This is a genomic window from Bauldia sp. (assembly GCF_020442045.1).
Taxonomy (GTDB): Bacteria; Pseudomonadota; Alphaproteobacteria; order Rhizobiales; family Kaistiaceae; genus Bauldia.
The window spans coordinates 1-41,577 of record NZ_JAGRLA010000035.1 but is presented as its reverse complement, the minus strand read 5'-3'; the positions used below and the strand labels follow the sequence as shown (position 1 = coordinate 41,577).

35 protein-coding genes and 1 pseudogene are annotated in these 41,577 nt (G+C 67.8%); 15 read left to right on the top strand and 21 right to left on the bottom strand.

What is annotated here, in order from left to right; genetic code table 11:
- The coding region (locus KDJ86_RS04385) for a hypothetical protein (RefSeq protein ID WP_291743417.1) at positions 1–190 on the top strand (190 nt) is incomplete at its 5' end.
- Positions 191–211: 21 nt separating this feature from the next.
- Here the strand turns inward: KDJ86_RS04385 and KDJ86_RS04380 are convergent.
- From KDJ86_RS04380 to dhaL, 14 genes are all read right to left on the bottom strand, one after another.
- Positions 212–1,675, bottom strand: coding sequence for a Mur ligase family protein (locus KDJ86_RS04380; RefSeq protein ID WP_291743415.1), 1,464 nt, complete (start codon positions 1,673–1,675; stop codon positions 212–214).
- A gap of 63 nt (positions 1,676–1,738) precedes the next feature.
- Complete coding sequence (locus KDJ86_RS04375) at positions 1,739–2,905, bottom strand: DegT/DnrJ/EryC1/StrS family aminotransferase (RefSeq protein ID WP_291743412.1); 1,167 nt, start codon at positions 2,903–2,905, stop codon at positions 1,739–1,741.
- Positions 2,902–3,999 (bottom strand): glycosyltransferase family protein, encoded by a 1,098-nt coding sequence (locus KDJ86_RS04370; RefSeq protein WP_291743410.1) that lies wholly within the window; start codon positions 3,997–3,999, stop codon positions 2,902–2,904. The genes KDJ86_RS04375 and KDJ86_RS04370 overlap by 4 nt, the downstream gene beginning before the upstream one ends.
- Before the next feature lie 25 nt (positions 4,000–4,024).
- Complete coding sequence (locus tag KDJ86_RS04365; protein ID WP_291743409.1) at positions 4,025–5,683, bottom strand: asparagine synthetase B family protein; 1,659 nt, start codon at positions 5,681–5,683, stop codon at positions 4,025–4,027.
- A gap of 101 nt (positions 5,684–5,784) precedes the next feature.
- On the bottom strand, positions 5,785–6,654 hold the full coding sequence (rfbA, locus tag KDJ86_RS04360) for a glucose-1-phosphate thymidylyltransferase RfbA (RefSeq protein ID WP_291743406.1): 870 nt from the start codon (positions 6,652–6,654) through the stop codon (positions 5,785–5,787).
- Positions 6,651–7,535, bottom strand: a complete 885-nt coding sequence (gene rfbD, locus KDJ86_RS04355) for a dTDP-4-dehydrorhamnose reductase (protein WP_291743404.1) — start codon at positions 7,533–7,535, stop codon at positions 6,651–6,653. Before rfbD ends, rfbA begins: the two co-directional genes overlap by 4 nt.
- Positions 7,532–8,602, bottom strand: a complete 1,071-nt coding sequence (gene rfbB / locus KDJ86_RS04350; protein ID WP_291743400.1) for a dTDP-glucose 4,6-dehydratase — start codon at positions 8,600–8,602, stop codon at positions 7,532–7,534. Before rfbB ends, rfbD begins: the two co-directional genes overlap by 4 nt.
- 7 nt (positions 8,603–8,609) lie before the next feature.
- Positions 8,610–9,173 carry a dTDP-4-dehydrorhamnose 3,5-epimerase gene (rfbC, locus tag KDJ86_RS04345; protein WP_291743398.1) on the bottom strand — a complete coding sequence of 188 codons (564 nt, stop codon included), beginning with the start codon at positions 9,171–9,173 and terminating at the stop codon, positions 8,610–8,612.
- Between the two features lie 167 nt (positions 9,174–9,340).
- Positions 9,341–10,324 (bottom strand): dihydroxyacetone kinase subunit DhaK, encoded by a 984-nt coding sequence (gene dhaK / locus KDJ86_RS04340; RefSeq protein ID WP_291743395.1) that lies wholly within the window; start codon positions 10,322–10,324, stop codon positions 9,341–9,343.
- Between the two features lie 28 nt (positions 10,325–10,352).
- Entirely contained in the window at positions 10,353–10,781 is a 429-nt protein-coding gene (locus KDJ86_RS04335) for a hypothetical protein (protein WP_291743394.1), read from the bottom strand.
- Complete coding sequence (gene ptsP, locus KDJ86_RS04330) at positions 10,778–12,385, bottom strand: phosphoenolpyruvate--protein phosphotransferase (protein WP_291743392.1); 1,608 nt, start codon at positions 12,383–12,385, stop codon at positions 10,778–10,780. The genes KDJ86_RS04335 and ptsP overlap by 4 nt, the downstream gene beginning before the upstream one ends.
- The gene (locus tag KDJ86_RS04325; protein ID WP_291743390.1) at positions 12,369–12,674 is read right to left on the bottom strand and encodes an HPr family phosphocarrier protein; all 306 of its coding nucleotides are present in this window, start codon (positions 12,672–12,674) and stop codon (positions 12,369–12,371) included. The genes ptsP and KDJ86_RS04325 overlap by 17 nt, the downstream gene beginning before the upstream one ends.
- Before the next feature lie 25 nt (positions 12,675–12,699).
- Positions 12,700–13,089, bottom strand: a complete 390-nt coding sequence (dhaM, locus tag KDJ86_RS04320; protein ID WP_291743387.1) for a dihydroxyacetone kinase phosphoryl donor subunit DhaM — start codon at positions 13,087–13,089, stop codon at positions 12,700–12,702.
- The gene (gene dhaL, locus KDJ86_RS04315) at positions 13,086–13,694 is read right to left on the bottom strand and encodes a dihydroxyacetone kinase subunit DhaL (protein ID WP_291743385.1); all 609 of its coding nucleotides are present in this window, start codon (positions 13,692–13,694) and stop codon (positions 13,086–13,088) included. Before dhaL ends, dhaM begins: the two co-directional genes overlap by 4 nt.
- Positions 13,695–13,978: 284 nt before the next feature.
- On the opposite strand from dhaL, the gene KDJ86_RS04310 reads away from it, so the two are divergent.
- A complete protein-coding gene (locus KDJ86_RS04310; protein ID WP_291743382.1) occupies positions 13,979–14,947 on the top strand; it encodes an isopenicillin N synthase family dioxygenase in 969 nt (322 codons plus the stop codon).
- Positions 14,948–15,094: 147 nt separating this feature from the next.
- On the opposite strand, the gene KDJ86_RS04305 is transcribed toward KDJ86_RS04310, so the two are convergent.
- Positions 15,095–15,808: a Crp/Fnr family transcriptional regulator gene (locus KDJ86_RS04305; protein ID WP_291743379.1), complete on the bottom strand. Its 714-nt coding sequence runs from the start codon at positions 15,806–15,808 to the stop codon at positions 15,095–15,097.
- A gap of 131 nt (positions 15,809–15,939) precedes the next feature.
- Positions 15,940–16,596, bottom strand: coding sequence for a TetR/AcrR family transcriptional regulator (locus KDJ86_RS04300; RefSeq protein WP_291743376.1), 657 nt, complete (start codon positions 16,594–16,596; stop codon positions 15,940–15,942).
- 106 nt (positions 16,597–16,702) lie between these two features.
- Between KDJ86_RS04300 and KDJ86_RS04295 the strand changes: the two genes are divergently transcribed.
- Complete coding sequence (locus tag KDJ86_RS04295) at positions 16,703–17,515, top strand: oxidoreductase (protein ID WP_291743375.1); 813 nt, start codon at positions 16,703–16,705, stop codon at positions 17,513–17,515.
- A gap of 29 nt (positions 17,516–17,544) precedes the next feature.
- Here KDJ86_RS04295 and ilvD read toward each other — a convergent pair whose 3' ends face one another.
- The gene (gene ilvD / locus KDJ86_RS04290) at positions 17,545–19,218 is read right to left on the bottom strand and encodes a dihydroxy-acid dehydratase (protein WP_291743374.1); all 1,674 of its coding nucleotides are present in this window, start codon (positions 19,216–19,218) and stop codon (positions 17,545–17,547) included.
- Between the two features lie 109 nt (positions 19,219–19,327).
- On the opposite strand from ilvD, the gene KDJ86_RS04285 reads away from it, so the two are divergent.
- Positions 19,328–20,254 carry a LysR substrate-binding domain-containing protein gene (locus KDJ86_RS04285; RefSeq protein WP_291743373.1) on the top strand — a complete coding sequence of 309 codons (927 nt, stop codon included), beginning with the start codon at positions 19,328–19,330 and terminating at the stop codon, positions 20,252–20,254.
- A 222-nt stretch (positions 20,255–20,476) separates the two neighbouring features.
- Here the strand turns inward: KDJ86_RS04285 and atzF are convergent, their stop codons facing one another.
- On the bottom strand, positions 20,477–22,270 hold the full coding sequence (atzF, locus tag KDJ86_RS04280; protein WP_291743370.1) for an allophanate hydrolase: 1,794 nt from the start codon (positions 22,268–22,270) through the stop codon (positions 20,477–20,479).
- Positions 22,271–22,555: 285 nt separating this feature from the next.
- Here atzF and kduD point away from each other — a divergent pair, with 285 nt between their 5' ends.
- The 3 genes from kduD (at position 22,556) to KDJ86_RS04265 (ending at position 29,886) form a co-directional block, all read left to right on the top strand.
- Complete coding sequence (gene kduD, locus KDJ86_RS04275; RefSeq protein WP_291743367.1) at positions 22,556–23,320, top strand: 2-dehydro-3-deoxy-D-gluconate 5-dehydrogenase KduD; 765 nt, start codon at positions 22,556–22,558, stop codon at positions 23,318–23,320.
- A gap of 353 nt (positions 23,321–23,673) precedes the next feature.
- A complete protein-coding gene (locus KDJ86_RS04270) occupies positions 23,674–25,542 on the top strand; it encodes an autotransporter assembly complex protein TamA (RefSeq protein WP_291743365.1) in 1,869 nt (622 codons plus the stop codon).
- 33 nt (positions 25,543–25,575) lie between these two features.
- Positions 25,576–29,886: a translocation/assembly module TamB domain-containing protein gene (locus KDJ86_RS04265; protein ID WP_291743363.1), complete on the top strand. Its 4,311-nt coding sequence runs from the start codon at positions 25,576–25,578 to the stop codon at positions 29,884–29,886.
- Between the two features lie 15 nt (positions 29,887–29,901).
- Here KDJ86_RS04265 and KDJ86_RS04260 read toward each other — a convergent pair whose 3' ends face one another.
- Positions 29,902–30,579 carry a GntR family transcriptional regulator gene (locus KDJ86_RS04260; RefSeq protein ID WP_291743361.1) on the bottom strand — a complete coding sequence of 226 codons (678 nt, stop codon included), beginning with the start codon at positions 30,577–30,579 and terminating at the stop codon, positions 29,902–29,904.
- 139 nt (positions 30,580–30,718) lie between these two features.
- Here KDJ86_RS04260 and KDJ86_RS04255 point away from each other — a divergent pair, with 139 nt between their 5' ends.
- From KDJ86_RS04255 to KDJ86_RS04220, 8 genes are all read left to right on the top strand, one after another.
- Entirely contained in the window at positions 30,719–31,852 is a 1,134-nt protein-coding gene (locus KDJ86_RS04255; protein ID WP_291743360.1) for a sugar ABC transporter substrate-binding protein, read from the top strand.
- 110 nt (positions 31,853–31,962) lie between these two features.
- Entirely contained in the window at positions 31,963–33,504 is a 1,542-nt protein-coding gene (locus KDJ86_RS04250) for a sugar ABC transporter ATP-binding protein (RefSeq protein WP_291743358.1), read from the top strand.
- Positions 33,501–35,588, top strand: coding sequence for an ABC transporter permease (locus KDJ86_RS04245; protein WP_291743356.1), 2,088 nt, complete (start codon positions 33,501–33,503; stop codon positions 35,586–35,588). Before KDJ86_RS04250 ends, KDJ86_RS04245 begins: the two co-directional genes overlap by 4 nt.
- An 18-nt stretch (positions 35,589–35,606) precedes the next feature.
- Positions 35,607–36,407 carry an SDR family oxidoreductase gene (locus KDJ86_RS04240; protein ID WP_291743353.1) on the top strand — a complete coding sequence of 267 codons (801 nt, stop codon included), beginning with the start codon at positions 35,607–35,609 and terminating at the stop codon, positions 36,405–36,407.
- Positions 36,408–37,355 (top strand): 3-hydroxyacyl-CoA dehydrogenase, encoded by a 948-nt coding sequence (locus tag KDJ86_RS04235; RefSeq protein ID WP_291743350.1) that lies wholly within the window; start codon positions 36,408–36,410, stop codon positions 37,353–37,355.
- A 16-nt stretch (positions 37,356–37,371) separates the two neighbouring features.
- On the top strand, positions 37,372–38,304 hold the full coding sequence (gene kce / locus KDJ86_RS04230) for a 3,5-dioxohexanoate:acetyl-CoA acetone transferase (protein WP_291743348.1): 933 nt from the start codon (positions 37,372–37,374) through the stop codon (positions 38,302–38,304).
- A gap of 12 nt (positions 38,305–38,316) precedes the next feature.
- A complete protein-coding gene (locus tag KDJ86_RS04225) occupies positions 38,317–39,189 on the top strand; it encodes an SMP-30/gluconolactonase/LRE family protein (protein ID WP_291743345.1) in 873 nt (290 codons plus the stop codon).
- A gap of 31 nt (positions 39,190–39,220) precedes the next feature.
- Positions 39,221–40,099, top strand: coding sequence for an SMP-30/gluconolactonase/LRE family protein (locus KDJ86_RS04220; protein ID WP_291743342.1), 879 nt, complete (start codon positions 39,221–39,223; stop codon positions 40,097–40,099).
- A gap of 216 nt (positions 40,100–40,315) precedes the next feature.
- Here the strand turns inward: KDJ86_RS04220 and KDJ86_RS04215 are convergent, their stop codons facing one another.
- Positions 40,316–41,176: an NYN domain-containing protein gene (locus KDJ86_RS04215; protein WP_291743341.1), complete on the bottom strand. Its 861-nt coding sequence runs from the start codon at positions 41,174–41,176 to the stop codon at positions 40,316–40,318.
- A gap of 192 nt (positions 41,177–41,368) precedes the next feature.
- Positions 41,369–41,482: pseudogene (locus tag KDJ86_RS20630) on the bottom strand (IS1 family transposase); the annotation flags it as partial.
- Positions 41,483–41,577 lie beyond the last annotated feature (95 nt).

Here is a 41,577-nt window from a genome sequence, read left to right as displayed (position 1 = left end):
GGAGGCGCATCGGCGCCTGGGCGAGTCGCACCGGCAATTGCGGGAGGCGCATGGGAAACTGTCGGAGGCGCACACGCAGTTGATCAAGAAGCACAAGCGGTTCGTCCGGCGCTTCAACAGGATCATCCGGACATCGCGGGAGAAGCGCCGCCGCGGGATTCTCGGCTGGTTCGGCCGCGGGCGGGGATAAAGGCGGCGGGAGCGCAGCAGCCTAGCGCCGTTCGCCGAGCAGGCGGACCAGCGATGCGCCGGTGTCGAGGTCCTGTTCGGGCAGGGTGGCGACGACGACATCGCCGTCACGCAATGATCGTCGCAATCCATCCGCCAGGGCGTCGTCCGCACCGAGGCGCACGACGTCCTGCCCGGCCCGGACCAGCTCCGATTCGAGAAGCTCCATGCTGAACGGGCCTCCCGGCCACGACCGGCCGGGTTCCGGCTTGTGCTCGTATGCGGGCAGCAGCACGACGGAATCGACCCCGCAGAGGGCGTCGGGCAGGTCGCGCTGGTAGACCCATTCCCTGCCGCCGGTCGCGCGCGGCCGAATGATCGAGACGATGCGCCGATCGGGGAATCGCTGTCGGGCGCTCTCGAAAAGCTGTCGGAGCGCGCGGGGATGCGACGCCTTGTCGGTGAGCAGCGTGAAGCGTCCGACCTGCCGTGCCTCCTGCCGGTTGGCGACCCCGCGGAACAGGCCGAGCGCTTCGGCCGATTGCCCGGCGGAGACGCCAAGATGTCCGGCGGCCGCCACCGCCATGGCCGCGTTCATCACGTTCATCCGGCCGGCCAGCGGCAGGGTGAAATCGCTGCCCATGAACCGGAAGCGCGATTCCGTCGGCCGGCCCTCCAGCGCCGCGATGCGGTGGGTCGCGCCGGAGGAGAAGCCGACGAGCGTCACCGGGCACGGAGATGCGGCGGCGAGCGCGACGGCGTTGTCGTCGTCATCCGGAAGGATGAGGCAGCCATTGGCGGGCAGGATGCCGACGAGATCCGCGAAGACCGCGGCCACCGCGCCGGCTCCGGCATAGAGATCCGGGTGATCCTCGAGGATGTTGGTGACGAGGACGACCTCGGGATTGTATTTGAGGAATTTCGGGCCGGGATCGTCGAAGCAGGAGGCGTATTCGTCGCCTTCGATGACCGCGAAGCCGGCCCCGGCGAGCCTTGCCGGCTCGGCGAAATTCCCGGCAAAGCCCCCGATCATGTAGTCCGGCCGGCCGCCGGTGGATTCGAGGATCCAGGCGAGCATCGCCGTGGTCGTGGTCTTGCCGACGCCGCCGGCGACCACCGCGTTCCGCGAACGGCGGAGGGGGCCGTCGCGCAGCAGTGCCGGAAAGGAGCGCCAGGCGAGGCCGGCATCGATCGCGTGCCGCAATTCCGGGTTTGACGGTCGGATGCGCTTGCCGACGACCACGAGGTCGACGTCGTCGGGGATATTGCCGGGAGCGAAGGGCGAGCTGACGGAAATTCCGGCGGTGGCGAGGTAGCCGTCCATCGGCGGGTAGGTGGCCTCGTCCGAGCCGGTGATCCGCCATCCCTCCCGGGCCAGCGCCGCGGCGATCGCGCCCATGCCCTTGCCGCACACGCCGAGGAAATGGGCCTTCGGCTTGCCGGCCCCGCCGGAGGGCAGGATGATCCGCGCGGCGGAGGCGGGGACCTGTTCCGAGCCGCTGGTCAACACGCCCTCCCGTCCGGTCTCGTGCTTTGGCCGGGGCGGATTTCCGCCACCGCGTCGCCGATCTCAGCCTTGCGACACGGCACGGACGACCCTTTCGATGATCTCGTCCACGGCGGGACCGGCAACCTCCGGCTGGATCGGCAGGCTCAGCAAGCGCGCCGCCAGCGCATCGCCCCCGGCAAGCGGTCCGGTCGCGAATCCAGCGAAGGCCGGCTGGCGGTCGAGCGGGTCGGCATAGTGGACCGCGGTTCCGACACCGGCCGCGAAAAGCGCCTCGCGCACCCGGTCGCGATCGTCGACCTCGATCGCGAATTGATGATAGACCGAACCGTCATCCTCGGGCGGCAGGCCGATCCTTCCGGCGACGGTCGCGGCCGAAAGACCGCGCCGGTAGCGTTCGGCAATCCGGCGGCGCTCGGCATTGCCGTCATCAAGCTGCGGCAGCAGCACGCACAGGATCGCGGCCTGGATTTCGGACAGCCGGGAGTTGAGGCCCGCGATCTCGCTCCGACCGCGAACCTCTCCCCAGCCATGCTCGCGAAGCGCCCTGGCACGTCGGGCAACGTCGCCGTCATTGGTCGTCACCGCACCGCCGTCGCCGGCGCAGCCGAGATTCTTCGTCGGGTAGAAGGAGAAGGCCGCGGCCTGTCCGAAGGTGCCCACCGCGCGGCCGCCGATCCGGGCGCCGTGCGCCTGGGCGCAATCCTCGATCACCGGCAGGCCGAGCGCGTCCGCGACCGTCATCAGTCGCGGCATGTCGACCGGATATCCGTGGAGGTGGACCGGCACGATGGCGACGGTCTTCGGGCCGGCCGAGGCGGCGATCCGGTCGATGTCGATGAGACGCGACCGCGGATCGACATCGACGAAACGCGGGACATGGCCGCCGAGCAGGATGGCCGAACCGGTTGCCGATGCCGTCATGGCGACGGTCAGGATCTCGCCTCCGCGCGGCAGGGAAAGGGCGCGAAAGGCGATGGCCAGGGCGTCCGTGCCGGAGCCGACGCCGATACAGTGATCCACGCCGAGATATGAGGCGAAATCCCGCTCGAAGCGGGCGACGGCGGGGCCCACCCCGTAATGGTCGGATTCGAGGACCTGCCGCACGGCTGCCGCGACGGCCGCGCCAAATCGCCCGATCCTGAGGCGGGGGGCCGCCTGGGGGATGAAGCCGGTCGTGTCTCCCGGCCCGCGCCCGGAGCGGTCAGGAGCGGCAGGCGCGAGCGTCATCGGTCTTCCATCCTCGTGATCTGGGCGCCTATGGAGCGCAGCGCCGATCGCCATTTCGTCGGCTCGAACGTGACGTGCCGATCGTTCAGGTTGACGACCGGCGACCAGGTCCGCAGCATCCCGGCCAGCGCCCGCCGCTCGGCCGGCTCGTTTCGCTCCGCCATTCCGTGTTCGGCGAGGATCGTGCCGTAGAGGTCGATCATCTCGCCAATCATGCGCGACCCGTCACAGGCGGTCCGGCTGAGGGCGGTCACGCCGCGCAGGGTCATCGCGTCATAGGTTTCGATCGCGGCCACGATGTCCGCGACCGACGGCGGCACGGCATTGAAGGGGATCGTGAAATTGGCGGCGCGAAACCGTTCGAAATTCTCCGGCAGCACCATCTCCCCGCAGCTCGTCATGCCGAGGACGATGACCGCGCAGCCGCAACACAGCGCTTCGATCGCCGACAGGCCGCAGGCGAAGACGAGGTCGAAGCCGGGGAGGAAGCCCTCGGGCTGCTCGATCCGGTTGCCGAAGGGGCGACCGACGCAATGGAATTCGAGCGCGCATTGCTCGGCCGCCGCGCGAGCCGCCTCGAAGGTCCGGCTCTCCGGCCGATGGTAGCTGCTGTAGAAGAGCGCTTTCGACGGGCGTGCCGGCGGCTCGCGGACGTTGGCGAAGCGCGACAGGTCGGCCGTGTTCTGGACGACGACGAACGACTGCCTGGGCAGTCCCATCTCGATGGAGAGCCGGTTGGCAAGCGATCCGGTCATCGTTCCGTAGCGGTAGATGCGCGGATGCGGCTGGGGCGAACTGAAGGCCGCCGCACCATGGACCTGGTAGAATGCCGGCGCGTCCGGACAGCGGGTCAGCGCCACCATCGTGTCGACCGTGTGCTGGCCGTGGATGATATCGGGGGCGAAGCCGATGTCGTTCCAGTCGGTGCAGACCCGGACCCCATCGGCTGCCATGCCGCGCGCCGCGTGGGGATGCGGCTCGGCAAGGACCACCGCGGTGTGCCCGCGCCGCTCGAGCCCGAGCGCGAGGTCCCGCGTGAAGGTCTCCTTTCCTCCGATCAGATCGGAGCGCAGGGTCGGGATGAGAACCTTCAAAGACGGGTCTCCCGAAGGACTCGGCTCACGTGTCGAGTGCCCGAGCAATCTGGAAACAGAGTTGTGCCGATACGGATGTGTAGTCGCCGCTGAACTGCTTTTTGGTCCGGCCGCGCGACGCCGTCAGGCACCGTTTATATTCTTCGTTCGAAGGCCCCTGGGTGGAATACCATGCCGAATTCAGCTTCGTCCATTCGGGGCGTTTGTCGGGAGGCACATCCTTCAGCCGTGTTTCGACGCGCTTGGTGATGACATTGGAACCGCCAGCCACCAACATGCCGGAGCTGAGCCCGTCCAGATAAGGAGAATAGAAGACATCCTTCCTGGTCTTCTCCTTCATTCGAATCGGGATCTTGAACCCGAGCGCGAGAGCGCTGCGCGTCATGAACGGCTCGTAGATCGGGTATTCGCGATGCGCCGCTTGGAAATGGGCGATATGCGCCTGGCGGGCGGCGGGATAGGCCGTGACGAGACTCTGTTCGTGGTCCGCGGTGATGCCGAGCAAGGCATCGGATTGCTGCCAGCGCCGGGAAATGGCGTCGGCCGTCTCGCTGTCGAGGGTCGTGCTGAAGGTCGTCAGCGCCCATCGCGGCGCGTCGGCCGGTATGCGCCCGAGCCGGACCGCGTGCCGGCGCATTGTATAGAAGGGGTTCGCGAAATGGAGGATCGTGTCGGCCATGTAGCCGCCCAGCAGAAACGGGCTCGTGACTTCTCCAAGCACCTGATCGGTGAAATGCGCATGGTCACGGTCCATGTGCGATGGAATGACGGGCGCATTCCTGACCATGCGCTCTCCGTAGGCGCCGCGCGGCGGCGAGACGCATGTGTGCGGCACGCCCATCGCGTGCGCCGCCCGTTTCGCTATCCAGAACTCCTGGTTTCTTATCGGCGTCACCGTGATCGCATCGACGTCGAGCAGCTTCTCCCGGGTCGCCATGGCGACCAGGAACCTGGTGTCGAGCCCGGCGCTGAGCGTGGAAGTCCCCTTGTTGCCGAGTTCGGTGCGAATCCGCTTGAACGTCCGGGTAACACTCTTCTGAAGGCGGCTCGCCCATTCTTCGGGCGTCTTGTCAGGCAGCGGAAGTGGCGCTGTCCAGTACTGGACGGACGACTCAAGGCCATTGGGGGTCAATGTGACGTGTGAGGCCGGAGCAACCTGCTTGATTCCCTTGTACAGCGTGTTGGGAAAGGACAGCTGCGTCGTCGCAAGAAACTCCTGCGCCGAAAGCGGATCGACTTCTGTCCGGACGCACAGTGCGATCAGATCGGGACTGGTGGCCAGATAGAGGTCGCCTTCGAAGACTCCATAGAAGAGCGAGACCGCTCCCCAGGCGTCGGTGACGATGTCGACGGATCGCGAAGCCCGCGCCCGGATCAGCGCGGCGGGGTGGTCAGGCTCCACGGAGCTTGGGTCCGCTGTCCATTTTCGAGCGACACCGAGGGTTCTCTCGGCACCGCCGTGCCCGCGAACCGGGACCTTGGAGGTCAGGGGGTCGCCGAGGATGCAAAACAGGTCATTGTCGACGACGGATGGTGCATAGCCCCAATAGGGGGTGTCCGTGGCAACGAAGGCTCCCCATGGTCCGGTGGCCTTGTGGGTGACAGGCTTCGCGGTTGGCTGTTCGGCCAAGACCCCCGTGATCTCGCCGGCCAGGGAGGGGTCGCTGCAATAGATCAGGTCCATATGGGTCGGCTCGCCCCCTGGTGGTGTCTTCCCGGCTCCAACCTAGAGGCTCGGGCCGGAGATAGACAACGTGCCGGTTGTAGAGCGTTCGCCGGCCGGCGTCACGGAAGCAGGGCCGCCAGCGCCCTTCCGTAATCGGATTGCCCGAGGCGCTCGGCGTGTTCGGCCAGTTTCGCCGCGTCGATCCAGCCATGGCTGTAGGCGATCTCTTCCGGTGACAGGATCAACTGGCCCTGTCGCCTTTGCAGGACATGGACGAATTCGCCGGCCTCGAGCAGCGACCGGTGGGTGCCGGCGTCGAACCAGGCATAGCCGCGACCGAGGCGCTCGACGGCGAGTGCTCCGTCCCTGAGATAGGACTGGTTCAGGTCGGTGATCTCGAATTCGCCGCGCCGGGACTTGCGCAGCTCGCGGGCCCGATCGACGGCGGTGCCGTCGTAGAAATAGAGGCCAATCACCGCCCAGTGGGATTTCGGCGCCCGCGGCTTTTCCTCGATCGAAATCACCCGGTCCCCGTCATCGAAGGCAATCACGCCGTAGCGCTGCGGATTGTCGACCCGGTGGGCGAAGACGGTCGCGCCGGATGCCCGCTCGCCGACACGGGCCAGGGTTTCGGGGAGGCCATGGCCATAGGTCAGGTTGTCGCCGAGAGCGAGCAAGCAGGGATCCTCGCCGATGAAGTCCGCGCCGATATGGAATGCCTGGGCCAGCCCGTCCGGAGTCGGCTGTGGCAGGAAGGAGATCGACAGCCCCCAATCCGAGCCGTCGCCGAGCAGCGCGCGGAAGGCCGGCAGATCATGCGGCGTGGTGATGATCAGGATCTCCCGGATGCCGGCAAGCATCAGCGTCGACAGGGGATAGTAGATCATCGGCTTGTCGTAGATCGGCAAGAGCTGCTTGGAGGCCACCCGCGTCAGCGGGTGGAGCCGGGTTCCCGAGCCGCCGGCGAGGATGATGCCCTTGCGGTTCAACGGGCTTCTCCATTGTCGAGGAGTTCGGCGACAACCGCGCGGGTCGCCTCCTGCCACGGCCGGGCGCGAAAGCCGAACGTCCGCTCGAAGAGCGCGGAATCGAGGGCGGAATTCGCCGGCCGCGGCGCGATCGTCGGGTAGTCCGAGGTGGAAATGGGATGCACGGTGACGGCCTTTCCGGTGATTGCGTTCGCGCTTTCCATGATTTCCCGCGCGAAGCCATACCAGGTGGTCTCGCCGGTTCCGGCCAGGTGATAGGTTCCAAACCGGAACCGGCCCTTCGTGGCAAGCGCCATCAGCAGGATGGTCGCCTCGGCAATATCCGCGGTGGCGGTCGGGCAGCCTCGCTGGTCGGCGACGACCCTCACTTCGTCGCGCTCCCGTCGCAGGCGAAGCATGGTCTTGAGAAAGTTCCTGCCGTAGCGGCCATATACCCAGGCGAGCCTGATGATGACGTGTCCGGCGTGACGGGAGCGGATGGCTTGCTCGCCGGCGAGCTTGCTCCTCCCGTAGGCGCCAAGCGGCGCCGGCGGATCGTCCTCGCGATAGGCGACGGTCTTCTTGCCGTCGAAGACATAGTCGGTCGAGTAGTGGATCAGCGGCAGGCCGGCCGCCGCGCAATGTCCGGCCAGTATCCCGGGACCGGTCGCGTTGGCTCGCATCGCGGCGTCCGGCTCTCTCTCCGCCTGATCGACATCCGTGTAGGCGGCCGCGTTGATCACCACGGCCGGTTTCGCGGCGGCGATGGCCCCGGCGACCTGGCGCGCGTCGCAGATGTCTGCCTCGCCACGCGTGAGGGCGGTTGCCGGCATCCCGGCGGCGGCCGCGCGGGCGGCAAGCTCCTGTCCGACCTGACCGCCGGCTCCGAAGATCAGGATCACGACGTCACCCCCAGCCGCTCGCCGCGATAGGTGCCGGCGCGGATCGGTTCCCACCAGTCCCGGTTCGCCAGGTACCAGCGGATGGTGGCGGCGAGGCCGGACTCGAAGCTCTCCCGCGGCGCCCATCCGAGCTCCCGCCTGGTCCTGGTCGAGTCGATGGCGTAGCGGAGGTCGTGACCGGGACGATCCTCGACGAAGGAGATGAGATCGGCATAGCCGCCGCCCGACGGACGTGGCGCCTCCCGGTCCATGATCGCGCAGAGGGCGCGGACAACCTCGATATTGGTGCGCCGGGCGTCGCCGCCGACGTTGTAGACGGCGCCGGACCGGCCGTGCTCGGCGATGGTCAGAAGCGCCCGGGCATGATCGTCGACGAACAGCCAGTCCCGGATGTTCTCGCCCGAGCCGTAGACCGGCAACGGCCGCTCATCGAGGCAGTTGAGGATCATCAGCGGAATGAGCTTCTCGGGGAACTGATAGGGGCCGAAGTTGTTGCTGCAGTTGCTGGTCACCACCGGCAGGCCGTAGGTGCGATTCCAGGCGCGCGCCAGGTGGTCGGCGCCGGCCTTGGAGGCGGAATAGGGCGAGTTCGGCCGGTAGGGCGATTCTTCGGTGAAGCCGCTGTCGGGGCCGCCGGATCCGAAAACCTCGTCGGTCGATACATGATGGAAGCGGAAGGCCGTCCGGCGCTCGTCGTCGAGGCTTCGCCAGTATCCGAGCGCCGCCTCCAGCAGCGAGAAGGTGCCGACGAGGTTGGTCTGGATGAAGGCGGCCGGTCCGTCGATCGAGCGGTCGACATGGCTCTCGGCGGCGAGATGCATGACCACGCCGGGCCTGACCTCGGCGAGGAGCCGGGCCATCCCGGACGCATCGGCGATGTCGGCCTTGACGAAACGGTAGCGGGAATCCCCGGCGACCGGGGCAAGCGAAGCGAGATTGCCGGCATAGGTCAGCTTGTCGGCGACGACGACGCGATGCGGCGTTTCGGCGATCAGGTGGCGGACAACCGCCGAGCCGATGAAGCCGGCCCCTCCCGTAACGACGAAGACCTTGCCTTGCGAATCCATGAGCGGCTCACACCGAGAAGGGCGAATCCAGTTCGCTCAGGCCTGGGAAGCCGGCATCGCGATCGTTCACCGTCACCGTCTCGTTTCCAAGCGGCCAGGCAATGGCGACATCGGGGTCATCGTAGCGCACGCCGCCTTCCAGGTCGGGCGCGTAGTGATGATCGCTGAGATAGATGATCTCGGTGCCCTGTTCGAGGGTACAGAATCCATAGGCGAATCCATAGGGCACGAAGAACTGGTGGCCGGCTCCGGCATGCATCGTCGCGCCTGCCCACTTTCCGAAGGTCGGCGACCCCTTCCGAAGATCGACCGCAACACTGAAGAGCGAGCCGCTGACGATGCGGGCGAGCTTCGCCTGGTTCGCCGGCGGACGCTGGAAGTGGAGGCCGCGAATGGTCCATTTGTTGTGCGAGAAGGAGTGATTCTCCTGGACGGGCTCGAAGCGGATGCCGAGGGATGTGAAGAAGTCCTTGCGGAATATCTCCTGAAATCGTCCGCGTTCGTCCTCGAAGATCCTGTTCCTGATCAGGATGACGTCGGGAATCGACAGCCTTTCATACGTGATATTCATGCGTTCAATCCGCGCGACCTGGACAAATGCGGGAGGCGCGCGGCAGGCAGGATTGCTCCGGCGGCGCGCAAGAGCCCGACCGGCCTACGGGCGGATGGTGCGGGCGTCAAGGGATCGGTGGTCCGGACGGGATCGAGGATGATCGCTGGCGGCGGCGCGAGGTCCGCCTACATCCCCAGACGCAGTGCCGCGGTGTGAGCCGGCGCGTCCCACAGGCGGGCGATCTCGTCGTCGAGCCTGGTGACGGTGAGGGAACAGCCGGCCATCTCGAGCGACGTGACGAAGTTGCCGACCAGCGAGCGGGCGACGCGGTACCCGCGCGCCTCGAGCTTCGCCCGGGCCTCGTGATACATCAGGTAGAGCTCCATCAGCGGCGTGCCGCCGAAGCCGTTGACGAGGAGGAGCGCGTCGCCGGCATCGCCGAGTTCCGAAGCAATCGCCGTGATCATCTCCTCGGCGATGGCGGCGGCCGGTTCGAGCTTGACCCGGCGCCGGCCGGGCTCGCCGTGGATGCCGACGCCCATCTCCATCTCGTCGTCGCCGATCGCGAAGGTCGGGGAGCCGGCGGCGGGAACCGTGCAGCTGGTCAGCGCGACGCCCATCGAGCGGGTGGCGGCGTTGACCCGGTCGCCGAGCGCCTTGAGGTCGGCGAGGGAGAGCCCTTCCTCCGCCGCGGCGCCGACCACCTTCTCGACCACCATCGTGCCGGCGACCCCGCGCCGCCCGATCGAATAGGTCGAGGTCTCGACCGCGACGTCGTCGTCGGTGACGACGGTCATGATCTCGCGGCCGGCCATCTCCGCCGCCATCTCGAAATTCATCACGTCGCCTTCGTAATTCTTGACGATGAAGAGGACGCCGGCGCCGCCGTCGACCGCCTCGGCCGCGGCGATCATCTGGTCCGGGGTCGGCGAGGTGAAGACCTGGCCGGGACAGGCGGCGTCGAGCATGCCGTGGCCGACGAAGCCGGCATGGAGCGGCTCGTGGCCGGAGCCGCCGCCGGAGATCAGCGCCACCTTGCCGGGCGCGGGCGTCGCGCGGCGGACGAACTTCCGCTCGTCGCCCATCGCAACGATATCGCCATGGGCGGCGACGAAGCCGTCGAGGCTCTCGGCGAGAATGGTCTCCGCGCCGTTCATGAATTTCTTCATCGGTCTTTCCTCCCTTGTCGGGGACGCGTCAGGTCTGGGCGATCAGGCGCGTCAGTCTCTGGATGAAGTCGCCGACCATCCGGTCGAGCTCGTGGTTGCGGGCCTCGTTGCCGAGGTCGGGCAGATAGACGGTATGGGGACGTGAGTGCGGTCCTTCATGAGCAACGGCGGTGCGCCTCGGATGGGCGAGCGCATAGGCGCCGAGGAAGCGCTTCCGCTCGTCCGCTGCGAAGTGGCAGATCTCGAAGATGGTCTCGAGGTGACGGGCCGGGATCGGCGTCGCATAGGCCGGGCTGGTGATTTGCGAGACGAAGCTGCGGTTCTTGCCGAGCGCGCCGGCGAGCCGCTGGCGCGTTCCCGACGGGCGGGTGTCCATGACCTTCTGGAGGATCGCCTTGTAGCGACCGACCGCCTCGCTGTCGGGGGTGGGGCCGGCACGTCGCTTCCTGGCGCTCATGACGACCCGGCGACAGTTTCGGCAATGGCGAGCTTGGCGCGGCCGACAAGGGCTGGCGCGACCGAGAGCGTCCGCATGCCGGCCGCGACGAGGGCGGGGATATGGGCCGGGTCGCTTGCCATGTCGCCGCAGAGACTGACGTCCCGACCGAGCTCGGCGCCGGCCTCGACGACGTTGCGGATCAGGCTGGCCACCGCCGGGTGCCCGGCATCGTTCAGGGCGGACACCGCCGCCGTGTCGCGGGCGCTTGCCGTCACATACTGGGTGAGGTCGTTGCTGCCGATCGAGAAGAAGTCGGCTCGCGCATAGAGCGCCGGTTCGATCGCCACCGCCGGCACCTCGACCATGATGCCGAGCGCCGGCCGGCGGCAGGCGGCGCCCTCGGACGTGAGATCGGCGACTGCCTGGTCGAGCAGCGCGGCCGCGGCCTCGATCTCGGCCGGCACCGTCACCATCGGCAGCATGACCTTGACGTCGCCGAGCGCCGCCGCGCGGGCCATGGCGCGGAGCTGGACCATGAAGACATCGGGATGGACGAGCGAGAGGCGGATGCCGCGCGTGCCGAGGAAGGGGTTGGATTCGTCGTCATGGGTGAGTCCGGCGACCGGCTTGTCGCCACCGGCATCGAGGGTCCTGAGCACGACCGGGCGTCCGTCCGCCCATTCGACGATACGGGCATAGGCGCGAAGCTGCGTCTCCTCGTCGGGGAGGCCGGCCGGGCGGTGGAAGAGGAACTCGGTCCTGACCAGGCCGATGCCGTCGCAGATCGCCGGATCGAGCGCGTCGAGCTCCTCGGGCTCGGCGACATTGATCATCATCCGGATGGCGACGCCGTCACCGGTCACGGCCGGCAGCCGCAACACCGATTCCTCGCGTGCGGCGCGCGCCGCGGCCTGCTTCCGTGCCGTCTCGTAGGCGGCCCAGTCGGCCTCGCCCGGGTTGAGGATGATACGCCCCGTTTCGCCATCGACGATCGCCACATCGCCGTCGCCGACCGCGATCGTGCCGATGCCGACCACCATCGGCACGCCCCGCGACCGGGCGAGCATCGCGACGTGGCTGGAGGGGCTGCCGGCGAAGAGGGCGAGGCCGCCGCCGGCGGCCCAGTCGACCGACAGGAAGCGGCTCGGCGTCACGTCCTCTCCGGCGAGCACGGCGCCGGGCGGCGTCGCGTCGTCGCCGGCTTGTGTCAGCGCGCGCAGCACCCGGTCGCGGATATCGGCGAGATCGGCGGCGCGGGCGCGGAAATATTCGTCGGCGGTCGCCTCGTAGTCGGCGATCTGGACGGCGATCGCGTCCGACCAGGCGGTGACGGCATCGCCGCCGCTGGCGATCGCGGCAAAGGCGCCGGAGGAAAGGGAATCGTCCTCGAGCATGGCGATCTGGAAATCGAGGATATCGGCGGCGTCGCCTTCCAGCCCCGCCGCGAGGCCGGCTATCGCCTCGATGGCGGTGGCGATCGCCGCCTCGAGATCGGCCCGTTCACGGGCGGGGTCGCCGCTCGGGTTTCGTCGCCCGGCCTCCGGCCGGTCGAGGCGCACGACCGGACCGGCGGCGATCCCCGGCGCGGCGATGCGGCCACGCCGTTCAACCGCCGGGCGCATCGGCTCCCGCCTCGTCGAAGTCGCGCTCGACAAGACCGATCAGGGCCGCGACCGCGTCGTCGGCATCGGTCCCGGCCGCGCGGATATGGAGCTCGGTTCCCTGCGGCACCTTGGCGGCCATCACCTTGACGATGCTCTTGGCGTCGATCCACGGCCCCTCCGCCGAAAGGCCGAGCTCGATGGTCGCGCCGAAGGTCTTGGCAAGCTTGGTGAGCTTCACCGACGGACGGGCGTGGAGCCCGACCGCGTGGGTCAGGAGGACGGTGGCTGATGCTTGCCGGTCTGACATTGCCTCTTCCCTGCCCGTCGCCCGGTCAGCCCGGCGACAACTCCTCGGCCGTCCGTTTGACATCGTCGAGCGAACCGCCGCCCGAGGCCTCGGTCGCCGCCATGACGGCGCCCTCGACGACCGGCGCGTTGCAGATGACGATCCGGCCGCGCCGTTCGGCCGGCTGCATCTCGATCGCCATTTCGCTGTTGGTCTCGGCGCCGCCGAGATCGACGAGGATGGCGATGCCGCTGTCCGACCAGGCGGCGTCGATCGCCTGCATGATCGTCTCGACGCTGGTGCCGAGACCGCCGGAGGGATCGCCGCCGCAGAAGGCGAGGGGCACCTCGTCGCCGACCATCTGGCGCACCATGTCGGCGGTGCCGCGCGCCACGTCGGCGGAATGCGAGACGATGACGATGCCGACGTTGCTCATGCGGAGGGCTCCAGGACGGCGGTGACGGCGTGAACCATGAGGGCGCTCGACCGGGCGCCGGGATCCATATGGCCGATCGAGCGGTCGCCGAGGAAGGAGGCGCGGCCGCGGATCGCCTTCATCGGCACGGTCGCCTCGGCGGCGTCGTCGGCAGCAGCGTCGAGATCGCCGCCGCTCGCGAGCGCCGCATGGACGGGCCCGAGGACGTCGAGCATCGTCTTCTGGCCGAAATCGGACTTGCCGCGCGCCTTGACCGCGTCGATCGCCGCGCCGAAGGCCGCGATCAGCGCGGTGCGGTCGGGCTCGGCCGGGAGATGCTTGCCGAGGGTCATGAACAGGGTGCCGTAGAGCGGGCCCGAGGCACCGCCGACCTTCATGACCAGCGCCATGCCGACCGAGGCGAGCGCTTCCGGCAGCGGCTTGGCGGCGTGGGTGTCGATATCCGCCATCACCGCCTCGAAGCCGCGCTTCATGTTGATGCCGTGGTCGCCGTCGCCGATCGCCTGGTCGAGCGCGGTCAGTTCGTCAGCGTGGTCGAGCATCGCCCGGGCGACCGATTCGATCAGCCGGCGGCGGGTCGCTTCGTCGGGAATCATGGCGGGCATCGGCCTGCGGAGTCCTTGCATTGGGGAGGCAGCCAGGCGCGCCTCCAGGCCGGCGACAGGCCCCGAAACACAAATAGCCGCGGTGTGATGGAGGGCGTCGGCGTCCTCCCGGTATCCGACGCTGTGTTTAGTAATTTAGTTTAGTGAAGCACAATTTACTAAACACGGCAAGCCGTCGCGCGAATTTTTCGATGCCGGCGGCACTGGAGCCGCAGGCTGGCATGGTTCATGGATGGGAGGGGCAAGACGGAACGCCACTGCCACCAGCCCCGGGAGCCCAAGCCATGACAGCCGCCGCCGACACCCTGCCCGTCGTCGATCTCACCCCCGGTCCCGGGGCGGACGAGCGGATAGCCGGGGAGATCGGGCAGGCGGCGCGCGGCGTCGGCTTCTTCTTCGTCACCGGCCACGGCATTCCGACGACCCTGATCGACGAGGTGTTCGGCGAGTCGGCCCGCTTCTTCGCCCTCGACCTCGAAGAGAAGGAGAAGCGGTCGATCCGCACCTCGCCGCATAACCGCGGCTATGTCGCCATGCAGGGCGAGAGCCTCGACCCGTCGATGCCGGCGGATCTGAAGGAGGCCTTCAACATCGGCCTCGATCTCTCCCCGGACGATCCGCGGGTGATCGCCGGCGAGCCGTTCCGCGGCGTCAACCTGTGGCCGGACCTTCCCGGCTGGCGCGACACGATGCTTACCTATTTCGACGCGGTCTGGTCGGTCGGGCGACGGCTCCATCGCGGCGTCGCGATCGATCTCGGGCTCGCGCCCGACTTCTTCGAGGACAAGCTCGACCAGCCGATGGCGACGCTGAGGCTGCTGCATTATCCGACCCAGCCGGTCTCGGCGGCCGAGGGACAGATCGGCGCCGGCGCCCATACCGACTATGGCGACGTCACGCTGCTCCTCACCGACGACGTCGGCGGCCTCGAGGTGAGGACGCGGAGGGGGGAGTGGATCACCGTGCCGCCGCGGCCCGGCACCTTCGTCTGCAACATCGGCGACTGCCTGATGCGCTGGACCAACGACCTCTATGTCTCGACGCCGCATCGCGTGGTCAATCGCGGGGACGACCGCTATTCGGTCGCCTTCTTCCTCGATCCCAATCCCGACGCGACGATCGCCTGCCTGCCGACCTGCGTCCCGGACGGGGAGCCGGCCCGTTATCCGCCGATCTCGGGAGCCGACTACCTGATGGACCGGCTGGCGCGGACCTACGATTTCCTCGCGGCCGGCAGGCCGGTCGACGCCTGATCCGCGGCGGTCGTTGCTGCATATGATTTAAGCTGAATCGGCACTGCCGGGCAGGCACCTGCCGGAATAATGGCCGACGCCCCCGGCGGGTCGCCGGCGATGATGTCAGCGGCATCGACGAGGAAGGTCGGGCGAGCGATCCGGCCGTCACCGCGCGCCGTCGAGGTTGGGCTGGCCGAAGCGCGGGTGGAGCGGGTGGAGCAGCTCCGCCCATGAGGTCCACAGCAAACGCGAAAGCTCGAGCCCGAGGCTCGCCTCGATGGCGATTTCGAGATCGCTGTCGCGAGCGGCCTCTTTCTCCAGGACGGCCGACGGCCAGACGACGACACGAGCCGATTCGGCCGCTTTGACCGTCACCGGTGCCATCGGCTTCTTCCCGTGGCTGAGAAATGCGGTAGCGCCGAGGAAGCGGCCCTCACCGACCGTATCAACCAGCGTGCCATTGTCGTCGACACGGGCGGTGCCCGAGGCGATGAGGGTCAGTGCCTCAACCGGCTTCCCCTGTTCCAGGAGGACCGATCCCGCTGGCACGGTCGACCAGGTGCCGAGACGAAAGAGCCCGGCGGCTTCGTGCTCCGACATGTTGCGGAGCGCGAGCTGGTACAGGCGCCTCTCGTCGTCGCTGAATTTGACCGGGCGGCGCTCGATCATGAGCTTGACGATCCAGAAGCTGTTGATCGCGATGAAGACGAAGCTCCAGGCGATGGTCGGCCACAGCGGATCGGATCGAAAATAGTAATAGGGAAGCGCCATGATTCCCCCCGCGACCGCCAGGATCCGAAGCCAGAGGATATCCCGCACCGAATAGGCGAAGAGATAAACGACGTTCGCCGCGTTCAGCAGGATCTCGAATCCGGACATCTGCGCCTCCTCTCGATGGGATGCGGAACCGCCCTTGACGGCGGCGCCGTCGAGATGCCGGAGACGTTAGCAGCTTGGGCGAGCAGAAGAAGGATTGGGGCACGTGCCGGTAAGCCAAGGCCGCCTTCCCGCTATGATCTCCGTATCCCGGCAAGCAGCAGACGCACGCCCTCGCCGAAGACGGTCTCGAAGCGCGACAGCGCGACAATGTCGCGAACGTCGCCCGGGAGGTCGTCGCGCATCGCGAGATCGCCGGTATCCATCCCGGCCGCGCCGAGGAGGAGCGCCATCAGCGCCGAGCCGAAGCGCATCCCATCACCCGCCGCGAGCCCGAGGCTCTCCTCGAGACGGCCGGCGACGGAGAGATAGACCGGCAGCGATGCCCGCTTCGCGGCGACCAGCGTCGCGATCGGTACATTCTGCTCGATGACGCCCGACAGCCGGGAGGCGAGCGCGATGAAGAGGGGGGCGCCCCGCGTCGCTTCGGCGATCGCGGCGATCGCCGCGTCGTCGCTCATGCCGGGGACGAGCGCCGCCTCGATCCGCGAGGCCCATTGGGCGAGCGCGTCGAGATAAAGGGCGAGGAACACCTCCTCGCGGGTTTCGAAATAGAGGTAGAGCGTCCCCTTGGCGAGGCCGGCGCGCTTGGCGAGGCCAGCCATGGTGACGCTGTCCAAGCCGCTTTCCCGGGTATGGGCGACCGCCGCGGCGAGGATTGCCGCGCGACGGTCCTGCTTCTGGTCCGGGGTGCGGGCCCGGCGCTGGGCCGGGGCGGCTTTTTTCGGCATGCGCGACGAATCCCTTTGACAAATGACCATTGGTCATTAAATAAGTGACCAATGGTCATTTAATAGGGGTTGCCGAACCTTTCCGCAACCCGGTCGGAGATCAGCGATGGCGGAGAAGAAGGTGATCCTGGTAACCGGCGCGTCATCCGGAATTGGTCTCGCGACGGCGCTGAAGCTCGTCGCGGAAGGACATGTCGTCTATGGCGGCGCCCGGCGGACGGCGGCGATGGCGCCGATCGAGGCGGCCGGCGGCCATGTCCTGTCGCTCGACGTCGGCGACGAGGCGTCGATGACCGCCGCCGTCGACACGATCCTCGACAGGGAGGGGCGGATCGACGTCCTGGTCAACAACGCCGGCTACGCGGTCTATGGCGCGGTCGAGGACGTGCCGATCGCCGACGCGCGCCATCAGTTCGAGGTCAATCTGTTCGGGCTCGCGCGGATGATCCAGCTCGTGCTGCCGGGGATGCGCGAGCGGCGGTCGGGCACGATCATCAACATCTCGTCGATGGGGGGCACGATCTACACGCCGCTCGGCGCCTGGTACCACGCCACCAAGCATGCCGTCGAAGGCTTCTCCGACTGCCTCCGGATCGAGCTCGCCCGGTTCGGCATCGACGTGGTGATCGTCGCGCCGGGCGCCATCGATACCGGCTTCAACGAAATCCTCGGCGAGCAGGTGGCGAAGGCGTCGGCGAAAGGCCCCTACGCGGCGATGGCGAAGGGGATCGCCGACGCGTCGCGGCCCGGCCGCGGCTCGAAGCCCGACGTCATCGCCGGCGTCATCGCCAGGGCCGTCGCGGCGCGGCGGCCGAAGACCCGCTACCGCGCCGGACAGTTCTCGCACCTCCTGGTCTATCTGCGGCGGATGCTTCCCGACCGCCTGTTCGACCAGGTGGTCCTCCGCGCCATGGGCTAGGGCAATGGCGCGGCGGACGGGCGGGCCGGCTACCCGGTCACCGCTCCCTTGTCGGCCGGCGTCGCGAGCGCCGCGTATTTCGCCATGACGCCGCGGGTGTAGCGCGGCGCCGGCTGCTTCCAGGCCTCGCGGCGGCGCTTGATCTCCGCGTCGTCGACGTTGAGCTGGAGGAGCAGCTTGTGGGCGTCGACCGTGATCGAGTCGCCTTCCTCGACCAGCGCGATCGTGCCGCCCTCGTGGGCCTCCGGCGTGACATGGCCGACGACCATGCCCCAGGTGCCGCCGGAGAAGCGTCCGTCGGTGATCAGCGCGACGCTTTCGCCGAGGCCGCGGCCGATGATCGCCGAGGTCGGCGCCAGCATCTCCGGCATGCCGGGGCCGCCCTTCGGGCCGAGATAACGCAGGACGAGGACGTCGCCGGCCTTGATCTTGTCGGCCATGATCGCTTCAAGCGCCGACTGCTCGTCGTCGAAGACGCGGGCGGGGCCGGTGATCACCGGGCTCTTGAGGCCGGTGATCTTGGCGACGGCGCCACGCTCGGCGAGGTTCCCCCTCAGGATCGCGAGATGGCCCTGCTTGTAGAGGGCGTCGCTGATCGGCTGGATGACATCCTGGTCGGCACGCGGCTCGGACGGCACCTCGGCGAGCTCCTCGGCCATGGTCCGGCCGGTGATCGTCAGGCAGTCGCCATGCAGCAGCCCGGCGTCGAGCAAGAGCTTCAGCACCTGCGGCACGCCGCCCGCCTTGTGAAGGTCGACGGCCATGTATTTGCCCGACGGCTTGAGGTCGCAGAGCACCGGTGCCTTGACCCGGATCCGCTCGAAATCGTCGAGCGTCCAGTCGACCTCGGCGGCGTGGGCGATGGCGAGATAGTGGAGGATCGCGTTGGTCGAGCCGCCGGTCGCCATGATCAGGTAGACCGCGTTCTCGATCGCTTCGCGGGTGATGATGTCGCGCGGCTTGATCCCCTTCTTCACCGCTTCGACGAGGACCCGCGCCGACTCGGCGGTCGAGTCGATCTTCTCATGGTCGGGGTTGGCCATGTTGGAGGAATAGAGCAGCGACATGCCGAGCGCCTCGAAGGAGGAGCTCATGGTGTTGGCGGTGTACATGCCGCCGCAGGAGCCGCTCGACGGGCAGGCGTTGCGCTCGATGCCCTCGAAGTCCTCCCTGCTCATCTTGCCGGCCGAGTAGGCGCCGACCGCCTCGAAGGCGGAGACGATGGAGAGGTCCTGGCCCTTCCAGCGGCCTGGCTTGATGGTGCCGCCATAGACGTAGATCGCCGGGACGTTGCAGCGGGCGATGCCCATCATGCCGCCCGGCATGTTCTTGTCGCAGCCGCCGATGACGACGACGCCGTCCATCCACTGGCCCTGGACGCAGGTCTCGATGCAGTCGGAGATGACCTCGCGCGAGATCAGCGAATATTTCATCCCCTCGGTGCCCATCGACATGCCGTCGGAGATCGTCGGCGTGCCGAAGACCTGCGGATTGCCGCCGGCTTCCTTGATCGCCGCGATCGCCGCGTCGGCCAGCGGCTGCAGGCCCGAGTTGCATGGCGTGATGGTCGAATGGCCGTTGGCGACGCCGATCATCGGCTTGTCGAAATCGGCCTTCTGGTAGCCCATGGCGTAATACATCGCCCGGTTGGGCGAGCGGGCGTCGCCCTGGGTGATGTGGCTCGACCTCTCATTCGCTGGCATGGCGGCTTGCTCCTGATCCTCGCGTTTCCCGGGCCATGGCTTAGTCGGTTCTCGAAAGACTGTAAAATATATATTTTGCGCTCTATTAAGTTGTTCTGCATATTAACGCATGGACCTGCGCCAGCTCCGCCATTTCGTCACCGTCGCCGAGACGCTGCATTTCGGCCGCGCCGCCGAAAAGCTCAACATGACCCAGCCGCCGCTCAGCCAGAGCATCCAGGCGCTGGAGGCGACGCTCGGCGTTCAGCTCTTCGCCCGCACGCGGCGGAGCGTCGCGCTGACGCCGGTCGGCGCCGAATGGCTGCCTTATGCCCGCAAGGTCCTGGCCGAGGCGGCGGCGCTGCCGGATATCGCGCTCCGCCTGTCGCGCGGCGAGGTCGGCGCGCTCCGCCTCGCCTTCGTCAGCACCGCGACCTACAGCGTCATGCCGCCGCTGATCAGCCGCTACAAGGCGCTCTATCCCGAGGTCGAGCTGTCGCTGCGCGAGGCGACCGGCGACGTCCAGATCGACTGGCTGCTCGACGGCGACGTCGATGCGGGCCTTTTGATCGCCGCGCCGCAGCCGATCATGCCGCCACAGCTCGGCTACCGGCCGCTCTATCGGGAAAGGCTGGTCGCCGTGGTCCCGGAGGCCTGGGTGGAGTCGGGTCGGATCGTGGCGAAGCGCGGCAGGCTCGGTTTCGACCAGATGCGCGAGGCGCCGCTGATCGTCTTCCCGCGCCAGAGCGCGCCGGCGCTGCACGACCTGATCACCGGCTATTATATCGATGGTGGGGTGACGCCCGCCATCGTCCAGGAGGCGGTTCAGATGCAGACGATCATCGGCCTCGTCTCGGCGGCGATCGGCATGGCGCTCGTCCCGGATTCGATGCGCGGTCTCGCGCGGCCCGGCGTCGTCTATCTGCCTCCGGCGCGAAAATCACCGGCGATGGAGACCGGTCTTGCCTGGCGCACCGACCGGTCGCCGCCGACGCTTCGCCGTCTCCTCGCGATTGCCGGGGAAAGTGCGACGGAGCCACGCCGGGCGGACCCTTAGCTCCACCTGCCCGCGTGGCCACGCTCCGGGCCGCCTGCACAGCTCCCCAACCCTCCCCTTGTCGGAGGGTCGAAGCGGCGCAGCCATGCGTCCTTCGAGGCCCCGGCTTTGCCGGGGCACCTCAGCATGGCAGCGGTAGAGCTTGCCTGCCCGCTGCCATCCCCGACCTGGCCATCCTGAGGTGCGAGGGCGGAAGCCCGAGCCTCGAAGGACGCACTGGTCTCAGCGCAGCGAGTCCAGATAGGCGCGCCAGCCGCCGAAGTCGGAAATGTCGCGCGCCCCGTCGATCGCCGCCGGTTCGCAGAGGAAGCCCTTGACCGCGGTTCCGTCGGCGAGCTTCACCGTGCCGATGCCGAGCGGCGACGGGATGCCGGACACGAAATCGCCGAAGCTTTCCCTCGGCAGGGCCCAGACCTCGATCTCGATCGCGCTGCCGACCTGGTTGGTGCGCATCAGGCCGGGTCGCGGCGGCGGACCGCCGGGCAGCGCGTAGAGCCGGTAATGCTGCTCGGTCGTGGTCTTGCGGACGAAGACCCCGCCCCGAGACGCCAGCTCGTGATTGAGGCTCATGCCGGAGAGATGGGCGCCGACGACGGCGACCTCGATGCTTGCCGGGGGGGCTTCCGCCGGCTGGGGGGCGACTGCCGGGACCCTGAAGCCGTTGGCGCCGATCCTCACCTCGGCGGCGCAATGCATGGCAGCGCCGACGGCGGCGAGCAGTCCGTCGCGACCGGCCGGCGCGATCAGGGTGACGCCGGCGGGACGCCCGTCGCCGCGGAACGGTCCCGGCACGGCGAGCGCGCAGAGGTCGAGCAGGTTGACGAAACTGGCATAGGTGCCGAGCCGCGAATTGGCGCCGATCGGATCGGCCTCGACGTCGGCGAGCGTGCAGACATCGGGGATCGACGGCACGACCAGCACGTCGACATGGCTCCAGACGTCGGCCGTCGCGCGCTTGAGCTCGGCGAGCTGGTAGAAGCCGGCGAAGGCATCCGCCGCCGAGCGCGACCGCGCGCCTTCGATGATCCGGCGGGTCACCGGATGGATCGAGTCCGGGCTCGCCTCGACGAAATCGCGGATCGCCTGGTAACGCTCCGCCACCCAGGCGCCCTCGTAGAGCAGCGCCGCGGTTTCGAAGAAGGGCGCGAGGTCGACGGGCCGCGGCGCCGGGCCGATGCGCGGGAAGAGGGAGAGCGCCGCGTCGAAGGCCGCGGCCGCCGTGGCGCTGCCGAAGATCCGGCTGGCATCGTCGGGCACGCCGATGCGGACCGACGGCGGCAGGGTCGGGCGGCCGACGGGGATCGGCCGCGAATAGGGATCGGCCCTGTCGAAGCCGGCGGCGACGGAGAAGGCGAGCCAGGCATCGGCGACCGTCCCGGCGAAGACGGAGACGCAGTCGAGGCTGCGGCAGGCCGGCACCACGCCGCGCGTCGACAGCGCGCCGCAGCTCGGCTTCAGCCCGACGACATTGTTGAGCGCCGCCGGCACCCGCCCGGAGCCCGCCGTGTCGGTGCCGAGGGCGAAGGAGACCAGCCCGCGGGCAACGGCCGTGCCGGAGCCGGAGGACGAGCCGCCGGGAACCAGCGCCGGGTCGAGCGCGTTGCGCGGAACCGGGTAGGGCGTCCGCGTCCCGACCAGGCCGGTGGCGAACTGGTCGAGGTTGGTCTTGCCGATCAGGATCGCCCCGGCCTCGATCAGCCGGTCGACGACCGGCGCGGAGGCCGTCGGCGTATAGGCATAGTCCGGGCAGGCGGCGGTCGTCGGCATGCCGGCGACGTCGATATTGTCCTTGACCGCGAAGGGCACGCCGTAGAGCGGCTTGGTCGGGTCGATCCGGCCACCGAGCTCGCGGGCGGCCGACAGCGCGTCCTCGCGATCGACCAGCGAAATGAAGATGCCCGGATCCTCGGCTTCCTCGATCGCGACGAAGGCCGCCTCGATCGTGTCGACCGCCTTGTTGCCGTGGCGATAGTCGGTCAACAGCCGGGAAATCTCGGCGTCATGGGATATCGGCAAGGCGACGTGTCCGCTTTTGTTACAACCGGTATTTGGCGAGCAATATCCGGGCCATGCCGGCATTTCCAGTCGCCAGGCTGCCCGCCGAATCAGGGGCCTGCCCGCCCACGCGGCCCATAAATTCCATGATCGCATGCAATCTGCAATTCCTCGCGTTGCGACGGAAGTTTGCATGCACGGAAATTGTGCAGTCGCGCGGCGTCAGGGGACCGGACCGCCGCCGGCATCGCGGCGGATGGGCGAATACGGGGAGAAAACCGGCCCACCGGCTGCTATGAAGCGGCGATGACAGTTGCTCAGCTCTTCGACCTGACGGGCAAGGTGGCGATGGTGACCGGCGCCCGGCGCGGGCTCGGCCAGGCCATGGCGCTTGCCCTTGCCGATGCGGGCGCCGACATCGTCGGCGTCGGCCCCAATCCCATGGATGGGACGGCCCGCGAGGTCGAGGCCCGCAATCGCGGTTTCACCGGGATCGCCGCCGACCTCGCCGTGCCGAACGACTTTGCCGAGATTGTCGGGAAGGCCGTCGCCGCCAGTGGGCGCGTCGACATCCTGGTCAACAATGCCGGCATCATCCGCCGTACCGATGTCCTCGACTTCGCGGAGACGGACTGGGACGAGGTGATGCAGGTCAACCTCAAGAGCGCCTTCTTCCTCTCGCAGGCCGTGGCCCGCCACATGGTCGAGCGCGGGGCCGCGGGCCGTATCGTCAATATCGCCTCGATCCTCTCCTTCCAGGGTGGCGTGCGGGTGCCCTCCTACACCGCCAGCAAGCACGGGATCGTCGGCCTGACCCGGCTGCTCGCCAACGAGCTCGCCCCGCACGGCATCACCGTCAACGCGATCGCGCCGGGATATATGGAGACCGACAACACAGAGGCGCTGCGCAACGATGCGGATCGTAGCCGGCAGCTTATCGAGCGCATTCCGCTCGGCCGTTTTGGCCGCGCGGAGGAGCTTGCGACCGCCCTGCTGTTCCTTGCCGCGCCGGCGAGCGGCTACGTCACCGGGTCGGTGGTCACCGTCGATGGCGGCTGGATGGCCCGCTGACCGGGTATGCGGCAAACGGGCTCGCGGGGATGGTCGTCGGGGCCGATCCGGAGCCCCGGGCCGTCCCGATCGACCGCGGCCTCTTCGCTCATCGGCTGAGCCATTGCGCATTTTGGCTTGTCTGCCGGCATGAAATGGCGGTATTTCGCCATTTCCGTATCTGTAGCAGCGACGCGAGGGACGTCGCGCTGGCAGCCAGGGATATCGGCCCGCCGACGAAAATCGGCCAAAGCCAGCGCATATCGGGATAAACTCGCGATTCAGGGATGGGTTGCTAGACTAGGGCTCGCAAAGGTCCGGGATGGGCCGGAACGCCGCGCGGGGTGGCGTTTTGTCGTTGGGGAAGGGTTGGCTTGCGTTCACGTCTGGGACGCATCGCTATTGTGCTGGGCGTCGTTCTCGTGGCCGGGAGCGCGGCGACGCCGTCGTTCGCCATCTGGCCCTTCACCCGCAACGACAAGGTCGAGGACCCGGTCCCCGATCCCGTCACCTACACCGTCGATATCGAGGTGGTCGGCGGCAGCCGGAGTTTCCAGCGCTCGCTTCGCAATGCCTCGTCTCTCTATACCCGGCGGAAGACGCCGGCATCGGGCATGGTCGGCCTGCTTGCCCGCGCGCGGGGCGACATCGGCAGCCTGACCGCCGTCCTCTACCAGAATGCGCGCTATGCCGGTCAGGTCGCGGTCACCGTCGCCGGCCGGCCGATCGACAGCTTGAGCCCGTTCGATCCGGTCGGTGCCCAGCCGGTGCCGGTGAAGGTGGTGGTGACGGCCGGTCCGCAATTCGTCTTCGGAACCGTCAATGCCGGTCCGCTGCCGCCGGACATGACGCTGGAGGACCTCAAGCTCCAGCCGGGCGAGATCGCCGAGTCCGGGCGGATCGTCAATGCCGAGGATACGATCGTCGGCGGCTGGCGGGACGAAGGGCATCCGCTCGCCGCGGTCGTGAAGACCGACGTCGTCGCCGATCACGGCAGCCGCACCCTCGACGTCACCATCGGGGTCGATCCCGGCAAGGTGGCGGATTTCGGCAGGGTAACCGTCAGCGGCACCGACCGGGTCCGTCCAGATCTGGTCGAGGGCCGCGCCGGCATCGACGGCGGCACGGTCTATTCGCCCAAGATAACCCGTCGGGCCGAGGCCCGGCTCCGCGACCTCGGCGTCTTCGACTCGGTCCGCGTCGTGCCGGCCGACCATCTCGACCCGGACGGCACGATCCCGGTCGACATCATCGTCACCGAGCGCAAGCGCCACGTGATCGGCGCGGGCGTCAACTATTCGAACACCGAGGGTGCCGGCGCCGAGATCTACTGGGCCGACCGCAACCTTTGGGGCGGAGCGGAGTCGCTGCGGCTCTCCGCCGGAGTCTCGGGCTTCTTCGATCCCGATTATGACGAACCGGACTACAACTTCGCGGCCAAGTTCAAGAAGCCGGCAATCCTCGATCCGATGACCGACTTCACCCTGCGGGCGGAGGCCTTTCGCGAGACCTCCGACGCCTATCGGGCGACGACCCAGGAGGCCGAGGTCGGCCTCAGCCGCATCTTCACCGATACTCTCAGTGGCGCGCTGCTGCTTGAGATCGAGAATACCCAGATCGACGAGGCGATCCCCAAGGAGGACTACCTGATCGCCACCCTGACCGGCGCCGTCGACTGGGATACGCGCGACAACAAGCTCAATCCGACGCGGGGGATGAACGTCCATCTCGAAGCGGCGCCCGCCTACGATTTCCTCCAGGACCAGACCTTCGCCACCTTCAAGGAGGACGTCTCGATCTACCGCGCGATCGACGCGGAGCGGCGCTTCGTGCTGGCCGGTCGCGTCCAGTCGGGCGTGCTGACCGTCGACAAGATCCGCGACGTCGCGGCGAGCCGGCGCTTCTATGTCGGCGGCGCCGGCACGGTACGCGGCTACGGCTACCAGAATATCGGTCCGCGCAACAAGAAGGGCGACCTGGTCGGCGGACGCAGCGATTTCGCGGTTTCCGGGGAAGTCCGCTACCGCCTGTCCGACGCCCTCGGCCTCGTCGCCTTTGTCGACGCCGGCAACGCCTATCGCGACATGCTGCCGGACATCAGCCGCCTCAAGGTCGGCGTCGGCGGCGGCATCCGCTACCTCACCCCGGTCGGGCCCCTGCGCGTCGATCTCGCCGTGCCGCTCGATCCCCGCCGCGATGACCCCACAGTTGCGCTCTATATAGGACTCGGCCAGGCCTTCTGACCGGCCGGAGGCGAAGGAGAAAGAGCAGGGACGATGCGGCGCGCGCTTCGCTATGCAGGATTTGCGATCGTCGGATTGATCGCCCTGGTCGGGCTGCTGCTCGTCCTGCTGGCGACGCCGCCCGGGCGTGCGGTGCTGGCCGGCATCGTCGAGCGGGCCGCGTCGGGCAACGGCATGACGGTGTCGATCGGCGCGCTGACCGGCTGGCCGCCTTTCGCCTTCGGCGCCGACAAGATCGTTGCCTCCGACACCAGGGGCGTCTTCGCCGAAATCGACGGGCTTGAGATCGATCTCGACATCGGCGCCCTGCTGACCGCCAACATCGCCTTCGACTCGATCGGCGCCGACCGCATCTCCTTCGTCCGCGTGCCCGAGCTGGAGGATGCGGCGGGTGGCGCCGGCGACGCCGATGCCGGCACCGGCGGTGGCGGCGGCCTCTTCCCGATCTCCGTCGACAAGCTGGCGATCGCCAGGCTCGAGCTCGGCGAGGAGCTGGTCGGTCAACCCGCGGCGCTCGCGGTTGGCGGCGCCTTCGCGCTGCGTGCCGATGGCGGCATCCACGCCGACGTCAAGGCCGAGCGGCTCGATGGCCAGCTCGGCTCGGTCAGCGCCCTGGTCGATCGCGCCGGCGGCACGGCGCCGATCGGTGTCGACCTGACGGTGGAAGAGGCGGCGAACGGCATCCTCGTCGGCCTGATGGGACGCGACGGCGGACCCGGCTACCGCCTGTCCGCCAAGTCGTCGCTTGCCGACGGTGACCTCACCGGCGCCGTCTCGCTGACATCGGACGGCGCCGCCCGCTTCTCCGGCCGCTTCGGCTTCGCCGCCGCCGGCGACGGACAGAGGCTGACGGTGACCGGCGAGGGCGATCTTGCCGAGCTCGTCCCGCCGGGCTTCGCTGACCTGCTTGCCGGCAGCATCGACGTCGCCATCGATGCGGAGTGGCGCGCCGTCGCCGGCACCAGCCTTCCGCGCGTCGTCATCCATGACGGCAAGGTCTCGACCGGCGCGGTGAGCGTTGCTGCTTCCGGCGTCTTCGGCGGCGCCGATACCGATATCGCGTTGAAGATCGACGCGGCCGGCCCGCATGGCGGCGCCCTGACCCTGCCGGTCGGTGGCCCCGATCCGCTGCGCTTCGACAGCCTGACCCTCAACGGACGGATCGCACCGGGCGAGGGGAGCCGCCGGCTCGACCTGATCGGCCGCATTGCCGGCCTTTCGGTGTCGGGAATCGCGGTGCCGGGCATCGGCCTGTCGCTTGCCGTCGAGGCGGAGGGCGACGACCCGCTGATGGTCAGGGAGCTGCCCTTCGCGGTTCGCGTCGAAGCGGATGCGATCAACCTCGCGGCCGGGAACATCGTCGCGACCGACGCCCAGCCGCTGCTCGTCACCGCCGACGGGACGCTCGATGTCGCGGCGATGTCGGCGAAGCTCGACGCCGACCTGTCGGCGATCGGCGGACGGGCGCTCTTCTCCGGCGACGTTTCGTCCGAGACGGCGACCGGCGAGCTCCGCTTCCGCTTCGCCGATCTCGCGCCGCTGTCGCCGCTGGCCGGACGCGACCTCGCCGGCGCGGTCGGGGCAACCGTCAACGGCCGCTATTTCGGCGCCGACGGCATCGCGCTGGCGATCGAGGGCACGGCGACCGACCTCGATCCGGGCGAGCCTTCGGTGGCGCCGCTGCTCGCCGGCCAGACCCGCTTCGCCCTCAAGGTGTCGGACGACGCGACGGGCCGGATCGCGATCACCGACCTCGCGGTGAACGGCGACGCGGTAACGCTCTCCGGCAACGTCGCGCTTGCCGGTTCGACCATCGACGCAGACCTTGCCGGCGGCCTTTCCGACCTCGCGCTGGTCGCCGACCAGTCGCGTGGCGCCGCGACGTTCAAGGCGAAGGTCAGCGGCGCGCTCGACGCCCCGACCTTCGACGTGATGCTGGCGGTTGCCAATGGCGAGCTCGTCGGCCAGCCGATCGCCGATGCGACCGTGCATGCCGCCGGCGAGCCGGTCGATTCCGGCTGGCACGCCGCCCTGGCGCTGGGCGGCTCCTTCGCCGGACGGCCGCTGCAGGGAACGGCGGAGGCGATGCTCGATGTCGCCTCGGGCCGTTTCGCGCTTCCCGCGGTTGACCTCGCGATCGCCGAGAACCGGATCACCGGCGCCATCGAACAGACTGACGGCGGGCTGCTTTCCGGTTCGCTGTCGCTCGACGTCCCCAACGTCGCGACGCTCGCGGCACTTGCCCTGGTCGAGGCCGCCGGCTCGGCCGAGGCCAAGATCCGTTTTCAGCCGGATGGCGGGAAACAGGCGGTCGACGTCGCCTTTGACGGTCGGAATATCTCGGCCGCGACGCTCGTCGCCCGCAAGGCGGAGGGCAATGTCAGGATCGCCGACGCGCTGGGCACGCCGCAGGTCGACGGCGAGGTCGATCTCGAGGGAATCGACGCCGGCTCGGTCAAGATCGACACGGCGCGGATGTCGGCGAAGGTCGAAGGCAACGATACCCGCTTCGAGGTCGCGGCCAAGGGGCCGGACATGGACCTCGACGGCGCCGGCAGCCTGACCATGGAAGGCGATGGCCAGCTCCTCGAGGTCAGCCGGCTGACCGGCAATGCGTATGCCGTCCCGATCAGGCTCAATGGGCCGGTGCGCGTCCGGCTCGGCGACCAGATGGCGGTCGAGCGGCTCGACCTCGCCCTCAGCGGCGGCCGGATAACCGCGGCCGGTCCGGTATCGCCGCAGCTCGGCGTCGACGTCACCATCGACAAGGTCTCGCTCGCCCTCGCCAACCAGTTCTCGCCCGGCCTCGGTGCCGCCGGAACCCTCTCCGGCAAGGTCAGGGCGACCGGTACAACCGATGCTCCGAATGTCGCCTGGCAGGTCGATCTCTCCGGTTTCTCCGTTGCCCAGACCGCGTCGGCCGGGCTTCCCGCGCTGGCGATTTCCGGCAGCGGCGAGGCGACGCTCGATGCGACGACGGTTGCCGCGAGGATTTCCGGCGCCGGCGCGACCCTGGAGGCGAACGGCCGCGTACCGTTTTCCGGCGGCGACCCGAATATCAGGGTGGAGGGCACGGCCCCGCTCGAGCTCGTGGCGCTGTTCGTCGACCGGGAAATCGATCTTGGCGGCACCGCCCGGCTGGCGCTCGATGTCGCAGGCCCGACCGCGATCTCGGGGAGCGTGACGCTGGCCAACGCCGTCTTTGTCGACGCCCAGACGCGGTTCGGCGTGAAAGGTGTCGCCGGCCAGATCCGCCTCAGCGGCCAGACCGCCACGATCGACCTCAAGGGCCAGATGGCCCAGGGCGGTGCTATCACCGTCGGCGGGTCGGTCGAGATCGATCCCGCCGCCGGGCTGCCCGCCAACATGAAGGTCAGCATCCGGGACGGCCGCTATGTCGACGGCGAGATGGTCGACGCTACCTTCTCCGCGGCTCTCACCGTCACCGGACCGGTGATGACCACCGGCAAGGTCGGCGGCCGCCTCGACATCTCCAAGGCGGAGATATTGCTGCCGGACAGCTTCGGCGGCGGCGCCGCCCTCGATGTCCGCCACGTCAACACCGAGCCGGGCTTCGTCCAGCCGGTCAAGCCCGCGCCGCCGGCCGCGACCGGCGGCGGCGGCCAGGCGAGCGGCGGACTGGCCCTCGGCATCACGGTTTCCACCACCAACCGCAGCGCCATCTCGGTCCGCGGTTTCGGGCTGGATGCCGGCGTCGGCGGCTCGATCGAGGTCACCGGCACCACCGACGCGCCGGTGATCGTCGGCGGTTTCGAGCTGTCGCGCGGCCGCATCGAGGTCATCGGCCGTCGCTTCGACTTCACCCGGGGCCGCATGACCTTCACCGGTGACTTCATCCCGGTCCTCGACTTCGAGGCGGAGACCCGGACGGCGGAAATCACCGCGATCGTCAATGTCGACGGTCCCGCCGACGATCCGCAGATCTCCTTCTCATCCAGGCCCGAATTGCCGGAAGAGGAGGTGATCTCCCAGATCCTGTTCAACCGTACCGTCGGCAACCTGACGGCCTTCCAGGCCGCCCAGCTCGTCGACGCGGTCGGCCAGTTCACCGGCGCCTTCGCCCGTGGCGACGGGATTTTCACCCGCGTCCGCAAGATGACCGGCCTCGACGATATCGATGTCCGCGAGAACGATTCCGGCGGCACCACCGTCGGCGTCGGCAAGCGGATCAACGACAATCTCCGCGTCGGCTTCGAGCAGGACAGCGGCGGCGCCGGGCGGGTCACCATCGATCTCGATATCACCCGCAACCTCAAGGCGCGGGGCACGGCCGGCGACGACGGCTCGGGCTCGCTCGGCCTGAATTACGAATACGAATACTGAGCCGCGGCGGCCGCCCTATCCGAGCAGCGTCGCCAGGATATCGTAAGCGTCGTTGATGTCGGCGGCCATTGCCTCCCGCGCCGAATCCGGGTCGTGGCGGCCGAGCGCTTCCGCCATGCGGCGATGGTTGGCATTGGCAGCGACGTAGTTGCCGGAGCCGCGCAGCAGGTTGAAATACGGGCTGATCTGCAGCCAGACGATCTCGATCAGCGAGACCAGGGTCGGCGATTGCGACGCCTTATAGGCCCCGAAATGGAAGGATCGGTTGGCCTGGAGGAAGTCCCTGGCGCTGCTCGAGGCGATCGCCCGGTCCATGCGCTCGAGGTCGACATCGAGGCTGGCCAGGGCATCCTTGCCGATGCTGCCGGCGGCCCAGGCGATCGCCGAGCCTTCGAGCTCGATACGGACCCTGCGGAGGTCGTTGAGCCGTTCGAGTGACAGCGGCGGGATCCCCATCGACCGTCCCGACACCACGGTCAACGCCTTTTCCGCGGTCAGCCGCTTCAGCGCCTCGCGGACCGGCATCGTGCTGACGCCGAAGGAATCGGCGAGGCTCTGGATGGTGACGAGTTGCCCGGGGGCGATCCCCCCGTCGAGGATCAGGCCGGCGACCTGATCGTAGACGCGCTGCTGCAGGGTATCCCGGGCCAGCGGTTCGACCTGGATGTCCAGCTTGTCGACCGTGGATTCCATGCCTCCTCCGTCGGTTGGTGTCAGAGCATCGCAGCACTTCTAGGCGTCACGATCCCATCTTGCACGATCTTTGACATTTGATCTATGATCAAAACGGAGGTTTGGCCGCGAGCGTGGCCAAAAAACAGGGAGGAACTGCATGAGACTCGCTTCACGGACTATCGGCACTGCCGCCGTCGCGGCTCTGCTCCTTGGCGGAGCGGCGCTGACCGGCACATCGGCCCAGGCCCAGGACAAGTACAAGATCTTCCTGAGCATGAGCTACATCGGCAACGACTGGCAGGCCGAGGCGGCGAACATGGTGAAGGCCATGGCGGCCGCGCCGGGCATGGCCGACAAGGTCGACCTGCAGGTCCAGGTCGCCGGGCCGAACGCCCAGCGTCAGATCCAGCAGATCAATGCCATGGTGCAGCAGGGCGCCGACGCGATCGTGACCTTCCCGATCTCGCCGACCGCGCTGAACCAGGTGGTCAAGAACGCCTGCGACAAGGGCGTCCTGGTCTTCGCCTATGACGCCGAGATCACCGAGGAATGCGCCTATAACGTCCATATCGACCAGAGCGAGGCGGGCCGCATCCCGGCCGAGTGGCTGGTCGAGCAGCTCGGCGGCAAGGGCAATATCGTCCTGGTGACCGGCGTGCCGGGCACTTCGGTCGACACCCAGCGCACCGCCGCCGCGAAGGAAGTCTTCGCCAAGCATCCCGACATCAACGTCGTGGGCGAGGCGGTCGGCATGTGGTCGCAGGCCGTGGCCCGCACCGAGTTGTCGAAGATCCTCGCCACCCATGACTGGGACGAGATCGACGGGCTGTGGATGCAGGCCGGCTGCTACACCGCCAACGCCATGCAACTCGAAGCCGGCAAGACGCCGGAGGGGCTGCTCCCCTGCGCCGGTGAGGGCTCGAATGGCGGCCGCATCCAGATGCTGTCGCCGGACACCGAGGTCGAAGGTGCGGCAAGCCCCTATGCGCCGCTTGGCGCGCCGCGCATCTCCTACGCCTCGCCGCCCTATTCGGGTGGTCTCGCCCTGAAGCTGGCGGTCCAGAAGCTCGACGGCGGCGACGTGCCGAAGCTCACCGTCCTGCCGCTGCCGATCGTCACCAGCGAGACGGTCAAGCTCTGCGTCGAAGGCACCTGGGAAGAGATGAAGGCGGGCTGCAATGCGTTCCAGCCATCGATCGTCACCAATCCGGGCTGGTTCGCCTCGATCTTCTCTGAAGAGACCCCCGAGATCGGCCTCAACGCCGCTCTGGTCGGTCAGCCGGAACTCTGATCGCGACTCACGAACCGGAGGGCGGCGTGCGCGCCGTCCTCCCATCCATCCGGAATGAAACACCTTGAAATAGCCAGCGGCCGCGCCGACGGCCGGCGAAGGGAGGGGTGATGACGGAGGCTGGCGGCGCCCCCGCGGTGGCGGTCGAAGGGCTGCGCAAGGCATTTGGCGCCACGGTCGCCGTTGACGATGTCAGCTTCGAGATCGCGCCCGCGACCGTGCATGCCCTGCTCGGCGAGAACGGCGCCGGCAAGTCGACCATCGTCAAGCTGCTTTCGGGCCTGATCGAGCCGGACAAGGGCCGCTTCGAGGTCCATGGCCGGCCGAGCCGCCTGCGTTCGCCGCGCGCCGCCCATGCCCTCGGCATCCAGACCGCTTTCCAGGAGATGACCCTGGTCCGCGACCTGACCGTGCTCGACAACATGCTGATTCCCTACGCGCCGGTCGGGCCGACCGCGATGATCCGCCGTCGCTCGGCCGAGGCGGAGGTCCGCGCCCATCTCGATTCGCTCGGCTTCTCGGTCAACCTGCGCGACGAGGTCGGCGACCTCGACCTCGCCCTCCAGCAGAAGATCGAGATCGCCCGCGCGATCTACCGCAAGCCGAAGATCCTGCTCCTTGACGAGCCGACCTCGACGCTGGCCGGCCGCGACGTCGACTGGCTCGGCGAGGTGATCGCCCGGCTCAAGGCGCAAGGCACGACGGTGGTCTTCATCTCCCACCGCATGCGTGAGGTGCGCGCCTTTTGCGACAAGCTGACGGTGCTGCGCAACGGCCGCCACATCGCCACCGGCTCCATCGCCGATTTCACCGATACCGAGATCATCGAGATGATCATCGGCCGGTCGATCGCCCAGACCTTTCCCGCCCGGCCGGAGACGACACCGGACAAGGCGGAGGAAGTCTTCGCCGTCGACGGTCTCTCGGCCGGAACCAAGCTCCGCGACGCGAGCTTCTCGCTCCGCAAGGGCGAGATCCTCGGCGTTGCCGGCCTCCAGGGCATGGGCCAGCTCGACCTCTTCCTCGCCGCCTTCGGCATGCGCGAGATCAGCGCCGGGGGCCTGCGCGTCGACGGCCGGCCGGTGACCATCGCCTCGCCGCGCGACGCGATCCGGCCGAATATCGCCCTCGGCCTGCTGCCGGAGGACCGCAAGACCGAGGCGCTGTTCCTCAAGCTCAACGGACGTCACAACGTGTCGCTGCCGGTCATCGACCGTCTCAGCCGCGGCGGTCTCATCGATACGGGGCGGGAGCGGGAGGCGGTGCAGCGGGTCTTCGACCGGGTCGAGGTCGACCACCGGGCGCTGTGGACCCGGGTCGGCTCCTTCTCGGGCGGCAACCAGCAGAAGATCGCCGTCGCCAAGTGGCTCTTCGCCGAGAGCCGGACCCTGCTCCTTTTCGACCCGACCCGTGGTATCGACGTCGGCACCAAGCATGAGCTCTATGTGCTGATGCGGGCTTTCGCGGAGCTCGGCGGCTCGATCCTCTTCCATTCCACCGAGATCCCCGAACTGGTGCATCTCTGCGACCGGGTGATCGTGCTCTATGCCGGGCGGATCGTCGCCGAGATCGCCGCCGACGATCTGTCGGAGCACGCCATCATGCGGGCGGCGCTCGGCGCGGACACGGCCGGGACGGAGGCGGTGGCATGAGCGCCTCGGCGTCCTATGATCGTGACGAGGGACAACGCAAGCGCGGTCTCGACATTCGTTTCAACCGCTTCCGCGGGCTGGCGACGGCGGTCGTCGTCTTCGCCATCCTGCTCTTTGTCGTCGACCTGATCAGCGCCGGGCCGCTGAGCTATTTCGACATCAGCTTCCTGTCGAGCGGCGGCGCGACGCTGGCGCTCGCCGCGGTCGGCGAGACCATCGTCATCCTGTCCGGCGGCTTCGACCTGTCGGCCGGCGCCGTGCTGTCGCTGGTCAATGTCGTGCTGGCGACCAGCATGGACCCGATGAACTTCGAGGCCAATGTCCTGCTGTGGACGCTGGTCGGCATCGGCGTCGGCATGGGGATCGGCGCGGTCAACGGCTTCTTCATCGCCTTCGTCCGCCTGCAGCCGATCGTCGTCACCCTCTCGACGATGTTCATCATCCAGGGCGTGACGCTGCTCATCCTCGACAAGCCCGGCGGCTTCGTTTCGCCCTCGATCGGCGGTTTCTATCTCGGCGACCTGGTGCCGAACTGGATCCCGATGCCGATCGCGCTGCTTGTCGTCGTCGGCTTCTTCTGGCTGTGGATGAAGCGGACGCGGTTCGGCACGGCGATCTATGCCGTCGGCAGCGATCCGCATGCCGCCGCCTCGGCCGGCCTTCGCGTCGCCTGGACGCGTTTCTTCGTCTATGTGGTGGCGGGCGGCTTCTACGGCCTCGGCGGCGTCTTCATCAGCGCCCAGACCGGTTCCGGCGACCCGCTGGTCGGCAATCCGCTGCTCCTGTCGATCTTCGCGGCGGTGGTTGTCGGCGGCACCCGGCTCGGCGGCGGCAAGGGCGGCCCGATCGGCTCGATCTTCGGCGCCTATATCCTGATGATCGTCGTCAACATCCTGCTCGTCCTCAACGTCTCGGCCTATTATTCGACGATCGCCGAGGGCGTCATCCTGCTGCTCGCGGTGCTCGCCGGCTCCATCTCGCGCGACTCGGAGCTTGCCCGCCAGATCCGCGGTGCGGCGACGCGGATCGGCGCCTGGCGCGCCGGCATGCTGCCCTCCCAGATCGGCGGCGGCGACCGGCGGCTGTCGATGACCGACGTGACCCGGCCGGAATCGCGGACCGGCGAAGCGCCATCCTTCTGGAGCCGCCACGGCGAGGCGCTCCGCTATGCGCTGCCCGCCTATGTCGCGATGGTGCTGGTCGTCCTCGTCACCCAGTTCTGGCTTGGCAACGCGATCTTCAACTGGACCTACTGGAACTCGCTGATCGTCCTGTCGAGCTTCCTCGCCATCCTGGCGCTGGGGCAGGGCACGGTGATCCTCACCGGCGGGCTTGACCTGTCGGTGCCCTGGACGATCGGCTTCTGCGGCATCCTTCTCGCCGGCATGGTGCAGGGATCGGACGCGGCGCTGGTCTATGCGCTTCCGGTCGTGATCCTCGTCGCGGTGGTCATCGGTCTCGTCAACGGCCTTGGCATCGTCTGGCTGGGGCTCTCGCCGATCGTCGTGACGCTCGCCACCAACGGCGTCCTGCAAGGGGCGGCGCTGCTCTATTCCGGCGGCACGCCGGCCGGCTTTTCCTCGCCGATGCTGCGCGCCTTCATGACCTCGAAATTCCTCGGGATCACCCCGGTCGTCTATTTCATGGTCGCCTTCGTCATCTTCGCGGTGGTCTTCCTGTCGCGCACCTCCTTCGGCCGGCGGGTCTACGGCATCGGCAACGGCGTCCGGGTGGCGCAGCTTTCCGGGATCGCGGTCGGCCGCACGCTGGTCGGCGTCTACGTGCTGTCGGCGGTCTGCTCGGCGCTGGTCGGCATCCTGCTGACCGGCTTTTCCGGCCAGGCGAGCCTCGGCATGGGCGACGACTATCTCCTGCCCTCGATCGCGGTCGTCGTGGTCGGCGGGGCCTTGATCACCGGCGGCCGCGGGCATTACCTCGGAATGCTGGGCGGCGTCCTGCTGCTCACCGCACTCCAGACCCTGCTTGCCGGTACCACGCTGCCCTACGCCACCCGGGCGATCATCTACGGAGTCGTCGTCCTCGGCGCGGTCATCGCGCTCCGCGACCGGCGGGAAACGAGTTGACAGTAAGGATTGAATGCCATGACTGAAGCGGCTGCGAGCAACGACCTTGCGGCGGGAATCGCCGGGCAGCGCGTCCTGATCACCGCCGGCGCAGGCGGCATCGGCCTCGCCATCGCCGGCCGGCTCGCCCGTCACGGCGCGCGGATCTTCGTCTGCGACGTCTCCGACGAGGCTCTCGATGCCTTCGGGCGCGACTTTCCCGATGCCGGCCGGATCAAGGCCGATGTCTCCGACGACGGCGATGTCGACCGCATGTTCGCCGCCGTCGCCGACACGCTCGGCGGCCTCGATGCCCTGATCAACAATGCCGGCATTGCCGGTCCGACCGGCGGCGTCGACGAGATCGATCCGGCCGATTGGCGCCGCACCCTCGATATCTGCCTGACCGGCCAGTTCCTCTGCGCCCATCGTGGCGTGCCGATGCTGAAGGCGGCGGGCGGCGGCTCGATCGTCAACATGTCCTCGGCCGCGGGCCGTCACGGCTACGCGTTCCGGACGCCCTATTCCTCGGCGAAATTCGGCGTCATCGGCTTCACCCAGAGCCTCGCCAAGGAGCTCGGGCCCGCCAATATCCGGGTCAATGCGATCCTCCCCGGCATTGTCGAGGGGCCGCGCATGACCGGGGTCATCCGCGCCCGCGCCGAGCAGGTCGGGGTGTCCTATGAGGAGATGGAGGCGGAATATCTCTCGCGGGTGTCGCTCCGCCGCATGGTGAGCCCGCATGACGTCGCGGCGATGATCGCCTTCCTGCTTTCCGATGCCGGCGCCAATGTCTCGGGCCAGTCGCTCGGCGTCGATGCCAATGTGGAGACCCTGTAGATGTCGAAGACCGCGATCATCGGCTCCGGCTTCATCGGCCGCGCCTGGGCGATCACCTTCGCGCGCGCCGGCCACGACGTCGCCCTATGGGACAACGACAGCCAAGCCCCGCGGCGGGCGATCGACTTCATCGCCGGCGTCCTGCCCGATCTGAAGGCCAACGACCTGCTGATGGGGCGCGAGCCGGACGACGTGCTGGCCAGCATCCGCGTCGAGGACGATCTCGAGGCCGCGCTGGCCGGTGTCTCCCATGTCCAGGAGAACACGCCCGAGACGGTGGCGATGAAGAAGGAGATCTTCCCCCGCCTCGACGCGGCGGCGCCGGCGGATGCCTCCATCGCCAGCTCCAGCTCGGCGATCCTGCCCTCCCACTTCACCGAGGAGCTCGAAGGCCGCGCCCGCTGCCTCGTCGTCCATCCGATCAACCCGCCCTATCTCATTCCGGCGGCCGAGGTCGTCCCGGCGCCATGGACCGCGCCGGAGGTGGTCGAGCGCGTCCGCGACTTCCTCGTCTCCTGCGGCCAGGCGCCGATCGTCATGAAGCGCGAGCTCGACGGCTTCATCATGAACCGCATGCAGGGCGCGCTGCTCGAGGAGGCCTTCCGGCTGGTCGCCGACGGCTATGCGACCATCGAGGACGTCGATATCGGCATCCGCGACGGGCTGGCGCTGCGCTGGTCCTTCATGGGGCCGTTCGAGACCATCGATCTCAACGCGCCGGGCGGCATCCGCGATTATGCGATCCGCTACCAGGGCATCTACGAGAATCTCTTCCCCCAGATGCAGCGCCGCGTCGACTGGGCCGGACCGGTGATGGACGTCATCGAACGGGACCGCCGCGCGAAATTGCCGGAAAAGGACCTGGTCAGGCACCAGGCCTGGCGGGATCGGCGGCTGATGGCGCTGGCCGCGCACAAGCGGCGCGCCGCCAAGGATATCAGCGAGTAAGCGAGGAACAGGGAAAATGGCAGCCAAGGACAAGGTCATCATCACATGCGCGGTTACCGGCGCCATCCACACCCCCTCGATGTCGCCCTACCTGCCGATCACGCCTGAGGAGATCGCCGACGCGGCGATCGGCGCGGCGGAGGCCGGCGCGGCGATCGTCCACCTTCATGCCCGTAATCCGGAGAACGGCCAGCCCGACCAGTCGCCGGAGGCCTTCGCGCCCTTCCTCAAGGTGATCAAGCAGCGCTCCGGCTGCGTGGTCAACATCACCACCGGTGGCGCGCCGACCATGGCGATCGAGGAGCGCGTCCGCCCGGCCGCGACCTTCAAGCCGGAGGTCGCCTCGCTCAACATGGGCTCGATGAATTTCGGCCTCTACCCGATGCTGAAGCGCCAGAAGGAGTTCAAATACGACTGGGAGCGGCCCTATCTCGAGGAATCGGTCAGCCGCATCTTCAAGAACACCTTCGCCGATATCGAATACATCCTGTCGACCTGCGCCGAGAACGGCACCCGCTTCGAGATCGAGTGCTACGACATCGGCCATCTCTACACGCTCGCCCATTTCGCCGACCGCGGCATCGTCAAGCCGCCCTTCTTCGTCCAGTCGGTCTTCGGCATCCTCGGCGGCATCGGCCCGCATCCGGAGGACGTCGCGCATATGAAGCGCACCGCCGATCGCCTGTTCGGCGACCAGTATCGCTGGTCGGTGCTCGGCGCCGGCCGGAACCAGATGGCGATCGCCGCCCAGGCGGCGGCGATGGGCGGCAACGTCCGTGTCGGTCTCGAGGATTCATTGTGGAACGGTCCCGGCGAGCTCGCCAGGACCAATGCCGACCAGGTGGCCCGCGTCCGCAAGATCATCGAGGGCCTCGGCAAGGAGATCGCCACCTCCGACGAGGCGCGCGAGATCCTCGAGCTCAAGGGCGGCGACAAGGTGGCGTTCTGAGGGGAGGGGAAGATGCTGAGGATCGAGGTCCTGATCGAGGACAAGGACAGCCTCGGGGAGGGGCCGCTCTGGGATGTCGAGGAGCAGCGCTTCTACTGGATCGATTCCTACGGCCCGGCGGTCCATTCCTGCGACGCGGCCGGCCGCGACGTCAGGCATTGGCGGCTGCCGGAGCCGGTCGGCTCGATGGCTCTGCGGCAACACGGCGGCGCGGTGGTCGCGCTGCGGAGCGGCTTCCACTTCCTCGACTTCGGCACCGGCGCGGTGACCCGCATCAACGAGACGCAGCCGGGCGAATTGCGGCCGCGCCTCAATGACGGCAAGGTCGATCGCCGCGGCCGCTTCATCGCCGGCTCGATGGATTTCGAGGAGCGCGACGGGGTCGGCAAGCTGTTCCGGCTCGATCCCGACCTGTCGCTGCATCTCCTCGACACCGATATCGTCGTCTCCAACGGGCCGTGCTGGAGCCCCGACGACAAGACCTTCTATTTCGCCGACTCGATGCGGAAGGTCATCTACGCCTACGACTATGACATCGAGACCGGCAACCTCCTCTCGCGGCGTACCTTCACCACCTTCGACAAGCTGCGCGGGTTTCCCGACGGCGCGACGGTCGACGAGGAGGGATACCTGTGGAGCGCCGAGGTCTATTCGGGCCGCCTGATCCGCTTCGACCCGAACGGCGTCGTCGACCGCATCGTCGGCCTGCCGGTGCAGTCGACGACCAGCGTCATCTTCGGCGGCCCGAATCTCGACATCGCCTATGTCACGTCGATGGCCCGGCCGATGGGCAACGCCTATCACTTGGAGCGCGAGGCCGGCTGCGTCTTCGCCGTCCATGGGCTCGGCGTCCGCGGCCTGCCCGAGCCGCGCTTCGCCGGCTGACCGATAATCTGATTGGGGAAAGGACAACGCCATGCGCATCGAGGTTCTGGTCGACGTCAAGACGACTCTCGGGGAAGGACCGCTCTGGGACGTCGAGCAGCAGCGGCTCTACTGGATCGATTCCTTTGACGGCCGGGTCTTCCGCTCGACCCATGACGGCCGCGAGATCCGGGCATGGGACGTGCCGGAGAAGATCGGCTCCATCGCCATCCGCAAGGACGGCAACGGCGCGATCTGCTCGCTCGCCAACGGCTTCCATACGCTGGACTTCGGGACCGGCGACGTCGAGCTGATCCACGATCCCGAGCCCGGCAAGGACGCCAACCGGATCAATGACGGCAAGGTCGACAGGCGCGGCCGTTTCGTCGCCGGCTCGATGGATACCCAGGAATCGGGCCCGAACGGCGCCCTCTACCGGCTCGATCCCGACATGTCGGTCCACAAGATCGACGACGGCATCATCGTCTCCAACGGCCCGTGCTGGAGCCCGGACGGCAGGATCTTCTATTTCGCCGATTCCTGGTCGGGCGAGATCTGGGCCTATGACTACGACCTCGACACCGGCGGCGTCTCCAACCGCCGGACCTTCACCAAGGTCGATACCTCGGAGGGCGGCGCCGCCGACGGCGCGACCGTCGACAGCGAGGGCTATGTGTGGAGCGCCGGCGTCTATGTCGGGAAGCTCTATCGCTACGCGCCGGACGGCACGGTCGACCGGGTGATCGACATGCCGGTCAAGAAGGTGACCAGCGTCAATTTCGGCGGGCCCAATCTCGATATCCTCTACGTCACCTCGATGGCCAAGCCGCCGCTGCCGCGCTTCCCCGGCGACGGCGTGCTGCGCGGCAGCCTCTTCGCCATCCACGACCTCGGCATCACGGGCGTTCCGGAGCCGCGTTTCGGCGGCTGACGGAGCCGGTTCGGTCATCCGGGCAGCTGGCGCACCCGGTTGGCCGAACCGGGCCGGGTTTTTCCCGCGACTGTCGGGTAGTGTCTCAGTTTGAAATTTGGGGATATGGGGGCATCTCGCCGTGGGAAAATTGGCCCCAATAATCTGGTGGGATTATTCGGCCACAACGTTCCAATTTGAACATTATGCCGGGCCTGCGTAAGTCACCTAGGGGGACTAAGAAAGCCGGTTCTGGACCGCTTTTTGAAATGCTGCCCGCGCTTGTCGCATCTCATCCCGTTCCAGGTTCCTACCAATTGCGTCCCGGCACTTTGGCAGTAGCCTCCGGTCAAAATCGGACGGCACTCCTCGCTCGGTTTCCCAATAAGTGGCGATACCCTGAACATCGGTCGTACTCAAACCACCCACAAACGCTTCGACCGCGACAGTGATAGCGGCTCCAATATCGGCCACTGAAGCTTCAACCGATGCGACCGCCACCGCTACAACCTCAGTGGTTGTCACCTCATTGCGTATTTCGACTTGGGGCTGAGGGTCCCGGATTGAAATAAAGCGCGCAACCACGTTCTCATCCCACTCAGTAGTGGTGTCGGCCTCCTGCAGAAGTTGATGCGACTGTGATCCCCTTGCTGGCGTGATGCCCAACAGATGAACCCGAACTCCATAATTCTGCGCGATCTGTACGCCGACACGCACGTCTTCGTCGCCAGAAAGTAAAATTGCGTCGCTGACAGATTTGAGTCGCGCGAGCTCGATGAGGTCCGTTACGATTAGAGAATCCACTCCCTTCTGCTGGCCTGAACTATTTACAAATCCCAGCCTGAGCTTCACATCGTCCAGGTTTGCGAGTACGGCCTGGTCGGTCGTAGGGCGCGCGCCTCCGATGGCGCCATCGTACCAATAAATTCTAAGTAGCTTACAATCTGGGGCTTTTTCTGCAGCCAACGCCTTGAGCGCCGCTAACGCCTCTGGGGCATCCAAAACCACGTTCGCTCTTGGCTTCTTACTGCCGGTGACGGCAGCGCTCCCTTGAGCAAAAAGGTAGCCCGCGTCAACGAAAACAGCGATGCGATCCATATGGATGGCTCACAAATAGCAAGGGCTCCCGCAGGAGCCCTTTTATGCCGTTGTGGCCTCTATAGCGTAGCAGGACACAACGGAGTGCATATCAAGTGGCATAGGTAGGTCTCTGATTCAAGAGAAAACTACAGATGCAATTCGCTTAGATAACACAACACTAACCCAGTTGTTCCGCTCACATAAGGTCCTTTAAGCGCGCTTGCGGTACGGCCCCCGCTTACCCGGCTTCGGCGCGCGAGCGTCGATCAGTACCACGACGTCTTCCATCGACCAGAGGCGATCCATGACGCCAGCGACTGTCGCAACATCTTCGCAGTTCTCGTGATATGAGGCTGCCATGCGCATTGCCGTCTTCTTCACGCCCCCCCGCGATCATCCATTGACCGTTGCCGCCGCCG

Excerpts from the sequence above, each read along its gene's own strand:
- KDJ86_RS04375 (WP_291743412.1), bottom strand. The coding sequence starts at position 2,905 with ATGACGCTCGCGCCTGCCGCTCCTGACCGCTCCGGGCGCGGGCCGGGA.
- KDJ86_RS04365 (WP_291743409.1), bottom strand. The coding sequence starts at position 5,683 with ATGGACCTGATCTATTGCAGCGACCCCTCCCTGGCCGGCGAGATCACG.
- rfbB (WP_291743400.1), bottom strand. The coding sequence starts at position 8,602 with ATGGATTCGCAAGGCAAGGTCTTCGTCGTTACGGGAGGGGCCGGCTTC.
- rfbC (WP_291743398.1), bottom strand. The coding sequence starts at position 9,173 with ATGAATATCACGTATGAAAGGCTGTCGATTCCCGACGTCATCCTGATC.
- dhaK (WP_291743395.1), bottom strand. The coding sequence starts at position 10,324 with ATGAAGAAATTCATGAACGGCGCGGAGACCATTCTCGCCGAGAGCCTC.
- KDJ86_RS04335 (WP_291743394.1), bottom strand. The coding sequence starts at position 10,781 with ATGAGCGCCAGGAAGCGACGTGCCGGCCCCACCCCCGACAGCGAGGCG.
- ptsP (WP_291743392.1), bottom strand. The coding sequence starts at position 12,385 with ATGCGCCCGGCGGTTGAACGGCGTGGCCGCATCGCCGCGCCGGGGATC.
- KDJ86_RS04325 (WP_291743390.1), bottom strand. The coding sequence starts at position 12,674 with ATGTCAGACCGGCAAGCATCAGCCACCGTCCTCCTGACCCACGCGGTC.
- dhaM (WP_291743387.1), bottom strand. The coding sequence starts at position 13,089 with ATGAGCAACGTCGGCATCGTCATCGTCTCGCATTCCGCCGACGTGGCG.
- dhaL (WP_291743385.1), bottom strand. The coding sequence starts at position 13,694 with ATGCCCGCCATGATTCCCGACGAAGCGACCCGCCGCCGGCTGATCGAA.
- KDJ86_RS04310 (WP_291743382.1), top strand. The coding sequence starts at position 13,979 with ATGACAGCCGCCGCCGACACCCTGCCCGTCGTCGATCTCACCCCCGGT.
- KDJ86_RS04305 (WP_291743379.1), bottom strand. The coding sequence starts at position 15,808 with ATGTCCGGATTCGAGATCCTGCTGAACGCGGCGAACGTCGTTTATCTC.
- KDJ86_RS04300 (WP_291743376.1), bottom strand. The coding sequence starts at position 16,596 with ATGCCGAAAAAAGCCGCCCCGGCCCAGCGCCGGGCCCGCACCCCGGAC.
- KDJ86_RS04295 (WP_291743375.1), top strand. The coding sequence starts at position 16,703 with ATGGCGGAGAAGAAGGTGATCCTGGTAACCGGCGCGTCATCCGGAATT.
- ilvD (WP_291743374.1), bottom strand. The coding sequence starts at position 19,218 with ATGCCAGCGAATGAGAGGTCGAGCCACATCACCCAGGGCGACGCCCGC.
- KDJ86_RS04285 (WP_291743373.1), top strand. The coding sequence starts at position 19,328 with ATGGACCTGCGCCAGCTCCGCCATTTCGTCACCGTCGCCGAGACGCTG.
- kduD (WP_291743367.1), top strand. The coding sequence starts at position 22,556 with ATGACAGTTGCTCAGCTCTTCGACCTGACGGGCAAGGTGGCGATGGTG.
- KDJ86_RS04265 (WP_291743363.1), top strand. The coding sequence starts at position 25,576 with ATGCGGCGCGCGCTTCGCTATGCAGGATTTGCGATCGTCGGATTGATC.
- KDJ86_RS04260 (WP_291743361.1), bottom strand. The coding sequence starts at position 30,579 with ATGGAATCCACGGTCGACAAGCTGGACATCCAGGTCGAACCGCTGGCC.
- KDJ86_RS04255 (WP_291743360.1), top strand. The coding sequence starts at position 30,719 with ATGAGACTCGCTTCACGGACTATCGGCACTGCCGCCGTCGCGGCTCTG.
- KDJ86_RS04250 (WP_291743358.1), top strand. The coding sequence starts at position 31,963 with ATGACGGAGGCTGGCGGCGCCCCCGCGGTGGCGGTCGAAGGGCTGCGC.
- KDJ86_RS04245 (WP_291743356.1), top strand. The coding sequence starts at position 33,501 with ATGAGCGCCTCGGCGTCCTATGATCGTGACGAGGGACAACGCAAGCGC.
- KDJ86_RS04240 (WP_291743353.1), top strand. The coding sequence starts at position 35,607 with ATGACTGAAGCGGCTGCGAGCAACGACCTTGCGGCGGGAATCGCCGGG.
- KDJ86_RS04235 (WP_291743350.1), top strand. The coding sequence starts at position 36,408 with ATGTCGAAGACCGCGATCATCGGCTCCGGCTTCATCGGCCGCGCCTGG.
- kce (WP_291743348.1), top strand. The coding sequence starts at position 37,372 with ATGGCAGCCAAGGACAAGGTCATCATCACATGCGCGGTTACCGGCGCC.
- KDJ86_RS04225 (WP_291743345.1), top strand. The coding sequence starts at position 38,317 with ATGCTGAGGATCGAGGTCCTGATCGAGGACAAGGACAGCCTCGGGGAG.
- KDJ86_RS04220 (WP_291743342.1), top strand. The coding sequence starts at position 39,221 with ATGCGCATCGAGGTTCTGGTCGACGTCAAGACGACTCTCGGGGAAGGA.
- KDJ86_RS04215 (WP_291743341.1), bottom strand. The coding sequence starts at position 41,176 with ATGGATCGCATCGCTGTTTTCGTTGACGCGGGCTACCTTTTTGCTCAA.